Genomic DNA, 57,671 nt, shown 5'->3' with positions numbered 1-57,671 from the left:
GGATCTCGTGGACGGCGGCGTTGTGGTCGTCGACGTGGATCCAGTCGCGCACGTTGTGGCCGGCGCCGTAGAGCCGCGGCCGGCGGCCGGCGAGCACGTTGGTGATCTGCCGCGGGATGAACTTCTCGACGTGCTGGTAGGGCCCGTAGTTGTTCGAGCAGTTGGAGATCGTCGCCTGCACGCCGTAGGAGCGCACCCACGCGCGCACCAGCAGGTCGGAGGCCGCCTTCGTCGACGAGTAGGGGCTCGACGGGTTGTACGGCGTCTCGGGGGTGAACTTCGCCGGGTCGTCGAGCTCGAGGTCGCCGTAGACCTCGTCGGTGGAGACGTGGTGGAACCGGACGCCGTGCCGGCGCACCGCCTCGAGCAGCGTGTACGTGCCGACCACGTTGGTCTGCAGGAACGGCGCCGGGTCGGCCAGCGAGTTGTCGTTGTGGCTCTCGGCGGCGAAGTGGACGACGGCGTCGCTGTCGCGGACCAGGTCGTCGACGAGGGCCGCGTCGGTGATCGACCCGTGCACGAAGCCGATCGTGTCCTCCACACCGGCCAGCGAGGCCTCGTTGCCCGCGTAGGTGAGGGCGTCGAGGACGGTGACGTCGTACTGCGGGAAGCGCTCGACGGTCTGGTGGACGAAGTTGGCGCCGATGAAGCCGGCGCCACCGGTCACGAGCAGACGCACGGGTGGTCCTCCTGCGGGGGCGGGGTCGCGGCCGCCTCCAGGGCGGCCGGGGTCATCCTCCCCCGCGGTCGGGCGTCCGGGGTGGCGCGGCCCGTCCCGCGCCACCCGCAGGGAGGAGCGGACGTCAGTAGGCGCCGGAGCGGCGCAGGACCGCGCGGACGGTGCGCCAGAGGATGGCCAGGTCCAGGCCGAAGGACCAGTTCTCCACGTACCGGACGTCGAGTTCCACCGACTCGTCCCAGGTGAGGTCCGAGCGGCCGCTGACCTGCCACAGGCCGGTGATGCCGGGCTTGACCAGCAACCGGCGGTGCATGTCGGCGCCGTACTGCTCGACCTCGCGGGTCACGTGCGGGCGCGGCCCGACCAGGGACATGTCGCCCTTGAGCACGTTGACCAGCTGCGGCAGCTCGTCGAGGGAGAACGACCGCAGGAAGCCGCCGACGCGGGTGACCCGCGGGTCGCGGCGCATCTTGAACTGCACGTCGTTGCCCTCGTTGAGCACCAGCAGGGCCTCGATGCGCGAGTCGGCGTCGACGACCATGCTGCGGAACTTGAGCAGGTCGAACTCCCGGCCGCGCTTGCCGATGCGCCGGTGCCGGTAGAGGGCCGGGCCGCGGCTGGTGGCGCGGACGGCGACCGCGATGGCGACGAGGAACGGCGCGAACACGACCAGGAGCACGCCCGCGACGGCGCGGTCGACCAGGGACTTGGCCAGCCGGCGGCCGCCGCGGAACTCCGGTTCCTGCACCTGGATGAGCGGGATGGTCGACGTCGGCCGGACCTGCAGCCGGTTGGAGGCGACCTCCACCAGTCCCGGGCCGACGAGGACCTCGACGTTGGTCCCCTCGAGGCGCCAGGTCAGGTCGCGCAGGTACTCCCCCGCGGTCTCGCTGGCCGAGGCCACCACGACGGCGTCGGCGCGGGCGTCGTCCACGGCGCGCACGGCACCGGCCAGGGTGCCGATCACCGGGACCCCCTCCGCGCGGACGGCGAGGGCCTCCTCCGGCCGCGGCACGCAGGCGCCGACGACCCGCAGGCCCGCGGTCGCGTCCCGCCGCAGCCGGCGGACGAGGTCGGCCACGGCGACGTCGCGGCCGAGGACGACGACCCGCTTGGTCATGAGGCCGCGGCGGCGGGCCGCGTGCAGCCGCCGCCGGTTGAGCAGCCGGCCCAGCAGCGTGGCGAGCACGGTGGTGGGCGCCGCCACGAGCAGGAGCCGGTCGAGCGAGGTCGACGGCAACAGCGCTGCAGCGGCGCCGAGCGCGGTCGTCGCGAGCAGGCCCGCGGTGAGGACGCGGCGGTACTCGTCGTCGCCGGTGCCGAGGCGGCGCTCGGCGTAGGTGCCGGCGCCGGCGAGCAGGGCGAGCCACGCCAGGCCGAGCAGGACGGGGCCGGTCGCGGAGGCGGGGGCGGCACCGGACGGGAGCGGGACCGCGAGCGCCAGGCCCGCGGCGACCGCGAGCAGGTCACCGGCGACCAGCGCGACCGTGTAGGACACCAGCCACTCGGGCGTCCGGCGGCGCCGCGCGGAGAACGGGTCGTAGACGGGACGGTCGAGCAGCGGTCCGGGGACGCGCTCCTCGACGCCGGTCAGCGACAGGGTCCGCACCGGCCGCGGCGCATCGTCGCCCGGCGCCGGTGGCACGGTGGTGCTGGCGGTCACGCTGTCCCCCTGGTCCGTCGTGGTCTGGCGGGTCGGTCTGCACGTGCTGCGTCGGCACCCGGGGGCCGGGACCGAAGCCCTGACGGAGGCCGACCTGGCCCGCGCGGGCCTTTTCCACCCCCGAGGGGGAGACCGCCGGGCGCCGGTCACCGTCCGTCGCGACCGGCGGCGGCCGTCACCGAGCGTCGCGCCGTCCCACCCCACGGGGTGGGAACGAGGAGCCGGATGTGCTGGTCCACCCCTAGCCTCGGGGGCAACTACCAGCCACGGGGGTCACTGTGAGCGACGACCAGGGAAGCGCGGGGTCCACGCTCGTCGTCGACGAGCCCACCACCGGGGAACGGCCGCGCCGCCGACGGCGGGGGCTGCGGCGTTTCGTGATCGCGCTCGGGGTCCTCGTCACCCTGCTGGTCGTGCTCATCGGCGGCGGCCTGTGGTTCCTGACCGACCGGTACGCGGGCAACATCGACCGGGTCGCCGACGTCTTCACCGACCTGGACGAGGACGCGCGCCCCGCTCCTGCGACGCCCGCGGAGGAGGCCGGCGCGGACCCGGTGACCTTCCTGCTGGTCGGCACCGACAGTCGTGGCAGCACGGACGAGGGCATCGCCGCGGGCGGCCGCTCCGACGCGATCATGATCGCCCGCTTCTCCGGCGACCGGCAGCACGCACAGCTGATCTCCATCCCCCGCGACTCGTGGGTCGACGTCCCCGGCTACGGGATGAACAAGGTCAACGCCGCTTACGCCTTCGGCGGGCCGACCCTGCTGATCCAGACCGTCGAGCAGGTGACCGGCGTCCGCATCGACCACTACGTCGCCATCGACTTCGACGGCATCGTCCAGGTCACCGACGACCTGGGCGGGGTCGACGTCGTCGTCGCCGAGACCACCAGCAACGGGCCGTACACCTTCCCGGCCGGGGTGAACCACCTCGACGGCGACCAGGCCCGCTGGTACCTGGGCCAGCGCTACGGCCTCGAGGGTGGCGACTTCGACCGGGTGCGCCGCCAGCAGCAGTTCATCGAGGCGGTCTTCAGCCAGCTGTTCAGCTCCGGCACGCTGTCCGACCCCGGCCGACTCGACGCCGCGCTGCTCGCCGTCACCAGCGCCGTCGCCGTCGACGACACGCTCGGGAACGGCGACCTGCTGTCCCTGGCCTACTCGCTGCGCGGCCTGCGGCCGGAGAACGTCGACTCGTTCACCGCGCCGGTGCTGGGCACCGGGACGGAGGGCGCGGCCAGCGTCGTCTACCTGGACGAGGTCACCGGCGAGCGCATGTGGGCCTACCTGCGCAACGACTCGCTGTCGCAGAACGCCGGCGAGTTCGACCGCCAGGCCCTGCCCGACGTGCCCCGCTGAACACGCGACGCGGGAGGGGGTGTACCGGCACGGTCCCTGTCCCGTCCGTCCGTCGGGACCCGCCGGTCCCGCCCGTCACGGACACCTCGGACGTTCGTGATCACGGACCGTTCCGGCACGCAGGATGCGCTCGTGGCTTTCCTCCTCGGGTCGACCTGGCTGGCGCTGCACGTGTGGGTCGCCGAGCACGGACACGTGCTGGCGGCCGCGGCGCTGTGCGGCGTCGCGCCCGCGCGGGCCCTGCTGCGCCGTCCCACCGCGGCCTGATCCCCCCGCCGGAACGGTCACGGCTGCCACACTCCGGACCGTGAACCGCCGCCGCGCACCCGTGTGGCACTGGCACGTGCACCGCTTCCGGTGGGTCGCCGACGACGCGTTCAGCGGGTCGGGGCTGTACGCCTGCCGCTGCGGCGTGGTGCGCCCGGGACTCTGACCGCCCGGCGGGACCGGGAGAGCAGCAGCAGCCCGGCCAGGGAGAGCATCCCGGCCGCCCAGCCGGTGACGACGAACACGTCACCCCGGTGCAGCCCGTGCTCCGCCGTGACCCGGACCAGCACCGGCCCCTCGTTGTAGTAGCGGCCGGTCACCAGCAGCGCGGCGAACGCCGTGAGCATCGCCGCGGTCACCAGGGCGAACAGCCAGCGGAAGGCCACCTCGGCGGTCAGCCGCCCTGGCGCCGCAGCACCTGCCCCACGGTCTTCAGGACGATCTTCATGTCGAGCCACGGCGACCAGTTCTCGATGTAGTAGTTGTCGAACCGGGCGCGGTCCTCGATGGAGGTGTCCCCCCGCAGGCCGTGCGCCTGCGCCCACCCGGTCAGCCCCGCCGGCACCCGGTGACGGGCGGTGTACCGCGGGATGTGCGCGGAGAACTGGTTCACGAAGTGCGGCCGTTCGGGGCGCGGGCCGACCAGGCTCATGTCCCCGCGGACGATGTTCCACAGCTGCGGCAGCTCGTCCAGCGACGTCGCGCGGAGGAACCTGCCCACGGGCCCCAGCCGGTCGTCGTGCTTGATGTTCCAGGTCGTCTGCGACTCGGTCTCGTCCACCGGCTTGAGCGAGCGGAACTTGAGGACCTGGAACGGACGGCCGTCCAGCCCGACCCGCTCCTGCCGGAAGATGATCCCGGGCCCACCTTCGACCCGGACGGCGACCGCGCAGGCGGCCAGCACCGGGGTGAGCAGCAACAGCGTCAGCAGGGACACGGCGACGTCCACCAGCCGCTTCACCCGCCACCAGGGGCTGCGGTAGACCGCCCGCCGCCGCCGGACCAACGGGATGCCCCAGATCTCGTCGGTGTAGCGGTTGACGTCGTGCAACTCGAACAACCGGGGGACGACGAAGACGTCGACGTCGAGCCGGTCGCAGGTGCGCAGGATGTCGACGAGCTCGTCCTCGTCCACCCCGCCGTAGGCGACGATCACGTCTCGGACGACCTCCTCGCGGATGACCCGACCGAGCTGGTCGTAACCGCCGAGCAGTGGCGCGGGGAGCAGGACCCGCGCGTCCTCGGGCACGTCCGTGTCGAGGAAGCCGATCGGGTCGAGGCCGTAGTTGCGCCGTTCGAGCAGCGTCACCGCCACCCGGAGGCCGACCGGACCGGCCCCGACGACGACGGTGCGGTGCCGGACGAACCCGCGGCACCGGGCGGTGTGCACGACGCGATAGGCGACCAGGCGCACGACGAGGACCGCCACGAGCAGCGCGGCCACGTGCACCACCTGGCGGCCCGCGGTGTCGACGTTCGGGAGGACCTCCGCCATGGCGACCTTGAACGCCCACGCCACGGCGACCGCGGCCAGGACGTACGGCAGGTCGTCGAGCAGCGACAGGGTGAGCCGGGAACGGTAGAGGCCTGCGCGCCAGAAGACGAGCAGGAGGAAGACCAATGCGAGCCCCTGCGCCACCAGGGAGCCCGGCTGCGTGAGCACGGTGGCCACCGCGAAGGCGACGACGTCGGCGAGGACGAGGTAGGGCGCGACTCCCATCCGCAGCCACCAGGTCCCCCGGCCGGCGGTCACGGTCGTCCGGGCACGGGCGACCTTCGTGGCTCCCCCCGCCCGGACGGCCCCCGTGCGGCCGCGTCCCGGCAGTCGCGTCCTCGTCCCGGACGCAGCGTCGCCCCCCGTGGCGTCGACCATGACCCTCCCCGTTGCCGCGCCGACTGCCCGGCGCGGTCAGCGGATCGTGGCATCTCCCACGACCATTCGCCATTCCGGGCTCATTCCGGCGATTGACCTCGAATGGTGATCTCCGAATACATCACCCGGCGGACCGGAATGGTCACGCAGCGCTGTCGGCGACGCTCAGTACGCGCCGGAACCACGGAGGACGGCACCCACCGTCTTCCAGAGGATCATGAAGTCGAACGCCAGCGACCAGTTCTCCACGTACCGGACGTCGAGCCGCACGGCGTCGTCCCAGGAGAGATCGGAGCGGCCGCTGACCTGCCACAGGCCGGTGATCCCGGGCTTCACGAGCAGCCGGCGGCGCATGTCGAAGCCGTACTGCTCGACCTCGCGGGTCACGTGCGGGCGCGGGCCGACCAGGCTCATGCTGCCGCCGAGGACGTTGAGCAGCTGGGGCAGCTCGTCGAGCGAGTAGCGGCGCATGACCGCGCCGACCCGGGTCACGCGCGGGTCGCGGCGCATCTTGAACTGGACCGCGTTGCCCTCGTTCTGCTCGTGCAGGTCCAGCTCGACCTTGTCCGCGTCGACGACCATGCTGCGGAACTTGAGGACCTGGAACGGCTGGCCGTCGCGGCCGATCCGCTCGTGCCGGAAGAAGACCGGGCCCCGACTGGTGGCCTTGACCAGGACCGCCAGGGTCAGCAGGAGCGGCAGCAGCAGGAGGACCCCGATGCCGGCCGCCGTGCGGTCGACGACGTCCTTGGCGATGCGGCGGACGCCGGTGAACTCCGGGCGCTCGACGTGCATGAGCGGGAGGCCGGCGACCGGGCGCACGTGCACGCGCGGGCCGGCGACCTCGGTGACCGCGGGGGCGAGCAGGAGCTCTGCCTCGGTGTCCTCGAGGTCCCAGCCGAGCTTGCGCAGGTGCGCGCCGTCGAGCTCGGGCGAGGGCAGCACGGCCACGGTGTCCACCTCGTAGCGGCGGACGACGTCGACGACCTCGTCGAGGCTGCCGAGCACCGGCAGGCCGTCGAAGACGTCGCGGTCGCCGGCCGACAGCGGCAGGCAGCAGCCGATGACGCGGTAGCCGTGCCGGGCCTCGCGCTCCATCTGGGCGTTCAGTGCCGCGACGCCGTTCCGGTGGCCGACGAGGACCGTCGTCTGCACGTGCCGGCCCTGCGCACGCTGGGCGTGCAGCCGGAGGCGGAGGGACACCCGGCCGGCGAGGGTCAGCAGGGCCGCCAGCGGCAGGGCGACGACGACGAAGCTGCGCGCGACCTCGAGCTTGAACGCCCAGGAGACGGTGCCGACCGTGGCCAGCAGGAGTGCGGCGGCGGAGAAGACCCGTCGGAACTCCTCGGGGCCGACCCAGAGGAACCGCTGCTCGTAGGTGCGGGCCACGAGCATGGCGCCGAGCCACACCAGTGGCAGGGCGACGACGAGCGAGGTGCTGGCCACCGGCCCCATGAGCGGGCCGTCCTCGGGCACCAGCGACCCGACGACGCCGGCCAGCAGGGCGGCGACGGCGTCGAGGAGGACGAGGCGGCGGACGTAGGACTGGCGCCACGCGCGCCGCGCGGCGGTCCCCTCGCCACGCAGTCGGGGAGCGAGCCACAACCACCGGCGACCGACCGGCTGCAGTTCGTGACGAAGCGGTCCGTCACCGACACCGAGCAGAGTCAAGGCACCAACCCCCGTGTCACGCCGGCGCAGGAGCGCCCGGCGCGGTGGATCCCCCCGTGGATGCCAGGAACGTCGTCGTTCGACCGGCAGGAGAACCGTAACGGCATCGTCTCCCCGAGGGAAGCCGCAGGACCTCAATTGTGTGACACGCAACTGGTTGAACGCGTGATCGCCGTGATTCCCGCGATGGCGGGCCGGTCGACGGGGCAGGGTGACGGAGACATCACCGAGTGGGTCGGTGGGCGCCGAGCCGGAACGGCCCCGTCGACTAACCTCTCCTCACGGCCGCGGGGGGCGACACCCGGTGCAGCCGCCGACCGCGACCGGCGTCGCGCCGAGCAGCGGGAGGTGGTCCGACGTGGGCGGACCGGGCTTCGAGCGCATCAGCGTCGTCATCGCCAACCACGACTACGGCCGGTTCGTCGGCCAGGCGATCGAGAGCGCGCTGGCCCTCGACTGGGACGACGTCGAGGTGATCGTCGTCGACGACGGCTCCACCGACGACTCCCGCGAGGTGATCGCCCGCTACGAGGACCGGGTCACCGCGATCTACCAGGAGAACGCGACGCAGCGCGTGGCCCGCAACCGCGGCTACGAGCACGTCACCGGCGACGTCGTCATCCACCTCGACTCCGACGACGTGCTCTTCCCCGGCATCGGCCGGGCACTGGCCCGGGTCTGGCGTCCCGGCATCAGCAAGGTGCAGTTCTCGATGCTGCGCATCGGCGAGGACGGCGCCTCCCTCGGCACGGTGTTCCCCCGCTTCCCCGCCGAGCCCTCCCCTGGCGAGATCCGTCGGTGGGCCGAGCAGACCACCGCGTACCCCACACCGCCAGGATCGGGAAACGCCTACGCGCGGGCCTACCTCGACCGGCTGTTCCCCCTGGACGACAGCTGCGGCCCGGCCACGGACTCGGCACTGCTCGCCGCCGCCCCGTTCCTGGGCGACGTCGTCACCGTGGCCGAGCCTCTCGTCGGGTACCGGGTCCACGGCGCGAACACCAGCGACCTGCTGCGGGACCCCGGGAAGTTCCCCCGTGCGGTCGAGCGGGCCCGCCAGCGGTACGAGTACTCGTGCCGGGTCCGCGGCGTGCCCGCCGACCCCGCGTGCGCCCCGCTGCGCCGCAGCCGCCAGCTGCTCGAGCTGCGGGTCGCCTCGGCGCGGCTCCGCCCGCAGGACCGCCCGCTGCCCGGGGAGACGCGACGCCGCCTCCTCTGGGACGCCGTGCGCTCCCCCGTCCACCCGGGCCCCGAACCGCCCCTCCAGCGCGTGCAGGTGCTGCTCTGGTGCCTCGCCACGCTCGTCACCCCCGTCGGGATGGCGCACGGCCTCGTCCGCATGCGCTACCGCCGTGACCAGGGGCGCGCACGGGCCATCGCGCAGCGCCTCACCGGCCGCGCTCAGGCGTAGACCGGCAGTAGGCAGCTCGCCGCCGCGGTGTGTGAGGCTGGGGCCGTGAGCGAGCGCGGCCGATGACCGGCCCCACCCGGTGGCTGCTGATGGCCGGCCACGTCCCGCCGACCCTGCGCGGCGGCGGCATCGTCCGCTACACGGTCGAGCTGGCGCGCGCCCTCGCCCGCCGCGACGACGTCGAGCTCCACCTGCTCGGTTCATCCGCCGCGGCCGGACCGCTGGCCGAGCTCGCGGGTGGGCCCGACCGGGTCCTGACACACCCGGCGGTGCCCGACCTCCTGCTGCCGGTGTGGGAGCGCTATGCGCTGGGACGGCGGTTGGGATCCCGCTTTGACGTGGTCCAGGGCGCCAAGCACCTCCTCCCCAGCGGCGCGCGGGCACGGACGGCGCTCACCGTCCACGACCTGCTGCTGTTCGACCGTCCCGACGACTTCCCGCTGCCCAAGCGGACGCTGCTCGGCCGCCCCTACGCGGCGTCGTTGCGACAGGCCGACACGCTGGTCTGCGTCAGCGCAGCCACCCGGGACCGGCTGCTGCGGTGGGATCCCCGGCTCAGGCCCCATGTGGCGGTTGCTCCGCTGACGACCAGCCCCCAACTGTTGGCCAGCACGCCGGCCCCCGTCGAGGCGCTGGCGGGGCGGCCGTTCGCGCTGGTCGTCGGCGACGCCTCCAAGCGCAAGAACGTCGCCGTCGTCGTCTCGGCCTGGGCCGAGGTGGTGCGCAAGCGCCCCGACGCCGTCCTCGCGCTGGTCGGCCCGCCGGCCTGGGGCACCGAGGCCTACGGACCCGACCACGCGCGGCTGGTGGCGGAGGGCTCGGTCGTCCAGCTGACCGGCGTGGACGACGGCACCTTGCGCTGGTGCTACGAGCACTGTGCGGTGGTCCTGGCCCCGAGCCTGGCCGAGGGTTTCGGCCTGCCCGCCGTCGAGGCGCTGGACCTGGGTGCGCCGCTGGTGACCTCGCTCGACCCCGCCCTGGTCGAGGTGAGCGGGGACGACGCCGAGCACCTGCCCGCCGAGGACGTGCACGGGTGGGCCGGGGCGGCGCTGCGCCACCTGGACCGCCCGCGGCCGCAGGCGCCGGCGCGCCCGCGGCGCACCTGGGACGACGTGGCGGAGGAGACCGTGGCCGCAGTGCTGGGCGGCCGGGTCAGCGGGAGCTGAGGACCTTCTCCACGACGTCGGCCATGGCCCGGCGGAAGTGCGCCCGGGAGAACGACTCGGCGTGCCGGCGGATGCCGACGGGGTCGTAGGCGGCGCCGTCGAAGGACGCCAGGGCACGCGCCCAGACGTCGACCTCGTCCTCGACGGAGGCGACCGGCACCAGCTCGCCGGTGCGCCCCGGGACGACGGAGTCCCGCGCTCCTCCGGCGTCGATGGCCAGCACGGGCGCGCCGCAGGCCTGCGCCTCGACCGGGACGATCCCGAAGTCCTCGACGCCGGGCATCAGCAGGGCGCGGCAGCGGCGGAACAGGTCGCGCAGCCCGTCGTCGTCGACGCGGCCGACGAAGGTCGTGTCCGGGCCGGCCAGTGCCTCGACCTCTGCCCGCGCACGGCCGTCGCCGGCGACGACCAGCCGGACACCGGCCTCACGAGCCGCACGGACGGCGAGGTCGGGCCGCTTGTACGGGACCAGCCGCCCGGCGAGGAGGAAGAAGTCCTCGCGCGGGACGTCCGGGTCGGGGCGGTAGTACTCGGTGTCCACTGGCGGGTGCACGACGACCGAGTCGCGGCCCCACCAGTCGCGGATCCGGTCGGAGACCGCACGCGAGTTGGCGACCAGCGTGTGCACGCGGGCGGCCGCGCGCAGGTCGACCGGGCGGTAGGCGGCGGAGAAGGCGGCCAAGCCTGCGGCGCCCACCCGGCCACCGGCCTCGTTGGCCCGCATGGCCGGGTCCCACACCCACCGGGCGGGGCTGTGCACGTAGGCGACCACCGGCGCCGTCGTGGCCCGGACGACCTGGGTGGCGAAAGCGTGGTGGGAGGCGATGACGACGTCGGACGGCGGGACCGGGAGCCGGCCCATCGCGACGGGGAGCGCAGGCAGCAGGTGGGCGTAGGTGGTGCCGCGGAGCAGCCGGCTGAGGCGGGTGCTGCGGACCCGCGGCGCGATGTCCGCCGACAGGACCCCGGGACGGGCGATCGGGGCGAGGATCGGCGCGGCCGGCCACTCGTGGGCCAGCTGCTCGACGACCATCTCCGAGCCGGCGTACTCGGTGAACCGCTCGTGCACGAGGGTCACGCGCGGGCGGCTGTCTCCTGGGGTGTCCGGCACCCGCACATGATGACGGTCGACGGCGGGGGTCGCTCACCTGCGGTTACCCTTCCGGGGCCCCAGTCAGGGGTTCCCTCGCCTGACCAACACGACGGAGGACGAGTGCCCGGGCCGACAAGCTCTGATCGGCGGGTCGCCGTGGTGCTGGCATCCGCCGGGCGCCCGGAGCTCCTGGGCGAGGTCGTCGCCGACCTGCAGCGCCAGACCGTGGAGGACTTCACCCTGGTCGTGTCCGTGCCCGACCAGGCCAGCCTCCCGCCGCAGCCGCTGCCCGCCGGCACCCTCGTCGTGCACGACCGGGGGCTCGCTGCCCAGCGCAACGCCGGCCTGGCGGCCGTCCCCGACGCCACGCACGTCTTCTGCTTCGACGACGACGCCGTGGTGCGCGAGGACTTCCTCGAACAGGGCGTCGCCTTCTTCGACGCCCACCCCGAGGTCGTCGCCTTAACCGGGCGGGTGCTGCTGGACGGCGCCACGGGGGACGCCATCACCCGTGAGGCCGCCGACGCGGCGCTGGAGGCGTCCCGGGACGAGCCGCTGACCGGCGAGTGGGAGCGGAGGCGGGAGCTCTACGGCTGCAACTTCGGCTTCCGGCCCGACGCCGTCGCCGGCGAGCAGTTCGACGCCCGGCTGCCGCTCTACTCCTGGCTCGAGGACCACGACTTCGCCCGGCGCTGCATGCGCCACGGCACCGTGGCCCGCGTGCACGACTGCGTGATCGTGCACCGCGGCGTGAAGTCCGGCGGCCGGACGGCGCACGGGCGGCTCGGCTACTCCCAGGTGATGAACCCCGCGTACCTGCACCACAAGGGCAGCTTCCCGCTGTGGCTGACCGTCTACGAGACGCTTCCCCGGGTCGGGAAGAACGCCGTCCGTGCCGTCCGCGGCCCCGAGGCGGACTGGCGACGGGAACGGCTGCGGGGCAACCTGCTCGCCTTCCGCGACGTCCTCCGTCGCCGCTTCACCCCCGAACGGATCCTGGAAATCAGCTGATCGCTCGTGACTACCCCCTTCGAGGCATGAGGGGCGCGTGGCTCACAGGTATCGTTCGCAGCGCTGATCCGCAGACCACGGGGGCGGTCCTGGCCACGGGCAATGACAGGCATGGGTGAGACCCGGCCGCAGGAGGGGACCGCCAAGCGCGGCGATTCCCTGCGTGTGGCGACCGCGTCGCGGGCTCTTCCTCTCATCGCTGGATACGGGCTCAATCTCCTGGCGACTCCCATCACCGCGTCGAGCCTGGGGCTGGTTCAGTTCGGCCTGTGGGCCCTCACCGGCGCTTTCGCCCAGTACGGGTCCTTGCTGGACCTGGGAGTCTCGAGATCCGTCACCCGGTTCACCGCCCTGCACCTCGCACAAGGAGACCAGAGGGCGGCCGACAAGGTGGTCTCGACGGCCGGGACCCTGGTCCTGGGGATGGCCGTCCCGCTGACCCTCATCGGTCTGCTCGCCGCGGCGCCTCTCGCTGAGCTCGTCGAATTCCGCGACGTCGGCACCGTGCGAGCCGTCATCAGCGCCAGCCTGCTGATCCTGGTGACCGGCCAGTTGTGCACCGTACTGACCGGAGCCGCCTTCGGCCGTGAGATCCAAGCCCTGCCCAACACCGTCATCACCGTCTGCGGCGTGCTGGGTACGTGCATCAGCACCACGGCGGCTGTCCTCACCGAGGACGTCGTCGTCTACGCGTGGTCGGCCGCGGTGTGGAACACCGTCACACTGGTGGCCATTGCGCTGACCGTGCACGTCCGCGTGGCCCGTCTCCGAGTCACTCGCCCCAGCCGCCGGACCCTCAGGGAGTTGGCCTCCTTCGGCGTCAAGGGACAGAGCCTGCTGCTGGCCGAGTTGATCGTCTTCCAGGCGAGCAAGGTCCTGTTGGGAGCCGTCAGCGGGACTGCTGCGGCTGGTGCCTATGAGTTGGGCAGTCGTCTGGCCCTAGGGTTCCGGACACTCGGCGCCTTGTTCACCGGTGCGCTCACGGCCCCACTTACCCGGTCTTTCTCAGAGCGGGGGATCAGGGGAACGAAGGCGGAGGCCGACAGGCTGACCACGCGTGTGGCTGCGCTGGCCATCGTGCCGCCGCTCCTCGGCGCTGCACTGGCCCTGCCCTTCTTGAACTTGTGGCTTGGCGACCACGCAGACCTGACGCTCGCCACGATGGCCGCCCTCTGTGTCGGCTTCGCTGCCAACATGCTGACCGGCATCCAGCAGGTGGTTGCCGAGGCGATCGGCCGACCGGGACTGAGCGCACGTTCTGCTGGCCTCACCGCAGTGCTGAGTGTCGTCTTCGGTGTCGCGCTCCTCCTCACCGTGGGTCCGATCGGACTCGTACTCGGCACCGGTGCTGCGCTGGTGATCGGTTCTGTGTACAACACCGCCCTCGTCCAGCCGGCCGTGGGTTCCACCCAGCAGCACTACTACCGGCTTGTCGCCGGCCCTTGTCTCCTCGGCGTACTGGCCGCCGGCGCTGCGCTCCTCTCGACCCTGTGGTTGACGCAAGACGATCGACTCGAGGCGGCGGTTGCAGTCGCAGTCGGGACGACGGTGTTCCTCCTCGTGTACCTGCCAGCGGCAGCTCTTCGGGGATACCTACCCCGGCAGTGGTTTAGGCGGTGGTCCAGGTGACCATCCCCTGCCTCCCCGGCACCCCTGCCGACCTGCGCAGCACCCAGTGCTCGACAGCGCTCAACCCACCGCGTACGTACCGGCCGACGGCGATGGGATCGGTGTTATGACTACTTCCAGCGAGGTCAGCTCGCCGACCTTCGATGCAGCGGTGCTCGGCGCCGGGATCAGCGGTCTGGTGTCCGCCTCCGTGCTCCTCAGCCAGGGAGCGGAGGACGTCGTGGTCCTCGACGAGTACGACCACGTCGGCGGCAACCACATTGACCGCTCGATCGGCGACTACACCTTCGACATCGGGAGCCTGATCTTCCAGGACGATTCTCCGCTGCTCGCCCACTTCCCGGAGATCCTCCCGCGCTACGTCCCCATCGAGCCGAGCTGGGCCCGGCTGAACCCCCAGGGGCTGGTGACGCACTATCCCTTCTCCATCAGTGACGACGTCCTCGCGGCTGGACCCGTCGAGTGCCTGCGGATGGGGGCGTCGGCCGTGGCCGGCCGGCTCGGCAAGCGCCGCCAGCGGAACGTCCGGGACTTCACCGAGCACCTCCTCGGTGCCCGGTTCGTCGAGCGCTCCGGATTGGGCTACTACATGGAGCGCCTGTGCGGCCTCCCGCCGGAGGAGATCGACCTCGAGTTTGCCCACAACAGGCTGGCCTGGTTGGCCGAGCAGGCCAGTCCGGTCAACCTCGTCCGTCGGGTGGTGCGGTCGCGCACGGGCTCACCGGAACCGCCGAGCCACAACCGGCAGCTGGCCCGCCCACGTCAGGGGTACGGGTACCTCTATGAGCCGGCGGTCCGGGGTCTCGAGGACCGTGGCGTGAGCTTTCGGCTCGGCGTCGCCCTGCGGGCGGTCCGCCGGGTCGGGGACGTGTTCGAGGTCGAGACGGAGGACGGCGTCCTGCGCACCCGGCGGCTGGTGTCGACGATCCCCGTGGAGCGGGCTCTGGCTCTCTGCGGCTTGCGGACACCTGGCCGAGCGACTCTGCCGACCGTGACCCTCGTCAGCCTCTTCTTCAGCTTCCAGGGGGACCGCGGCTTCGGGCCGTCGATCCTCTACAACTTCTCCCGCGAGGGCGCCTGGAAGCGGGTGACCGTCTACTCGGACTTCTACGGCACGGCAGACGGCCGTGAGTTCTTCACCGCAGAGGTCATCGGCGAGCGGGTGGACGGCTCGGTCGAGCGTGCCGAACGGGACTTTCTCGACCATACGCGAGCCAACGGCCTGGTGACGGGCGACCTCAGGCTCGAGGGCGGGAACGTGCTGGAGAACGCCTACCCCATCTACACCCATGGCAGTGGCGAGCGTGCCCGGGAAGGCGTCCGTGCGTTGCGCGCCTTCGGCCTCGAATCCCTCGGGCGGCAGGGGGCCTTCCAGTACCAGCCGACGGCGCGGGCCTCGACGCTCGAGGCCGAGGCCGCACTGCGACGTCCATCCGGGACATGACGCCCATCTTCGAGGACCGACGGGGGTTCGAACGACCGTGAGGATCATGCACGTCCTCAAGCACGCCGTCCGGGGCAATGGGCACGTCCACGTCGCCGTCGACCTCGCGTGCGCCCAGGCCGACGCTGGGCATGACGTGACCTTCGCCAGCGCGCGGGGCTCATATGACGACCTGCTCCGCAAACACGGCGTGCGGGTTGTGGACGTACCGGAGGCCACGAGCGGCCCGGCGGCGGTCCGGAGTGGATGGGCGCTGCTGCACCTCGCCCGCCGTACGCGCCCGGAGGTCATCCACGCGCACATGATGTCCTCCGCCGTGCTGGCCTTCCCCGTCGCCAAGCTGACGCGAGCTGTCCTCGTTACGACGGTGCATAACTCATTCGACGCACACTCGAAGCTCATGCGGCTCGGGAAGATCGTCGTCGCGGTCAGCGAGGCGGAACAGACGAAGTTGATCGAACTCGGCTTTCCGCCCCGCAAGGTGACCTGTGTGCTCAATGGATCGGTCGCTTCCCCTCGCGAGGCCCTCACCGACGAGGACGCCGTATCCGCGGTCGCGCAGCCCTGTGTGATGACCCTCTCGGGCCTGCATCCTCGCAAAGCGGTAGGAGACGCAATCCTCGCGTTCGCCGATGCCCTGCCATTTGCGCCCGACTGGCATCTCAACATCGTCGGCTGGGGGCCGGACCGAGACCGGCTCGAGACGCTCGTGAGATCACGTGGCCTCCAGAGCTCCGTGCACTTCGTGGGATCGACGCTCACCCCCTGGCTGCTGCTCGAGCAGGCGGCGATCTTCGTGTCCGCGTCAGTCGACGAGCCATTCGGCCTCAGCGTGGCGGAGGCCCGTGCGGCGGGATGCGCAGTGGTCGCCACGGCGGTCGGCGGCGTTCCTGAGGTACTCGATCATGGACGTGCGGGTCAGTTGGTGCCCTCCTCCGATCCCCGGAGCATGGCTGCCGTCTTGCAGGAGCTCATGACGGACAAGGAGCAACTCGCGCTGTGGCAGACACGGGCGGCCGATGGCGTTGATCGGTTCACGGTCCGCCGGATGGCGGCCGACTACGAGCGCGTCTACCGTTCGGCACTCTAGCGGACGTCTTGGCGCCTGGAGGATGCCCCGCCCCAGAAGCGCTGCAGTGCGGTTGCGTGCTCAGCGACCACGGCCAATCGGGAGTAGCGGTCGGCCACGGCCCGACGGCGCGCCACATCGCCGGGCTGGTCCTGGCGGCAGGCAGCGACCACGAGACCGTCCGCCAGAGCCTGAGGGTCCTCCGGGGCGACGAGGTGTCCCAGCGTCGGATCGGTGATGACGTCGGCGGGCCCGAACTCGCAGTCCGTGGAGAGCAATGGCAGGCCGACACGGAGGGCCTCGACCAGGGCGACGCCGAAGCCCTCCCAGCGTGACGCGAGCACGAAGCAGTCCGCGTCGGCGAGGTAGCGCACCGGGTCCGTGGTGTACCCGGCGAAGGTGACGACGTCATGCACCCCGAGCTCGTGCGCCCGGATCTTCAGCATGGCCTCGTCAGGTCCTGCACCGACCAGTGTCACGTGGAAAGCCGGCATCCGAGGCCGTGCAAGAGCGATGGCGCGGAGCAGGACGTCTTGTCCCTTCTGGTAGGAGAGACGGGCCACGCTCACGAAACGAAAGACACCATCAGCGCTCTCTGTCCGCTCAGGCGCGTCGAAGTCCCGGACCGGGTTGGGCACGTAGGTCACGGGGAGCCCCGGGGTCAGCGACTCGGCGGTGTACCGCTCCAGGGAGGGGGACACCACCAGCACCCCAGCGATGCGCCGCGCAACGAGCCGCCGGAACAGTGCGAACGCGAGGCGGGTGGCGCGCGAACCGCGCTGCTCCTCGATCCGCGGGTTCCCGTGCAGGTGGGTCAGGAAGACGGGCAGTCGCAGTCCCCGAGTTGCGAGCCAGGTGAGGACGGTGGGCTCGACCTGGGGGCACACGAGGACGTCGAAGTCGTTGGCGGCGACGCAGGACCGTATGGCGGCGGCCAGGCGCCGCAGCCGCTGCACACCGAGGACGTGCTTGGTGTAGGTCGTCTCACGCAGCAGGTCCTCGTCGTAGCGGCTTGCGAAGACCACGTGGACGTCGAACGTGTCGGCGAACCGCTCGGCCAGTCCTGTGGCGATCTCGTGGACGACCCGCTCGACGCCGGCGAAGTGGCGTGACGGTGGGACGAAGTAGGCGACCTTCACCCGGCCCCCCGCTGTGCTCACGACGGAAACCTAACCGCTGGGGAGGATCTGCCGAGCAGGCCCCGACAGTCCGGCGTGGGAGGCAGCGACCTCGGACGTGGTCACGGACGCTCGCGTACGCGTCGCCTCGAGCCGCAAGGCGGCATGGGCGAGCACTCCCAGGGAGAGCCAGAGGACACCGCTGCTGTCGGCCAGGTCCGGCCCGGAGACCGCCTTGCAGACGAGGAGCGCGATCAGGGCCCACGCAGCCGGGCGGACTCCACGGTCTGGCCAGCTGCGCCGCACGAGTGCGACCACGGCAGAGACGAACAGGAGGGTGCCGGCGACGCCCACGGTGCTCAGCAACGTGGCTATGAAGGACGAGCCCCGGTTGGCGCCGAGTCCTGCGCCCAGCCCCCACGTGTCGAGCAGGACGCGATACGACTCGCCGTCCGCATTCGAACGATCCGTGTACGACGAGGACGCGACCTTGTCCGCGAGTTGCTGGCCGACGTTGTTGGCGAGCGCAGGGAGCACCCAGACGCCCGCCAATGCGCAAGCACACAGGACCCCGACGGACACCCGGCTGAGCCGGCTGGCACGGAGCACGAAGGTAGCCGTGGCGACGACCGCAGCCACTGCTACCAGCGCGATCCCGGCCACGAGAAACGTCGTGGACGTGGAGACCGCCCCCAGGAAAACCGCGATGGTTGCCACGACGAGCAGCCTGAGGCGGTGCAGCCCCGCCACCCGCCGCACGCGGGAGGAGCAGTAAGCGATCGTCACGAGACAGGAGGTGGCCAGCCCTGCAGGCTCGGAGAAGATCCCCCGTACCCGGAGCTCACCGCCGGGCAAGGTCTGGATGAACGCGAAGCCCGGTGAATTGTCGAAGAACCCCTCGGGAAAGGGCAGACCGACTGACGTGTGCAGATAACTCCAGAACGAGAGCAGTGTGGCCAGGCAGGTGGCTGTCCCCACGATCTGCGGCCCGGTCCAGCGGGACCGCGCCAGGTAGGCAACGACGCCGACACTCAGCACCAAGTACACGATCTGAGCGATGTTCGACTTGGTCACCACTCCTGCGGCCAGGTACTCGTCGAGGCCGGACGGACCCTCCACCTCCAGTCCGCTGAACACCAGCGGTGCGACCAGCGTCGTCAACACGCCGACGACCAGGAGGAGGACGAGGGACCGGCTGCCCGGTACCGGCATCCGACCACCGCCACCTCGTCCGACGCTCTGCAGTAAGCGCAGGCCCACCCCGACCAGTGCACCGATCGCGACTGCGTAGAAGGTCGGGACCGCGACGGCCCCGACGACGACAGCGGCGCCCACCGGAGTCGCACCACCGAGAGCCAGCGCACGTCCGTACCCGCGCCGGTTGACGACGCCGTACACGACCACGGCGACCGTGACGATGGTGAGACTCGTCATCCTGTCTCCTCCCGGCTCCTCACGTACGTCGCCAGCGCAACTCGAGGAGCCGGCGGACGAGGTGCTTCGGCGCCACGATGACGGCAAGACACCACACCGCCACGGCGATGCGACGCGGCAGACGCTCCGGTCCCGGTTGCAGCGGAGACCGCAAGGTGTCGGCCAGCGCCCGGAGGGGACTGTCGTTCGGCAGTGGCCGCGTAGCGGGGGTCAGGCGAAGAGCCGCCACGCGGAACTGCAGCAGCTCACGGCTCCGGTACAACGGCCGTTCATCAATCTCCGCGTCAGGGATCCCCCGTGATCGCTGGGCGAACCGCCAGCGCGCTCGTGCGCGTTCCACCTCTCTGGCGAAACGGGAGTCCTCAGCGAGCAGATTGCTGTCGTTCGCCCCGTGCTGGCGATATCCCACCAGGACGTCGGGGACGGTGATGACGTCCCCGTGGAAGGGAGCTGCGGCGAGACATCCCGAGTCCGCGAAGGCGCCGATGCTCGCCTCGAGCGGGAATATCCGTTCGAGGAACCACCGTGCATAGGCGTTGCCCGACCCGGGCGGAGTGGGATAGGCGGAGGTCAACCCCGCCCAACGGCGGATGTCCGCTGGGCTCGGAAGCCGTGCCCACTCGGGGAAGGGACGCCCGAAGGCGAGCCCCTCGGAATCGATGCGCTGCATCCGGAACTGCGCCTTGCTGACTGACGGGGCCCAGACCTCGGCGAGTCGTTCGGGAAGCTCGGGCTGCAGGACGTCGTCTGCGTCGAGGAACACGATGACGTCACCGGTCGAGGCGGCGAACCCCCGGTTGGCGGCCACCCGTTGACCGCCATTGGGGCCGATGAGCAAGGTCACCTGATCTGCGTACCGCTGTAGTACTTCGACTGACGCGTCGGTGGAGCCGTCGTCCACCACGATGACCTCTAAGTCGTCCCAACGCAGGGCGAGGGCGCTGTCGACTGCCCTCCCGACATAGTCCGCATAGTTGTAGTTGGTGACGACCACGCTCAGCCGCTGCACGCTTCCCCCGCCCGGGTCAGTCGCCGGTCTGGCATCCGCTCCCTACCCGTTCAGTGGCTGTGGGTGACCGCGCGGGTCCGGCCCGAGGCGTCCTGCCCCGCTGCGCAGCCTAAGCCGGAACCGCGGTCGGGGCGTCAGAATGCCGGTGGCCAGAGCCTGGGGCACCCCGAAGGGGTGGGCACGTCAGCGTCGAAGACGACTCGTCACCTGATCAAGGGCATGATCGATGCCAGCCCGCCCGATGTGGCAGGTGCCGGGACCGACCGCCCGACGGGGGACAACGATGTTGAGAAGGGTGCGACGGCTCGGGCGGCGCATGCGCCGCCCCGGGTCGTCGCAGCTGCATCGGTGCCTCGTCGTCGCCGACGTGGACCTCGACACCGGCACGGCCATCCCTCGCCCGCCCCTCACTCCTCACGCAGCACCACCCGAGGGCGTCCACGCCCTCGTCTGGCTCCACGGCGTCCCCATGGCGGAACTGACCTTGGCCGGCGCCCCGCATCGCCTCCTGCTGGACCTCCCCGATCTGGCTCGCGAGTCGGCCACGGTGGCCATCGCAAACCACCTCGCACAGCACGACGTCGTTCCTGCCCCGCGCCCGCTCCACGAACGCTCCCCGTGTACAGCAGAGGACGGTTGGCGGCGTGCAGCGGCTGACGGAGGCCCCCTGACGGTCGCCGTCTGCACACGTGATCGGCCGGATGATCTCCACCGGTGCCTGACCGCGCTGGAACGGATGACCATCCTCCCCGCCGAGGTCGTCGTCATCGACAACGCCTCGACGACGGACCTGACGCGGGACGTCGTCGAACGCCATCCCGGGATCCGGTACGTCCGAGAGCCGCGGCAGGGGATCGGGTGGGCTCGTAACAGGGCGCTCCTCGAGGCGGCCAGCCCTCTGGTCGCCTTCGTCGACGATGACGGCATCGTCGACGAGCGGTGGGCAGAGGCATTACTCATGGCCTTTCACGCGCATCCGGATGCCGGGGCCGTCACCGGCCTCGTGTCTCCCCTCGAGCTGTCGACCCCGGCACAGGTCCAGTTCGAGGCGGCGGGGGGGTTCGGCCGCGGCTATCGTCAGCGGCGCCTACAGGCGGATTCGACCGAACCGCGAGCAGCCGCGAGGGCCGTCTACCACATCGGCGCCATGGGCACGGGGGCCAACATGGCGTTCCGACGGGAACGGATCGTCGCCGTCGGCGGGTTCGACCCCGCCCTCGGTGCCGGCACCCCGACTGCAGGCGGAGACGACCTCGAGGCGCTGTGCCGACTGGTGACCGCCGGGGACCGCATCGTCTACGAACCCGCTGCTGTGGTGCGCCATCGACATCGCCGGACCATGTCCGAGCTCAAGACACAGCGACGTGGAGACGGTACGGGTAGTGCCAGCCTGCTGCTCGGCGCAGGACGCAAGCTCGGTTCGGCACACCATCGGCAGTGGACGAGGATCGCGGTGCAGTGGTTCGTCAAGAACACGACCCTGACCTTGGCAGGGAGCCTGATCCACCCCGGCTCACGACCCATGTCCCTCACCGTGGCCACGGCACGCGGCTGGTTGGCGGCAGTCGCGTGCGGCTACTACGGGAAGGCCGTGGACCAAGCCGGACGAGAAGCACAGGCACATCCCGATGAACCGGTCCTGGTGGCCACCTGAGCGACGCCAGGTCAGCGGTGGGGGTACACGATCGGCGGAGTCGTCGGCGCCTCCGGATGGGCCACCGCCTGCTTCTCGGACTGAGCACGCGCTCGCCGATAGAGGCCACCGGTCACTGCGCGGCCGGCTCCACGAGCCTCCGCCCGTGAGAGAGCCGGCGGCCACAGGTCCGGGTAGAGGTAGCTGCGCACGAGGTTGCGCCCGTGGTGCTCCAAGCCCCAACGCAACGCTTGCCGCTGTAGTGCGATTCGATGACGGCGGCCGTATCGGCGCCCGGCTCCCAGCCAGAAGCTGTAGATGCCGGCCCCGTCGCCGGCCCGCTGCCGGGCCAGTCCCTCCATCGTCGTCCGGTGCCGGTGGAGCACGACGGCGGACGGCTCATAGACGAGACCATGTCCCGTGGCCACGACGCGGAAGAACATCTCCATGTCGTCTCCCCCCGCTGTCGGGGTCCCGACGCCCAGGGCGGGATCGAAGCCACCGAGGGCCAGAACCGGGTCGCGCAACACCGCCATGTCCGCGCCGGTCCCCGCGTCCCCCAAAAGCCTGGCCTGCCGACCGGGCGGCTCCCCCGGGATCGCTCGGAAGACACGGCGCCGGTAGCCGCGCCCGAAACCGCGGGCCTCGAACAACACCTGTGCCGGCGTGGCCAGTTCCAGCGGGAACACCAGGCCGGTGACGACCACTGCATCGGGGACCTTGGCGAAGGCGCGGAGGAGTCCCTCCACCCACCTCGGGTGCACCACTGCGTCGTCGTCGGTGAAGGCGACGATGGTCGTACGGGCCTCCAGCAGCGCCCGGTTACGAGCCCAGTCGAGGCCAGCACGCGGCTCCCGCACGTAACGCACGAACGGGAACTCCTCAGCGACCTGCCGAGTGGCTTGCCCCCTGGAGGCGTTATCGACGACGAGCACCTCCGCGACGGGTGTGATCAGCGCAGCGATCGCGGTGAGGCAGCGCCTCAGGTCCTCGGGGCGGTCCCGCGTGCACACGGCCACCGTGACGTCCGGTCCGTCGAAGACAGCGGTCGAACGGTCAACTGCAGAAGTCGTCTGGAGCCGGCTCCCCTCCAAGGCAGCGAGCTCCGGCAGCCTCGCGAGGACCGCTTCAGGATCACCCGGGACGGTGAGCTCTGCGACGGGAAGCCCACCGCTCCAGACGAGGGCATGTACGCCCTCCGGCGGGGAGAGATAGGGAGTGGACTGCAGGTGGGGCAGGACCTGCCCCGAGTCGAGATCGACGCTGACGACCTTCAGGGAGCGGTAGTACCGCCCGCTCGGTCCTGTGCGCATGCGTGGGTTGGTGGGTGCGGGCACCCACCGGCGGAGCAGCCGGCGTACGCCGGTCGGCCTGCCCTCCGGGTCAGGCGGGGACAGCCGCACCCGAGGCCTCGGGCCGGCCGAACCGACCGCCGCCCAGGTCCTGGTCGCGTACGTGGTCGATCGCCACGCTCACCGAGGTCACCTGGACACCGGCCAGCAACTCGAGGGCGAGCGTGAAGTCCGCCTGCTTCGTGACCCCGGACTCGACCACGACAAGTGCATTCCCGGCCAGCTTGGCCGCCACCGCCGACTCCGACCGCTCGATCAGCGGCGGGCAGGCCAGCACGACGTAGTCGAACGGCTCCTTCAGTGCGTCGAGCAGCTTCCGCATCGCGGGAGTGCTCATGCGCTGCGCGGAGGAGGCGTCCACCCGTCCGGCCGGAACCTCGAACACCTTCTCCCCCGGGACCAGGGTCACCACGTCGTCGACCTTGGCCGAACCGCCCAGGACGTCCGCCACACCGGGGGCCGGCGGTCCCGCATCGACGCGACGCTCGGATCGGTCGCGTCGCCCGTCGTCAGCGCGCAGGTCGACGTCGACGACCACCACGTTCGACCCGATCTCGGCGAACGCCATGGCGAGTTGACGAGCGACCCCCTGAGCATCAGAGGCACTGGTCACCCCGGCCACCGCGATTGTCTCGCGCACATCGGAGCCAAAGAGCAGGTTGGCGCGCAGCTGGCGGAAGGACTCCAGTCGCGCGTCGGTCCGAGCCACGTGCCGGGACCGCTTCTTCGGGGCAGGCATGGACGTGAGGGTCACCAGCCCAGAAGCGGGCGGCAGGTCGCTCGTCGAGCGAATACGCGTCGAGAGCGCATCGGCCACCACAACCGCGGCGATCCCCAGGACCAACCCGACGGCGATGCCGATGAGCAGGTTGTTGCGTGGGCGCGGTGCATCCGGAGTCGACGGCGTCTCGGCGGACTGCACGACGGCCAGTCGGACCGGCGAGTTCGGACCGAGTGCATCGAGGAGCGGGGCTTCCGTGGTCAACGCGTTGGCGACGGCATCGGCACGGGCGACGACGAGCTGTGGGTCGCTTCCCGAGGCCCCGATGTCGATGAGCGAGGTCCCCTCCCGAGGAGTGGCGCTCACCGAAGCACGGAGGTCGTCAACATCGGTTCCGTCCCCGAGCCCAGCCGCGGCGCGCTCGAGGACCGTCCTGGTCTCGGCGAGGTCCGCGTACGTGATCGCGCGCTGGGTGGCGAACGACTGCCCGGTCGAGAGGTCCGTCGGGCTCTCGTCACCACTCACGGAGACGTAGATCGTCGCCTGAGCCGTGTAGAGGGGAGTCGTCACGAGCGTGAACGCCAGACCGGCCAGCGCACCAAGCACGGTGAGGGCCGCGATCACCCACCAGCCGCGTCGCAGGACCCGCAGGTAGTCCTGCAGCGTCACGCCACCACGTCCTGCGGGAGAGGGGGCTCTGTGGGGATCCGCGCCCCGTACACGGTCACAGTGCCCAGCATTCTTCGGAGACGCTAACAGAGCATCACCCCGTGGTGTGGGGTGACGGGATCAGGTCCAGACCCGCACCCAGTCGACGTAGGTGTCCGACACGCCGCCGGTCGGGGCGAGGTCGACCGGCCACCCACCGCCGAGGGCCAGGTCCAGGAGGAAGAAGAACGGCTCGGTGGTACGGGTCAGCGAGTCCGCGGAGGCCACGACCTGGCCGTCGATGGTGAAGGTCGCGCCGTCTGGGGTGATGCGTGCTGCGTAGGTGTGCCAGGCAATCGCCCAGTCGGTGAAGCCGTTCGGACTGGTGCAGGACGGGGCGCCGGTCCCCGGCTCCCCGGCCTCTTCGCTTCCCCAGTCGTGCACCGTGTGGCAGCTGCCGAGGGTGTCGTGCCCGTACAGCTCGACCGTGTCCACCTCCGTGGAGGTGCCGCTGGGCCGCGCGGCGCTCTCCGCGTCGAGCATCCAGAAGGCCGGCCACGTGCCCGCACCGGGCGCGCCCAGGATGCGCGCCTCGAAGTAGCCGTACTGGGCGACGAACCCCGCGCCGTCGACGTCGGTCGAGGCGAGCAGGCCGGCGACGTTGTCGGTGCCGTCGCGGTCCCCGGCTCCCTCCGCGGGCTGGGTGCGGATGCGCAGGTACTGGTCGTCGAGGGTCGTGAGGGTGCCGTCGTCGGAGGCCGGGTCGGCGAAGGGGGCGTCGCCGAACTGGCCGCTGCTGGAGGCGTCGGGCTTGGCCGCGGCGTAGTCGGCGCCGGCACCGGTCGCGCTCACCGACAGCGGCCGGTCGAACTCCTCGGCCCACTGCAGGGTCATGCCCGCCGGGGCGGTGCTGTCCGGGGTGAGGTCCCGGCCGGCTCGGTTGTAGAGCTGCACGTACAGCGGCAGGGAGAGGTCCTCGTCGGTCGCAGCCGCGTCGAGCACGGGGTCCATCCGCACCGTTACGGGTCCCCGGGGCGCCGAGGAGAGGTCCAGGGAGAGTGCGGCGAGACCGTCCTCGTCCGCCGTCGCGCTGGCCACCACGTCGACCGCGTTGGTCCCGGTGCCGGAGACACCGGTCCAGACGCGCGCCTCGACGACCGTGTCCGGGTCCGCGGCGACCACGACGTCGGCCCGGCCGTCCACGGCCGAACCGACGGTGGGACAGACCAGGCCCAGCCGTCCGCTCGCGGCCTCCCCGACGGGTTCCGCCTCCGCGTCGCACGGCTCTGCGGCGGGGAGTGGGGTCGCGTACGCGTCCCCGTCCTGCGGCCAGCGCGGCGGGGTCGTGCCGACGTCGTACACCGCCACCTCGCGCAAGCCCACAGGGGCGTTCCCGTCGAGCCGGTCGAGCTCCAGGCGCACGCCGCTGACCATCCGTGGCGCCACGGCGATCGTGGTCGCCTCTCCCCCACCCCGAGCGATCGCCGGCACCCGTACGGCGCTGCCGTCGTCGAAGCGCAGGACGCCGCTGAGCGGATCGCCTGCCGGAGCTGAGGGGCCGAACACCTGCACGCTCGCGATCTCCCGCGGCGAGTTCCACGACAGCGAGACCGAGGGCGCGTCGTCGTCCGCGTCCGCGGTCCACTCCTCCCCCGTGTCCCCGTCAGCCGGCGCCCCGTCCGTCAGCGCCTCCACCGGCCGGTCCGCAGGAGTGGATGCGGTGCCGACCACGGCCCGGTTATCGCCTCGCCGGGGTGGGTCGTCGGCCGACCCGTCCACGGAGAGGCCGGCCAGGGCGACGGAGGTGGCGCCGTCCGGCACGGCGGCCACGGTCATCCGCACACGGGACGCCATGCGTTCGGGGAACGTGACGGAGGCGTCACCGTCGTCGTCGGTCGTGACCAGCAGGGAGGCGCCGCCGTCGAATGTCAGGAGAGCGCTCGTGGGCCCTGTCTCGCCTCGACCCGGCCCGAGGACCTCGACGTGGTCGAGAGCCGTCGGTTCCGCGTACGCCAACTCGACCCACGCCCCGACGGTCTCTGCGTCGGTCCGCCAGGCGACGTCCAGATCCGTGTTGCCCACGAGCCCGGAAGGGTCCGAGCCCGACGACGCGGTCACGCTGGGCTCGTCGGAGCCCTGGATGCCCACGAACACCACGGTCACGGTGACGACGACCAGCGCGACGACCGACAGGACGAGGAGCTGCTTCCTCGACGGCACGACACCTCACCGGGGGCTGCGACCCGGTGCACGGGTCTGTCCAGGAGCGGCGGGGTCGTCCGGACAGGCGACGACGTCCCCCTGGGACGCTACCCGGCACGTCACCCGTGAATCGCGAGGCCGCTGACGGTCTCAGGGAGGATGCACGCCGTGGCCGCAGTTCCCCGGGATGGGCACCCTCCTCGCGTCACCGTCATCTGCATCTTCTTCAACGAGGAGCAGTTCATCGACGAGGCACTCGCGAGCGTCATGGCGCAGAGCTATGACGACTTCGAGCTCCTGCTGTGCGACGACGGCTCGACCGATGACAGCACTGCACGTGCGCTCGAGTGGCAGGCACGGCACCCCGGACGCATCCGGTACCTCGAGCACCCGGGACACGTCAACCAAGGGATGAGTGCGACCCGCAACCTCGGGATCTCCGCGGCCCGCGGCGAGCTGATCGCCTTCATCGACGCTGACGACGTCTGGCGGCCCGAGAAGCTGGCCGAGCAGGTGGCGATCCTGGACGCCCACCCGGAGCTGGGCCTGGTCTGTGGCACGGTGCGCTACTGGTCGTCCTGGGCCGGCGGGGTCGACGAGGTCATCCCCACGGGACACATGCTCGACCGCGTCGTCCCACCGCCGGACGCGGTGGTGCACCTCTACCCCCTGGGGCCTGCCGGTGGCGCCGGCATGGACCTGCTGGTCCGTCGGGACGTCGTCGACTCCGTGGGCGGGTTCGAATCCGACTTCACCGGCATGTACGAGGACCAGGCGTTCCTCCTGAAGGTCTTCCTGACCTGGCCGGTGTGGTTCTCCAGCCGCCTCTGGCTCGACTACCGTCAGCACGCAGGCAGCGAGGTCGCGACAGTGACGCGTGCCGGCGGTTACCACCGGTCCCGCCGGTACTTCCTCGACTGGTTCGAGTCCCACCTCGACTCGCGCTCCGAACCTGTTCCGCGCTCTGTCCGACGGGTGTTGGACCGGGCCCTGCGCCCCTACCGGCACCCGGTCCTGCACGCCGTGTCCAGGTTCCCGCGACGGGCAGTGGGGCGTGCCCTGCGGCTGCCTCCGCTGCGTCCCTTCCGATGGGCACTGCTGCGCGTCAGCGGACAGCGCTAGTCGAGTCTCCGCACCTGGAAGGGCAGACCGAGGACCACGACCCGGTCACGCCGTACCGACTCCTCCCCATGCAGGGTGAAGGTGAGCGCTGACCGTTCGTAGTGGACGTCCTCGTGGGCCGTTCCCAGCCACACGGCGACGGTGTAGTCGCCGTGCGCCAGTACGGGCGGGACCTCGAGCATGACCTCGTGTCGCCCGACCGGGAACTCGTGGGGCCGGAAGTGGCTGAGGGTCTCGTCGAGCACTCCGACGCCGCGCTCGTTGACGAGCGCCACCGCGAAGTCGAGTCCCAGCCGCTCCTCCAGGATCTCGAAGCACACGACGATCCTGAACGGCTCGTCCCGGACGAGGGGACGACCTGAGCCGTCGAGGGGTTCGACACGGACCTCGAGGATGCGGCCCGCCTCCGATCCGCCCTCAGGGGCGTTCGACGCCCCGCCGGCGAAGCCCGAGGTCAGATAGTCCCTGACGACAGGCGCGGTCGGTCCCTCCTTGCGGATCTGTCCGGCCTCAAGCCAGATCGCCCGGGTACACAGCCGGGACAGGGCCGCCAGGTCGTGGCTGACGAACAGGACGGTCCGCCCCTCGGCTTCTGCCGTCGACATCCGCTTCATGCACTTGCGCTGGAACTCCGCGTCCCCCACCGCCAGCACCTCGTCCACGACGAGGACGTCTGGTTCGAGGTGTGCCGCGACGGCGAAGGCGAGTCTCAGGTACATCCCGCTCGAGAAGCGCTTCACGGGGGTGTCGAGAAAGCGCTCAACACCGGCGAAGTCGACGATCTCGTCGAACCGCCTCGCCGTCTCCGCCCGGGTCATGCCCAGGATCGCCGCGTTGAGGAAGACGTTCTCCCGGCCCGTCAGCTCGGGGTGGAAACCCGTGCCCACCTCGAGCAGCGCAGCGACGCGGCCCCGTGTCCTGGCCTCGCCGCTCGTCGGCGTGGTGATGCGCATGAGGATCTTGAGCAGGGTGCTCTTGCCGGCCCCGTTGCGGCCGATGATGCCGACGGCCTCCCCGTCCCCCACGGTCAGGCTGACGTCGCGGAGGGACCAGAGTTCGCGGCGCTCGGCCGGTCGGCGACGCACGGCCGCGACCAGGCTCTCCCGGAGGTTGCGCTGCTCCCCCAGGACGTAGCGCTTGCTGACGTGGTCGACCTGTACACGGTCCACGTCAGATCACGTCCGCGAAGGCGCGGGAGGCCTTCGAGAAGTACCGGACCCCGACGACTGCGAGGAGCGCGGCCACTCCTGTCGACACCGCGAGCACCGCCCCGGGCCAGGGACCGCCGACCAGGACGAAGCGCCCGAACTCGAGGACCCCCACGACCGGGTTGAGCGCGTAGGCGTACCTGGCCACGCCCTCCAGGGACGCGGCCGAGTAGGCGACCGGACTCAGGAACAGCAGGACCTGCAAGCCGGTCGTCACCACCTGGCCGACGTCCCGGAAACGGACGTTGAGCGCCGAGAGCAGGCACGTGGGCCCCAGCGCGGTGAGCAGGAGCAGCACCAACCACGCCGGGAACAGCATCAGCGCCGGCGTGGGTGCAATCCCGAGGACCACGCACGCCACCGCGAGCAGCGCCAGCCCGACCCCCAGGTCGACCAGTGGAGGGACCAGGGACGCCAGGGGGACGACGAGCCGGGGGAAGTACACCTTGGTCACCAGGGACGTGTTGCCGACCAGTGCCCCGCTGCCGCGGCTGATGGCCTGCGAGACGTAGGTCCACCCGAGCAGGCCTGCGAGCGCGAAGGCGACGTAGGGGACGCCTCGTGTGTCGACCCCCGCCAGGTTGTCGAAGACGAACGTGAAGGCGGCGACCGTCACCAACGGTTGCAGCACCACCCAGGCCGCGCCGAGGAGCGCCTGCTTGTAGCGGATGCGCACGTCGCGCAGCGCCAGGAGCGCGATGATCTCGCGCGCACGCCAGAGTTCGCCCCAGTCGACCAGCCGCCCCTGCGCGGCGTTGACGGTCCACGAGGGGCCGGAGTCGGCGGACACGCCGATGGACGCTACCGACCGGACGCCTCTGGCGTCGGCCGATGCAGGAGGTGGACCCTCCGGGGAGTGAGGCCACGGGCCGGCGCGACCGCTGCCGGGCACCGGCGTTGTTACGGTCGCACGACTCCCGTACGACCAGGCCGGCAATGGCCCGCACAGCCGACCGGTGGTGCGGAGACGTCACGCCCGTCCCGCTGATCGAAGGCGAGGGTGCATGCCCGGCACCGTGTCGGTCGTCGTCACGACGAACCACGAGAGGGACCGCCTCGGTGAGGTCCTCGCGACCCTCGCGGCGCAGACCCGTCCCGCCGACGAGGTCGTCGTGGTCGGCGACGGATGGAGAGACGGCGTGTCCGGCCCCGAGCACCTGCCGGTTCGTCTGGTCCCTCCACCGGCTCGACAGGGGGTCGCTGCCGCGCGCAACCGAGGGCTCGAGCAGGCCACCGGGGACTTCGTGGTCTTCGTCGACACGGAGGAGTCGTTGACCCCGGTCGCGGTGGCCGCCGGACTCGACGCCTTCGCACGACACCCCGGCGCCGCGTTCGTCCACGGCGTGGGTCAGCGACCGATCCGGGACGAGCCCCTGCTGACCGGACAGGGGTACCGCGACCTGTCCGGCACCAGCCGCGCCTCCCTGCTCGGCGGCCGGGCCATCCCGGTGCACGCCTCGGTGGTCTACCGACGCGAGGTCCTGCAGGCCGTCGGCGGCTTCGACGAGGGCTTGACCGGCTACGACGCCCACGACGTGCACCTCAGGATCGCCCGCGATCACCCGGTGGCGTCCCACCCGGTCCGGACCGCCGCCACCGAGCGTCCACCCATCAGCAGCTCCGGACAGGCGGTGTCCGCGCTCCGGGCTGCCCTGCTCGTCCATGCCCGTCACCGTCCGGACACCACGGACGCCGACGACCTGCACGCCGCGTGGCTGCGGGGCGAGAAGACCTGGCGGACGCACCTGGCCTCGGAGGTCATGCAGGCACAGCTAGCCACCGGCAGTTCACGTCACCGCGCCACACTCGCGGCCGGACGCGTCTCCCCGACGTTGGCCGGGCGGACGGCCGCACGCGCCGTCCTGCGGCGGACCGTGCGTGGTCTCCCCCGTCCCCTCGGCGACACGGTGGCCCGGCTCGCTCCCGGGCTCGGCCTGCGGCCTCGGGGGAGGATCCGGCTCGGTGACCTCGACACCGTGGAGCCGGTCAGTCTGCACTTCGGCTTCGACCGCGGTACACCGCTCGACCGCCACTACATCGAGGACTTCCTCCAGCGGTTCGCCGGTGACGTGAGGGGCCGCGTGCTCGAGATCGCGGATGCCACGTACTCACGGCGCTTCGGCGGCGACAGGATCGATCGACAGGACGTCCTGCACGTGACACCTGGTCACCCGGACGCCACCATCATCGGGGACCTCACCGAGCCTGGTGTCCTGCCGGACCGGACCTTCGACTGCATCGTCTTTACACAGACGTTGCACCTCATCTACGACATGCAGGCAGCCATCCGGCACCTCCACCAGGCGCTCCGGCCAGGAGGGGTGCTCCTATTGACCGTGCCGGGGATCAGCCAGATCGACCGGGTCGACTGGGGCACCCAGTGGTACTGGTCCCTCACCCCCGCTGCCGTGGAGCGGATGCTCGCCGACGCCTTCGACCCCAATCTCGTGGCCGTCGAGGGGCACGGCAACGCCTTCGCCGCCACCGCCTTCCTCCAGGGCCTGGCCGTCGAGGAGGTGGAACTCGGCCGACTGGACTTCGTCGACCCGGCCTACCCGGTGATCGTGACGGCGCGAGCACTCAGGTGGGCCTGACCGCCCCGCCTTAATCTGCGGCTCGCGGTCCGGCCAGACGGGTGAGCCACCGCTGCGCGTCGGCTGCCCGCCTCTTGAGCGCCGGTGCCCGGGTGGCGGCCGACCACACGACCCGGTCCCTGGTCGAGAGGGTGGGGATGGTCGGTCCCAACTCACGCAGCAGGCGGAGCACCGCCCGGTCCTCGTACCGGGTGTGGACCCTGACGTCCCGGATCCACACGGACGCCAGACGCCGCTCCAGCGCCTCGGCCACGGCTTCCTCACCCTCCGCTCGGAGCGTCGCCAGGAACCGCCGTCGATACCGGTACACAGCAGCGAGCTGCCGGTCGAGGTGGGAGCTCTGCTGGGCGCTATGCCACCGCCACTCCGAGGTCACCTCGTGCGTGGCGGTGAACCGGTGCCGGCGGGCCAGCCGCAGCCAGATATCGAAGTCGACGGCATGGCGCTCCGAGACGTCGAAACCCCCTACCTGGAGCAGGGCCGCCCTCCGGGTCACCGAGGCGATCGTCGTGTGCAGCCAGTCGTCGAAGGCCGCCTCCAGGCACGAGGACGAGACGTCAGGCGGGACGTAGCCGTGGAGGACGCCGCCTCTGGTCCCCGTTCGTTCCACCGCGCCGAAGGCAGCCACGGCTGAGGGCGTCCGTTCCAAGAGGCCGGCCACCACCTCCAGGTGCCGGGGCCGCCACCGGTCGTCAGCATCCAGCCAGGCGACGAGATCGCTGCCGGCTTCCTGGATCCCCCTGTTGCGCGCTGCCGCCTCACCCCCGTTGCGCTGACGGAACACCACTGCCCCGAACGACTCCGCGATGCGCGCCGAGTCGTCCGTCGATCCGTCGTCGACGACGATGACCTCGTCGGCCGGGCGCGTCTGAGCGCGGATCGACGCGAGCGCGTCAGCGAGGTACGGCTCGCCGTTGAAGCACGGCACGATCGCAGCGACGCTCACCACCGGGCCGATGGTAGGGACCCTCGTGCACCGGTGATCGCTACGAGCGGACAGTAGGGTGCACCCGTGGCGGCCGCCGTCCTCAGCAACCCCCGGCCGGGTGCGGGGAGGAGAGTCCGCCGTCTCGCGCGGCGGGTCGTCGGCCGTACGGTCGTCCGCCCCCTGCGCCGTGCAGTCGCGGTGGCCCGTGCCACGCACCGGTCCGTGTGCCAGGATCCGCAGGTCGAGCGGCTCCTGTCGGCTGCGCTCGCCGACCGACGACGGGTCCTCGTGGTGGGTCCTGCCCAGGCAGTCCGGCGGGCGCTGCCACAGGCCGTGCTGGACGTCGTCGGGACGGACCCCACGGACCTCCACGTCTCCGTCGTCTCCCGAGCGGACGGGACCGGCAGCCTCCCGCGACGGTGGGACTGTGTCGTAGTCACGGACGTCGACGCTCCGGACTCCCGGCTGCACGCAGCCGTCGGCGCCTGTATGCCCGGCGGAACCGTCGCCGCGGTTACCCGACGTCGGTCGGTGGTGCGTTTCGGGAGCCCCGCCGTGGCGGAGGTCGTCTCCCATCGGCGCTCGCTCGCGCTGCACCGCGCACGGATCAGCGCATGAGCGTGGTCCTGCTGTACCACCGGGTCGCCGTCGTCCCCCACGACCCGTTCGGGCAAGCCGTACACCCCGACCGGTTCACCGCCCAGGTGGAGCACCTGCGCCGGTCCGGGCGAGTGATACCTCTCTCCGACGTCCTGCGCCCGGGATCCAAGGGCGGTATCGCGTTGACGTTCGACGACGGTTACGCGGACAACGCGATGCTCGCCGCTCCGCTGCTGGCCGACGCCGGCCTGCCCGCCACGTGGTTCGTCACCGTGGACACCCTCGGTCGGCGGCGTTTCTGGTGGGACCGCCTCGCAGAGGCCCTCCTGGGTCCGCACGGCCTCCCGTCGTCGGCGGACGTCGAGGTCGCCGGTCGCCGGCTCTGGCTGGATCTGCGGACACCGTCGGCGCGGACCACCGCGCTCCACTTCCTGTGGGGTCGGCTCCTCGACCTGCCTCCTGCTGAGCTGGACGCCGAGGTCGAACGGCTCCTGGGCCACCTGGACGCGCCGCCACCCACCCAGGAGGACCTCACCATGACGGTGGACCAACTGCGCGTGCTCGCGGAGCTCCCGCTACAGGAGGTGGGGGCCCACACCCGGACCCACGCGCGGCTGGCGACGCAGTCGGAGGAGGTCCAGCGGGACGAGATCCTCGAGTCGGTCAGACTCCTCACGGACATCCTGCACCGTCCCGTCGTCGACTTCGCCTATCCGTTCGGGGACAGGAACCGGGACGTCGGGCCCCTCGCGCCACGGCTGGTGGAGGAGGCCGGCTGCAGGCTGGCGTGCACGACCGACCCTCGCCCCGTGTCCCGTCGGAGCCATCCCTACCGGTTGCCCCGGGTCTACGTCGGCGACTGGGAGGTGGACCGCTTCGCCGCGATGCTCGAGGGTGTACTGCCGTGACGTCGGCCGTGGAGCCCGCTCCTGGGCACGAGCCACTGGTGTCGCTCGTCATGCCCGTGCGCAACGGTGCCCGGTTCCTGGACGAGGCGGTCGCCAGCGTCCTGGCCCAGACCCATCGCAACCTCGAACTGGTGGTCGTCGACGACGGCTCGACCGACGCCACTCCTGCCCTGCTGCGGGACTGGCAGCGACGCGATGCGCGGGTACGGATCCTCACGCGTGTGGACCCCAACGGCATCGCCGGAGCCCTCGACGAGGGTGTGCGACACAGCGCCGGGGACCTGCTGGCCCGGCTCGACGCCGACGACCGTGCAGCGCCTGACCGGCTCCGCAGGCAGGTCGGACAGTTCTCGGCGCGCCCTCGTCTCGGGCTGTTGGGGACCGGAGCGCGGTACGTGGACGTGAGGGGACGGATCGTCGGCAGCGAGACGGTCGAGACCGGGGCTGCTCTCGTGCAGGTCCTCCGCGTCGGCAACTCCGTCTTTCACCCCAGCGTCATGATGCGGAGGTCCGCCTACGAGACCGCCGGCGGATACCGGCCCCAGGCGGAGCCCGCTGAGGACCTGGACCTCTGGCTGCGCATCGCCGAGCACTTCGAGGTCGACAACCTCGACGAGCCGTTGATCGACTACCGGCTGCACGACGGTCAGTCGACACTCATGGACCCCAGGCGGCAGGCGGTCGCCGCGACGGCGGCGCACTGGGCGGCGGAGGTGCGAGCCACGGGTGCGCCGGATCCGCTCGACGGCATCGAGCGCGTGGACGAGGCGCTGCTCCGCTCGCACGGCGTCGGTCGCGCCAGGATCAGCGCCGAGCAGATCGCCGCACTCTCCTGGACCGCGGAGCTGTGCGAGACGGCCGGCTACCACTCGCTCGCCCGAGCCGCGTGGCGAGCGGCCCAGGCGGAGGCCACGTCCCTGGGCAGGGTGGAAGAAGGTCGGTTCTTCCTCACCCGTGCGCGACTGCGCAGGCGGCAGGGGAGGACCCTCGCCCGCCGGGTCGACCAGATCCGGGCGATCACCGCTGCACCACAGCTGATCGCCATGTCCGTGGCATGGCGGCTCCGCGGACCGTCGAGGTGAGCGGACGCTCCGTGTAGGCGGAACCGGGAGTCCTCACGGCCCGACGTGTGACGCCACTCTTCCGGCGTGGTCCCCGACGTGAACTGCGGTTATGGTCCTGAGGACCCGGATGCGCCTGTCCCCCTCCGGCGTTCCCATCCGGCGAACGAAGGACGAGCACCTGCACAGCGCTCCTGCGGAGGAGCCTCCCGAGCCCGACGGAGTCGTCGCCCGTGGTCATCTCCCGTCCTCGGTCTCGCCGGGGCTCCGGTCGGTCGAATCATCTCCGACTGTCGGGGCTCTCGGTCCCTCGCCTCCTGGTCCTCGTCGTCCTGGTGGACCTCGTGCTCCTCGCAGCTACGGGCGTGCACGAACAGCTCAAAGACAGCACTCCCCTGGTCAAGCCCCTGGTCCTGGTGTCGCTCGCCCAGGAGGCCACCGTCGGCGCTTGGTGGACGTCCGTGCTGCTCGGTACATCGGGCGTGGTCCTCGGCGCCGTCGCGGGCACTCGGCGCCGAGGACGCGAGTCCGGATGGCGGGTCGCCGTCCCGGCGCTGGGTGGAACCGTCCTGATCGGGCTCTCGCTCGACGAGCTTGCCAGCCTGCACGAGCGGCTCCTGCTCGATGACGTCGGCGGGGCGGCGCACGCCTTCGACGGTGCGGGTCCGTGGCTGGTCCCCGGCCTGCCCGCACTGCTGCTCGTCGTTCTGGGCCTGCGCCGACTGACTCACCGTCCGGTGGACGACGCCACCTGGCTCTGCACGGCCGGCACTCTCTGCCTGTCGACGATCCTGCTGCAGGAGGACCTCGAGCACTCACTCGACTTCGGTGCGGGACGCCCACCCTGGCTGACCGTGGTGGAGGAGGGGACGGAGCTCCTCGGGTCGCTCCTCCTCCTCGCCGGGGCGCTAGACCTCCTCCGCTCGGCGGGGCCGGCGGCTGTATCGGATCTCGGTCGAGCGCTGTGGCGACACCGCCGCTCGGAGTTCATCGCCGGGGCAGCCCTGCTGGTGTTCGGCACCCTCGCAGCGGATGTCCTCGTCGACCGCACCGTCGGGGACGACCAACTGGGACTCCCTCAGTACTGGACGGCAAGCCTCGCGGCAGGTGCTCTGGCCGGAGCGGTTCTCGCGTGGTCGCGGCTGACGCTCCGGCAACCGGATCGGGCAGCCGACGCTCTGGCCGGAGCAGCCCTGCTGCTGTCGGTCCTCCACGGGATCGACGCCTTCACCTGGGCAGTGCGACTCGCCGACACCGACGTCCCGATCCGTGTCGGGACGGCTGTCCTCCTCCTCGTGCCCACCCTGCTGCTGGTCAGGCGATCGACTCGCATACCGGTCGTCCTGACGGCGGTTGCTGCAGTGGTCCTGCTCCTCGATGACGGACCGGTGGGATGGCCTCAAGTGGCCGTCTTGAGCTTAGCGAGTCTGGCGTGGCTGGAGCCCTCGTCCCCTCACCCGTCCCCGTCGAGCACCCTCGAGCGGACCACAGGATGCGATGTCTGACCTGACACACAGCAGGATCAGCGGTGCGGCGGCTCAAGTGTCCGGGCGACACAGGCGTTGGCCAGCGCGTCGCCGCGGAGCTGCGGGAACGCGCCGGCGCACCAGGCGCGGACGTCGTCGCCGCTGCCGAAGCCGGCGTCGACGATCGTGATCCAGAACGGGTCGCCGTTGGCCGCGGCGGACCGCCGGCCGAAGTCGAAGCTGGTCAGCACGTGCACCTGCGAGGCGTCGGCCAGCGAGAGGAGCGACCGGCTCTCGGCGAGTATGTCGACGGCGAAGAACTGGTGGCTGCCGGTCGCGGTGGTCTGCAGCGGGTCGGTGATGCCGACGTTCTTCGACGCCACCTGCGCCACCCACCGGCCGTCGAGCGCCAGGGACGCCCGCGACTCCTCGCGCAGCGACTCCAGCTCCGCCAGCGCCTGCTCCTCCGGCGACGCCGTCGGTGTCGCCGGCGCCGGAGCCGGGGCCGGAGCGCTCGAGGGCGCCGCGCCGCCGTCCTCGATGCCCTTGTCCACCCCGTCAGCGGTGTCCACCGGCTCCGACGCCGCCACCGGCGGAGACGGCGTGTCGTCCCCGGCCAGGCCGGACCAGGCCGCCACCCCTCCCCCGACCACCAGCGAGGCGGCCAGGACGCCGATCAGCACCCCGCGGCCCCGGCCACCACGCGACGTGGGCGCGGGCGGCGGGGGGCCCCATCCTGGCAGGGCCCCGCGCTTGGTCAGGTCGACCGGCGGCTGCACCACCGGCACCGGCCCTGACGGCGGGGGTAGGCCGCGGCCGTCCCACGACGAGGGGACCGGCACGCCCACGGGCGGCCAGACATCGGTCACCGGCGCGCGCGGCACCGGCGGCGGGCCGGGCGACCACACCGGCGTCGTCGCCTCCGGCCACCCGGGCTCCGCACCCCGCTCGAGGTCCTCTCTCGCCACCAGGCCTCCCCGCACCGGTGCCGGAGACGTCACGGAACCGGCGCGTCTCGGCCCGAGCAGGGTAGCCGCCCGATCGGGTGAACGGGACCCGTCTCAGCCGGCCTCCACCGGACCGGTCCCGGCCCGCCGCCGGCGCAGCCACAGGACGCCCAGGACGGCCAACAGGCCCGCGACGGCCACCACGAGGGGCGACCCGGCCCGCGCCGCCCACGCCGACAGCCCCGGCACCGAGGCACCCACTCCCACCTGCAGCGCGGTGGTGGGCACGAGGGCCAGCGCGCTGCCCGCCGCGTAGGCCCGGAACCGCACGGCGGACAGCCCCGCCGCGTGGCTCACCACGGCGAACGGCGCCACCGGCAGCACCCGCGCGACGAGGACGGCGAGGAAGCCCCGGCCGGCCACCGCGCGGTCGACGGCGGCCACCCGCGGCCCGGCCAGTCGCACGGCGGTGTCGCGCCCGAGGGACCGGGACAGGGCGAACGCGGCCAGCGCGCCGAGCAGGCCACCGGCATAGGCCACGGCCGCGCCGGTCCGGAACCCGAGGACGACGCCGAGCAGCACGCACAGCGCCGACCGGGGCACCGGGCCGACCAGCAGGGCCCCCTTCGCGAGAGCCAGCAGGACGAGCCCCGCCACGCCGGCGCCCCCGACCCAGCGGCGCACCGCGCCGACGTCGGGCAGCTCGACGGTCAGCGCGACGACGGTGCCGGCGACGAGCACGGCGAGCAGCACGCCTGCCCGCACCCACGCCGTCCGCACCCGCCCATGGTGCCGCGCGGGGCCGTCGTCCCGGGTCGGCACACTGGGGAGGTCGCCCGCCGTCCCCGTCCGAGGAGCCCGATGCGCCCGCCCGTCCGGACCCGCCCGGCCGTCCTGCTCGCGCTCCTCTGCCTGGTCCTCGCCGCCTGCTCGGGCTCCCCGGAGACCACTGCGGAGTCGAGCAGCCCGTCCAGCAGCACCGCGCCGACGGGGACGACCGACCCGACGACGCCGCCGGCCGACCCGGTCGCGCAGCAGGTGGACACGGTGCTGGCCGGCATGGACCGCCGGGCGCAGGTGGCGCAGCTGTTCGTCGTCGGCGTGCGGCTGGAGGACCTCTCCCCCGGCGACGCCCTGGTCGCCGACGGCGTGGGCGGCGTCTTCCTCGCCGGCCGCTCGCAGGCCGCGGCGGCCGACATCGCCGCCGTCACCGGGCGCTGGACGGACGCCGCGCCCGGGCCGCGGCCCTGGGTCGCCGTCGACCAGGAGGGCGGGCAGGTGCAGTCGCTCCAGGGCCCGGGCTTCGACCGGCTGCCGCCCGCGGCCGAGCAGGGGCAGCTCCCGCCCGAGCAGCTCGCCGCCCTCGCGGGCACGCTCGGCGCCCAGCTCGCGGCGGCCGGGATCAACCTGGACCTCGCGCCGGTGGCCGACGTCGTCCCGGCCGGCACCGAGGCCGCGAACGACCCGATCGGCGCCTTCGGCCGCCAGTACGGCAACACCGCGGCCGACGTCGTCCCCGACGTGCGCGCCGTGGTCGACGGCCTGGCCGCGCACGGCGTCACCGCCACGCTCAAGCACTTCCCCGGCCTCGGGCTGGTGGACGCCAACACCGACGAGGCCGCCGGCGTCACCGACGACGTGACCACCGCCGACAGCGAGCAGGTGGCCGCCTTCGGCGAGCTCGCCCGCTCCGACGCCGACCCGTTCGTGATGCTCTCCTCGGCCACCTACCCCCGGCTGGACCCCGGCGCGCCGGCCACCTTCTCGCGGCAGGTGGTCACGACGCTGCTGCGCGGGTTCCTCGGCTTCGACGGCGTGGTGATCACCGACGACGTCGGCGCGGCGGCGGCGTTCGAGGACGTGCCGCCCGGCGACCGCGCCGTCCGCTTCCTCGAGGCCGGCGGCACGCTCGTGCTCACCGTGACCGAGGACGTCTACCCGGAGATGCTCGACGCCGTCCTCGCCCGCGACGGGGCCGACCCGGGGTTCTCGGCCACCGTCGACGCCGCCGTCCGCACCGCCCTGACCGCGAAGGCCGAGGCCGGCCTGCTCGGGTGACTCCGCGCGTGATGCGTTGATCAGCCGTGCGGCCGTCCCGATGCTGTCGGCCGGACGACGGGCGGCCCCGTCGCACACGAAGCGGGGAGCACCGATGACGGATCCGCACGCCTGGCGGTCCACCCGGCGGGCCGCACCGGCGCCCACCTATAGTCGCCCGGGCCGCCTGCACGGTCGCGGCGCTGGACCTGCTCGGCGGCCTGCTGCTCCTGCGCGGGGCCGGGCGCACGTTGCTGCTGGTCACCTCGTGGGTGGAGACGGGCCTGCTCGGCCTCGTCCTGCTGGTCGCTCTCGCCGGCCTCGCCTATAGGCCGTCGTACGAGCCCGCGGCGACGCCGTCGCGCTGGTGCTCGTCGTCGTCCTGCTGGCCCTGCCGGTCGCGCGACTGGTCCTGCTCACCAGGCTGCCGATCGCCGCCTGGATCGCCGAGCGGCAGCGGGCCCGCACCGGCCCGCCGGTGTGGGCGCCATGCCTGGCCCGTGGGTCCCTGCCCCGCTCGCGCTGGCCACCCCGCCCGGTGTGCTCGTGGCGAGCTTGGTGCCGACGGGGGTCCTCGCCCTGGTGGCCACGGTGGCGGTCGCCGTCAGCAGCACCACGGACCTCCCCGCTGAGACGTTTGGGTATACCGGCTCCCGGCTTGCCGTCGGACCCGCCGTCCCCGAGCGACCCCTTCATCTGCAGTTCGACGGAGACGCGCGGGACTGTCAGGCCGTCGACATGGCCGCCTGCAACGACTTCTACTTCGAGACGCCGGTCGACGACCCGTACGAGACATACGGCTCCACCTGCGGCGGCCGGCTCGACGTCAAGTCATACGGCGGCCGCGGCGGCGCCTTCGGTCCCACCGACTGACCGGTCTTCCTCCTCGACAGAATCCTTGCGGGTGCGTTGTCGGATGAGGCTCAAACAACTGGCGCGCGGCTTACGTCGTTGTTATCCGTGTTCAATCGGGTTGTTGGGCTCCGCGCAGGAGCCGCTCCATGGGCTGCTCGACGTAGCGGAAGACGGCAGCCGCAATCGCGACGCATACCATAAGGAGTGGGCCTGCGAGCCACCTCTGCACTGTCTGATCGGGTACCAGCTCAACGAACATGTTGACGATCAGCTGATGTGTCATAAAAAGGGCGAAGGACCATTCGCCTAGCCGCACCCAACCTCGACCAGCGAGACGGGAGGTCTTATTCATGTCACTGAAGCTCGCCGCCGCGATTAGAAGAGCGAAGGGTATCACCGTCACGACTGAGAAAGAATACCGGTCCGAGACCACGGGCATGAAGGCGATGGCGATCGCCACGATCGTCAATACAGCAGCCGGCAGGAATGTGATTGGTGGTCGCCAACCCGACTGGACGAGTAGGGCCAATGCGATCCCGATAACGAATTCCGGAAGCCGCGCTGGCGGAAAGACATACGCAACGATGGCCTTCGGCGCTATCGCACACGCCGCTACCATCAACATTAACATGATAGCAATCAAGATCCACAGCGACCGAGGCGCCAAGCGCTTCATGTGAACAAGCAAGAAGGGGAAGGTCACATAGAACAGCACTTCAACCGACAAGGACCATGTCACACCGTTCGCCGCAAATGCGATGGACGACTTCGGGACCCACGCCTGGACCAATGGCAGGCTCAGTACCGAGCCAAGCGGCGTGGACCACACCCCAGTGAGCGGTCCCACGATCACCAAAGCAATCAGCCAGGTCAATACGTGAGTGGGGTAGATGCGCGCAAACCGTCGACGATAGAATCGAGCTCGATTATCTGTGGTCGAAGGCGCCCACGCAAGGATGAAGCCGCTAAGCAGGTAGAAGAACGACACCCCGAGCTGACCGCGGGCCAGCGCTGACACGGGCCAGATCGCTTGCAGGTGCACGAGCACGACTAGGCCTGCCGCGAAAAACCGCAGAGAAGTGAGCGTCGGGAGCCGAGAGCGCGGGACCCCATGATCACGGATTGTTGTCACACCATCGTCATTTACATGCCCCCGCGACACAACGCAGCAGGTTACGCCACCGGAGCAGCAGGAGCAGGCCCCACCGGGCGATGGCGCGAGACCAAACTGGTGTTTCGTCCTGCACTGCAAACCTGGGCATGTCCGTCAACCAGCCTGTGCAGTCCAAGCGCGCCTGCACGCGGGGACAACTAAGTGGATAGCAGGTGAATGATCAGTACTTGACCAGGTCACGAGGCCCGGCGTCCCCTCGGCGGGGCCTGGTCGTCGTCGTCGCGGACCGACCGGTCCCCCCGGGACTCCCGCCGGTCGGCCGAGCGGATCACCTGACCGACCACCACCGCGACGGTCACCGCGAGGACGACCCACACCACCAGCGCCCACACCCACCACGGCACGTCTCCCCCAGCCGACGGACAGCCCCCGTGGCCATGCGGGATGACTACCCGCGGAGCACGTGGCAATGCACTCGGTCGCGACGCACGCCTGACGCGCCCCCGTGATCCTCACCGGACGCGTTGCCCACAACAGGATGGGCCGGGTACACATGATGCGGACCGCGTCTCCAACCACCGGGACGGGATCGCCCGTGCAGCGGGTACACGACCGGGAAGGTGGCAGTGGGGGACCGAGGCAGGACCGGGCGGCTCAGCAGCGCCCCGGAGCAGCGGCACATCGACGAGATCGCCTCGGCCCTGCGTGGTGAACTGGCGATGCAGGCCGCCGGCATCGGCACCTTCGACTGGGACCTCCGCACCGGCGTCCTCGACTGGGACGAGCGTCTCGTGGCGCTGTTCGGGTACGACGGCGCGGGCTTCGACCGCAGCATCGAGGGCTTCACCGCCCGCCTGCACCCGGACGACCGCGACGAGGTCATGGCCGCGCTGCAGGCCGCCGTCGACCAGTGCGGCGACTTCAGCGCGCTGTACCGCATCACCCTGCCCGGCGGCGTCACCCGCTGGATCTCCGCCCAGGGCCGCGCCCTGAGCGGCGTCGACGGGGGAGCCACCCGGCTGCTCGGTGCCGCCTACGACGTCACCGACCAGCGCGGCGAGTCCCTCGGCGTCGCCCAGGTCCTCGAGGCCATGCCGGCCGGCTTCTACTCGCTCGACCCCGACTGGCGCTTCACCCACGTCAACGCCGAGGCCGAGCGGCTGCTGGGCCGCCGTCGCGAGGACCTGCTCGGTGAGGACATCTGGGCGGCCTTCCCCGCCGCCGTGAGCTCGGTGTTCGAGGAGAGCTACCGGCGCGCGGTGGAGACCCGTCAGCCGGTGTCCTTCGACGCCTACTACCCCGCCCCGCTCGACGGCTGGTACGAGCTGCGCGCCTGGCCGACCGCGGAGGGTCTGTCGGTCTACTTCATCGAGGTCACCGACCGGGTCCGCGCCCAGGAGGAGCTCCGCCGTGCCGCGGAGCGGACGCTCACCGTGGCGCGCATCAGCACCGAGCTCGCCGGGTCGATGGACGCCGAGGTCGCCACCGGCCAGGTGCCCTGCATGGTCGTCCCCGCGCTCGCCGACGCGTGCATCGTCAGCGTCCTCGACGAGCACGGCCACACCCGGGGCGTCAGCTCCTGGCACGCCGACGAGGCGTCGCGGGAGCTGCTGCAGGACTACGCCCGGTCCCGCGCGGCCGCGCTGCCCGGCATCCCCGCGGTGAGCCGGACGCTCAGCAGCGGCGAGCCGCTCCTGCTGTCCGGCGAGGAGGCCCTCGCCACCACTCTGGAAGGCGAGCCGCGCAGGCTGCTGTCCCGGCTGGCGCCCAGCGCGGCGGTGGCCATGCCCCTGCGGGGCCGCGGCCACACCCTGGGCCTGCTCTCGCTGCTCTACACCGACGGCCGCGTCCCGACCGCGGACGAGGTCGCCACCCTCCGCGACGTCGCCGAGCGTCTCGGGATGGCCCTCGACAACGCCCGCCTCTACGGCGCCCAGCGGCACCTGGCCCTGCAGCTGCAGCGCTCGATGCTCACCGCGCCGCCCGAGCCGGACCACGCCGAGATCGTCGTCCGGTACTTCCCCGCCGCCGAGGCGGCCGCCGTCGGCGGCGACTGGTACGACGCGTTCCTGCAGGCCGACGGCGCCACCACGCTGGTCATCGGCGACGTCGCCGGCCACGACGCCGCCGCGGCCGCGACGATGGGCCAGCTGCGCAGCCTGGTCCGCGGCATCGCCGTCGCCACCGGCGCCGGGCCGGCCGCGGTGCTGCGCGACCTGGACCGCGCCATGGAGCTGCTGCGGTTCGGCACCCTCGCCACCGCCGCCGTCGCCCGCCTCGAGCAGACGCCCGGGGAGGTCGGACGCGGCACCACCCGGATGCGCTGGTCCAACGCCGGGCACACCCCGCCCATCGTGCTCACGGCCGACGGCGAGGTGCGCGTGCTGGCGCCCGAGCGGGCCGACGTGCTGCTCGGCGTGGACCCGGAGCGGCCGCGCAACGAGTCCGTCGTCGAGCTCGACCGCGGCACGACCGTGCTGCTCTACACCGACGGCCTGGTCGAGCGGCGCGACGCCGACCTCGACGCCGGCACCGCCCGGCTCACCGCCGCCCTGGCGGAGCTCGGCGGCCGGCCGCTGCAGGAGCTGTGCGACCTGCTGGTCGAGCACATGGTCGACGGCCACCCGGACGACGACGTCGCGCTGGTCGCCGTCCGCCTCCACCCGCAGGACCGGCCCCGGCCCGCCGTCGCCGGACCCAACGACGTGCCCGGTGCCGTCCCCCCGGACCCGGCCACGCCCGCCTGACCTGCCGCTCTAGTGTCGGCCCGGTGATCGTCGTGACCGCCGCGGGCGGACCCACCGGCACCGCGGTCGTCCGGGCGCTGCGGGCGCGCGGCGAGCGGGTGCGCGCCGTCGTCGCCACCCCGCGGCCGCGGCCGGAGCTCGAGGCGCTGGGCGCGGAGGTCGTCGCCGCCGACCTGGCCGGGGACCCGGCACCGGCACTGGCCGGCGCCGACGCCCTGTACCTGGTCTGGCCCAACTTCGACCCGCGCGAGGCCGACGGCGCGCCCGCCGTGCTGCGCGCCGCCGCGCGAGCCGGGGCGGCGCGGCTCGTCTACCACTCGGTGCTCCGGCCGCAGGTCCGGTCCATGCCGCACCACGCCGCCAAGGACCGCGTCGAGGAGGCGCTCGACGGCGCCGTCGCCGGGACCGGTGCCCGCTGGCGGGTGCTGCAGCCGTGCGCCTACGCCGACAACCTCGACGCGCAGGTGGCCGCCGCGGCGGGGACCGGCGAGCTGCGCAGCCCGTGGGGCCTGGAGCGGGCGCAGTCGTTCGTCGACCTGCGCGACGTCGCCGAGGCCGCCGCCGTGCTGCTCACCGGGGACGGTCTCGACAGCGGCACCTTCGAGGCGGCCGGCCCCGAGGAGCTCACCGCGCCCGACGTCGCCCGGCTCGTGGGCGAGCACCTCGGCCGGGAGGTCACCGCCGTCGACGCCGCCCCGCCCGAGGACGACGGCTCCTACGCCCGCCGCTGCCTGACGACGATGTTCGCCGAGTACCGCGCGCACGGGTTCACCGGCAGCCCGCGTGTGCTCACCGCGCTGCTCGGCCGCCCGCCGCGCACGTTCGCCGAGCACCTCCGCGGGTAGCCCCGCGGCGGCGGTCAGCGGGTGACCGTCGGCGCGTGGCCGTTCTGCCGGGCGGCCAGCCGCTCGCGCTGCGGGACGACGGTGTACTTGGGGTCGCGCGCGCTGGCCATCCCCGCCTCGAAGACGCCGAAGCGGGTGAGCAGCGAGCCGGCCGCCAGCAGCAGCCCGGACACCACCGCACCGGCCCGACGGCGCCCGGCGACGACGGTCAGCGCCGCGCCCGCCGCCGTGCACGCCCTCGCCGCGCGCAGCAGCGTCCCGGGCCGGCCCTCGTGGTACGGCTCGCTGACGATCCCGTGGTCGGTCTCCACCCGGTGCATCACGGCCAGCTCGATCGCCGCGCCGGCCACCGCGGTCCGCCGCGACGGACCGGCCTCGGCCACCGGCGTGAACACCATGGTCATCCCGCCGCCGGCCGCCATCGCCGAGCCGCCGAAGACGAACGGCAGCTGCCGGTGCGCCGCGTGCCAGGACGGCACCGCGGTGTTGGCCAGCAGCACCCCGGTGTAGGTGGCCAGCGGCCCGCCGAACAGCGCCGACACCACGCCACCGAAGCGCTTGAGCCGCGGGAACCAGCCCAGCAGCTCGACCGCCGCCGTCGCCCCGGCCGCCGCGCCGAACGGCGCGAGGATGTAGGAGCCGACCGACAGCGGCGAGGTCGGCTTGAACACCCGCAGCATGTGCAGGAACCGCTCGGGCCGGCCCAGGTCGTGGATGAGGAAGACCACCGACGCGATCGCACCGCCGCCGGCGGTGTACCGGCCGACCCGGGTCAGCACCGGCCGGCCGGTGACGTCGGCGACCGCCGCCAGGATCGACGACGACCCCGCCATGCCGCCGAGGAACAGGTACAGCGGCACGTCCGGCGACTTCCACACCGGCGGCTTGATGATCGGGCGGCCGTAGTACGAGGTGAACGTGGCGTCGTCCACCATGGCGACCTCGCCACCACCGCCGCGCCGCCCGCCTCTGCGCCGCCGCTTGCCCCGGGCCTCCGCCGCCGGGCCGTCGGCCCGCCGCCAGCCCGCACCCGGTGTCGTGAGCCCCTCCGTCACCGGGGCCTCCGCCCGACGAACGACGAGATGACGACGCCGGCGATCATCGCCGCGCCGGCCGCCGCCGCGCGCCACATCGCCGGCAGGTCACGGGTGGTGACCACCGGGTCCGGCGGCAGGCCGTAGACCTCCGGCTCGTCGAGCAGCAGGAAGAACGCGCCCGCGCCGCCGACGCCGTCGTCCTCGTCCCGGCCGTAGAGCCGCGCGGTCTCCACGCCCTGCGCCTTCAGCGTGGCGAGGCGGGCGTCGGCGCGGGCCTGCAGCTCGTCGAGGTTGCCGAACTGGATCGACTGGGTCGGGCACGCGGTGGCGCACGCCGGCTGCAGCCCGTCGGTGAGCCGGTCGTAGCACATCGTGCACTTGAAGGCCCGGCCGTCGCCCTTGCGGGTCTGGATGACGCCGTACGGGCAGCCGATGACGCAGTAGCCGCAGCCGTTGCAGATGTCGCCCTGGACGACGACGGTGCCGAACTCGGTGCGGAACAGCGCCCCGGTCGGGCAGACGTCCAGGCAGCCGGCGTGCGTGCAGTGCTTGCAGACGTCGGAGCTCATCAGCCACCGGATCTGCTTGTCGGTGCCGCTCTGCCCGGTCTGCGGGTCGAACTCGCTCAGCGCCTCGGCGTTGAGCACGCTCGACTGCTGGACGTGCGCCAGGCTCTCGTCCGGGCGCCCCGCCACCGGCGAGGGCCCGGAGTCCCGCCGGTCGTCCCCCGGGCGGCCGAAGGTCGGCATCGGGAGGTCGACGGTGCGGGACTGCTCGATGAACGCCACGTGCCGCCAGGAGTTGGCGCCCAGCTGACCGGTGTTGTCGTAGGACATCCCGGACAGCCCGATGACGTCGCGCACGCCGTGCGAGTCGTCCATCGGCAGCGTGTTCCACTCCTTGCACGCCACCTCGCACGCCTTGCAGCCGATGCACACCGAGGTGTCGGTGAAGAAGCCCACCCGCGCCGGGTGGTCCGGGTCGTAGCCGGCCTGCCCGGTGACGTCCGGCACCGGCCCGTAGAGCCGGTTCTCCGGGTCGTGCCCGGTGAACGCCGCGCTCGCCGAGCTGATCGGGGTCATGCCGGCCTCCTCACTGCTGGGATCCCTCGCCGGCCTCGGCGGCGACCGGGTCACGGCCGTTGAGCCCGACCCGCCCGGACGCCACGCCCGCGCGCCGCCGGTAGCCCTCCACGAACTCGATCAGCTCGGGACCGCGCGGGCGCCGTCCCGGGACGATGTCGGCGGTGCTGACCTTGTCCTCCTGGATGTGCGTGTTCGGGTCGAGCACGATGCCGAGCAGGTCGTTGGCCGAGTCGCCGGTGGAGATGCCGCTGTAGGACCAGTGGTAGGGCATCCCGATCTGGTGCACGACCTGGCCGTTGCGCAGCCGGATCGGCCGCATCCGCTCGGTGACCAGCACCTTCGCCTCGATCGCCGTCCGCGTGCTGACCAGCGTGGCGTACTCGCCGTTGACCAGCCCGCGCAGCGCGGCGAGCTCGGGGCTGACCTCGACGAAGAACTCCGGCTGGAGCTCGGACAGGTAGGGCAGCGTCCGGCTCATCCCGCCGGCCGTGTGGTGCTCGGTGAGCCGGTAGGTGGTCACCTGGAACGGGAAGACCGGGCTCAGCGGCGGGTTCTCCCGGTTCCACGGGCCCTCGATGCGCTCGATCGTCGGGTTCGCCTGCTGCTTGTAGAAGGCGTTCTCGACGACGGACTCCGCCGGCTCGTAGTGCGTCGGCAGCGGCCCGTCGACGACGCCCGCGGGCGCGTACAGCCAGGCCTTCCCGTCCCCCTGCATGATGAACGGGTCGGCGCCGCCGATCGCGTCCTGCGCCCGGGCCCCCTCCGGGGGCACGTAGTCCGGCCGCTTGGTCGCCTCGAAGTCCGGGTTGTCGGCGCCGGTCCAGCGGCCGGCCTCCTCGTCCCACCAGACGAACTTCTTGCGCTCGCTCCACGGCCTGCCGTCGGGGTCGGCCGAGGCGCGGTTGTAGAGGATGCGCCGGTTGTACGGCCACGCCCAGCCCCACTCGGAGGCGACCGGGCCCTGCTCGCGGCCGGGCCTGCGGCGGGCGGACTGGTTGACCTCGTCGGCGTAGACGCCGGAGTAGATCCAGCAGCCGCACGACGTCGACCCGTCGTCCTCGAGCTCCATGTACCCGGAGACGGCGCGCCCGTCGGGACCGACGCCGTTGATCTCCCGCAGCACGTCCTCGGCGCTGGGCTCCTGGTCGGGACCGTGCGTCGGGTAGTCCCAGGTGAGGTCCAGCAGCGGCCGGTCGCGCGGGTCGGTGGACCCGGCGAGCCGCTCGCGCAGGATGCGGCCGAGGTGGAAGTAGAACCACAGGTCGCTCTTCGCGTCGCCCGGCGGGTCGACGGCCTTGTGCCGCCACTGCAGCAGCCGCTGGGTCTGGGTGAAGGTCCCCTCCTTCTCCGCGTGCGACGCCGCCGGCATGAAGAAGACCTCGGTGGCGATCGTCTCCGGGGCGAGCTCGCCGGTCTCGATCTCCGGCGACTCCTTCCAGAACGTCGCCGACTCGATCATCTGCAGGTCGCGGACGACCAGCCAGTCCAGGTTGGCCAGCCCGAACCGGTTCATCCGGCCGTTGGGGTGGCCGACCGTGGGGTTCTCGCCGACCAGGAAGTAGCCGGAGATCTTCCCCTCGATCATGTCCTTGATCTGGCGGTAGGAGCTGTGGTCGCCGTCGATCAGCGGCATGTAGCCGAAGGCGAAGTCGTTCTCCGGCGTCGCGGCGTCGCCCCACCAGGCCTTGAGCAGGTTGACCATGTAGGTCCGCTTGTTGCCCCAGAAGCCGGCCTTGCCGGCGGCGTCGGCGCAGTACTCGTCGAGGGACTGGTGCTGCATCGCGTGCGGCATCGGCAGGTAACCGGGCAGCAGGTTGTACAGGGTCGGGACGTCGGTCGAGCCCTGGATGCTGGCGTGCCCGCGCAGCGCCAGGATGCCGCCGCCGGGACGGCCGATGTTGCCCAGCAGCGTCTGCAGGATCGAGCAGGTGCGGATGTACTGCGCGCCGACGCTGTGCTGCGTCCAGCCCACCGAGTACACCCACGCCGTCGTCCGGTCGCGCCCGCTGTTCTCGGTCACCCAGCGGGCGACCTGCAGGAACACCTCCGGCTCGATGCCGCAGACCTCGGCCACCATCTCCGGGGTGTAGCGGGCGAAGTGCCGCTTCAGGACCTGGAAGACCGTCCGCGGGTGCTGCAGCGTCTCGTCCCGCTTCGGCTTCGCCGCGATCGGCGGGCCACCGCTGCCGGCCGCCTGCGCCTTGTCGGTCTTCCTGACCTGGGGGTGGTCCTCGAGCTCGTCCTGCGCGGCGGCCCCGGCCGGGTCGTCGGAGCCCGAGTGCGGCGGCTCCTCCGGCTCGTACTGCCAGCTGGACTCGTCGTAGGTGTTGTTCTCCGGGTCGAAACCGGAGAACAGGCCGCCGAGGTCCTCGGCGTCGACGAAGTCCTCGCTCACCAGTGCCGCGGCGTTGGTGTAGGCGACCACGTACTCCTTGAAGTACAGGTCGTTCTCGAGGACGAAGTTGATCAGCCCGCCGAGGAACGCGATGTCCGTGCCGATGCGCAGCGGCACGTGCAGGTCGGCGATCGCGCTGGTCCGGGTGAACCGCGGGTCGACGTGGACGACCTTCGCGCCGCGCGCCTTGGCCTCGCTCACCCACTGGAAACCCACCGGGTGGCACTCCGCCATGTTCGAACCCTCGATGACGATGCAGTCGGAGTTCGCGAGGTCTTCCTGGGAGTTCGTGGCACCGCCACGACCGAACGAGGCACCCAGACCGGGCACCGTGGCGGAGTGCTATATGCGCGCCTGGTTCTCGATCTGTATGGCGCCCAGGGCGCTGTACAGCTTCTTCATGAGGTAGTTCTCCTCGTTGTCGAGGGTCGCCCCTCCGAGGCTCGCCAACCCCATGGTGCGGTTCACGCGCTTGCCGTCGTTCTCGTCCTGCCAGCCCTTGCGCCGGGCCTCGAGGACGCGGTCGGCGATCATGTGCATCGCCGTGTCGAGGTCGAGGTCCTCCCACTCCGTCCCGTACGGCCGGCGGTACTTGACCGTCGTCACGCGGGTCGGGCTGGTGACCAGCGACTTGCTGGCGCTGCCCTTGGGGCAGAGCCGGCCGCGGCTGATCGGCGAGTCCGGGTCGCCCTCGATCTGGACGATCTGCTCGTCCTTCACGAAGATCCGCTGCCCGCAGCCCACGGCGCAGTACGGGCAGACGCTCTGGACGACGCGGTCGGCGGTGGCCGTGCGGCTCACCACGCCCTCCGTCGCCTTGCTCCGCGCGGCCCTGCCGCGTCCGAGCGGATCGGGGCCGGTCAGCTGCCGGAACACCGGCCAGGCGTCGAGCCAGGTCTTCACGCTGTGGACTCTGCCACTCCCGGCGCGATCCGGCGCGTGGAACGCCGCGGTACCGGTCGTGCCGGTACCGCGGCGTCCGGGAGTCAGCGCACGTGCACGAACTCGCTGTGGCTGAGCAGCAGCCCCTCCGGGCCCGGGGCGTCCGGGTCGGTCAGGCAGAACTGCACGTAGGCCTCGCCCCGCGCCAGCGGGCCGAGACCGGCACGCACCCCGCCGTCCCACGCCGGCTCGGTCTGGTCGACCTCGAAGGTGCCGACGCGGCTCCTGCCGTCGCAGGTGAAGGCGTTGCGGTGGCTGTCGCTCCACGCCGCGGAGACGCCGCTGCTGCCCTCCTGCTCCAGGCGCGGGTCGGCCGTGCGGTCGGCGGTCTGCTTGACCGACACCCACAGGCCGAGGTCCTCGCCGGCGGCGCACCGGTAGCGGACCTGGACCTGCGCCACGGTGCGGTCGCCGCGGTCGACCTGGACGACGCCGACGACGTCGGCCTCGTGGGCGGGCCTCGGCGCCGCGGCGGCGGGGGCGGCGAGGGCGAGGACGGACGTCGCGGCGAGGGCGGTGCCGGCGACGAGGGGGCGCAGACGCACGGGATCTCCAGTGGTCTCGGGAGCGGGACGGCGGCGCAAGATGCCAGACCCCGCGGCACGCGGCCAGGGGTTCGTGCGTGGCGCCGTACCGCCCGGTACCGGGAGGGACTACCGCCCGGCCAGGTACTCGCGCGCCAGCCGGGCCGGCGCCCTGGCCAGCCAGGCCTCGGTGACCAGCTCCCCGAGCTCGGCGACGTCGATCGCGTCCAGCCGCACCAGCACGGCGGCGTACCCGTCGAAGTGCGGCGTCGTCAGGTAGACGGCGGGGTCGTCGGCGACCAGCGCCTGCTTGACGCCCTCGTCGGCGACGGCGGCGCCGAGGACCGGGCCCTCCGGCGCGGCGTCCCCCAGCTGCTCGACGTCGGCGCGGCGCAGCGGGCGCTCCCAGACGAAGGCGCGGTCGCGAACCTTCCACGCCGGCCGGCCGTAGGAGGTGCCCTCCGTGGTCCCGGGCAGCGCGAGGGCCAGGCGCCGCACGTCCGCCCAGGTGGCCACGGACGCGACGCTAGCGCTCCCGGGTCAGCCCGGGGCCGCGCCCGGCGCCCGCTACCCGCGCGGCAGGGCCACGCCGCGGGCGGCCAGCCGCTCCCGCAGGCGGTCCGCCTCCCGTCGTCGGTGCTCGGCGCGCCGGCGCAGCACCGCCACCTGCACGGCGTCGGTGGTGCGCTGCGCCCGCAGCTCGAGCACCGCCGCCGTCTCCAGGTGCAGCGCCATGCGCCGCAGCTCGCCGGACAGCTCCGCCGCCGGCCGTGGCAACCCCGGGTCGGTCCCCGCTGAGGTCATGGGAGGCATGGTGGAACGCATCCGTCCCCGCCGCACCCGGAGCGGCACGCCGGGCCGGCCGCCCCGGACGGGGGACGGCGTCCCCGGACCCGTCGGTCCCCGGGTCGATACTGGCCGCGTGGAGGGTCCCCGGCTGTACTGGATCGGCCACTCGACCGTCCGCGTCGAGCTGGCCGGGTCCACGGTGCTCACCGACCCGGTCCTCACCCGCTCCCTCGGCCCGCTGCGGCGGGTCTCCCCCCTCCCGCCCCCGGCCGCCTGGGCCGGCGCCGACCTGGTCCTGGTCAGCCACCTCCACGCCGACCACCTGCACCTGCCCAGCCTGCGGCTGCTGGCCGACGACGCCCGCGTGGTCGTGCCGCGCGGCGCCGGCGCGTGGCTGCGCTCGCGCGGCGTCCGCTGGGTGGACGAGCTCGCCCCCGGGGAGTCGCTGGTGCACCGCGGGCTGCGGGTCACCGCCGTCCCCGCGGTGCACAGCGGCCACCGCTGGGGCCCCCGCCTGACCCACGGCCCGGAGACGGTCGCCGTCGGGCACCTGCTGGAGGGCGCCGGGTCCAGCGTCTACGCCTGCGGCGACACCGACCTGTTCGAGGGCATGACCCGCATCGGCGACCGCGGGGTCGACGTCGCGCTGGTGCCCGTGTGGGGCTGGGGTCCCACGCTCGGTCCGGGCCACCTCGACCCCGGGCGGGCCGCGGAGGCCGTGGCGCGCGTGCGCCCCCAGGTCGCCGTCCCGGTGCACTGGGGCACCCTCGCCGTCCGCGGCGGCACCACGCTCCCCGGGCTGGCCGGGCGCTACCGCCGGCTGCTGACCGAGCCGCCGCTGGCCTTCGCCGAGGCGGTCGCCGCCCGCCGGCTGCGCACCAGCGTCGTCGTCCCCGAGCCGGGCCGGCCGGTCACGCTCCCCACCGTGGCGGACGCCGCATGAGCACCACCCTCGCCACCGCCTGGACCGACGGGTCGCTGGGCTACCCCGTGCTGTTCGGCGGCGTGCTGCTCGGGTCGATCGTCCCGGTGGTGCCCACCGGGCCGCTGGTCGGCGCCGCCGCCGCGTTCGCGGTCACCGCGCACGAGCTCAACCTGGTCGCGGTGCTCGTCGTCGCCACCCTCGGCGCCTGGCTCGGCGACGTCACCACCTTCGCCGTCTGCCGGTTCGGCGGGCCGGCCGCGGTGCGCTGGGTCGCGCGGGGCCAGCACGCCGACCGCATCGAGGAGGTCCGCGAGCAGTTCCGCCGGCACGGCTGGCAGATCGTCGTCGCCGGGCGGCTGCTGCCCGCCGGGCGCATCCCCGTGCTGCTGGCCGCCGGCGCGCTGGCCTACCCGTGGCGGCGGCTGCTGCCCGCCTCGCTGCTGGCCGCCTCGCTGTGGGCGGTCGCCTACGCGCTGCTCGGCGTGGCCAGCGGCGGGATCTTCGACAGCCCGCTGGTCGCCACGCTGGTGGCCACGCTGCTGGTCCTCGTCGTCGGCGCGGTGCTCAACCTGGTCGGGTCCCGCCGCCGGCGGCACACCGAGCCCGAGCGGCAGCCGGAGGACGAGGGCAGCCCGACGTCGTGCGGCCCCGCGTGAGCCGGCCGGACCAGCGCGGCCGGGTGCTCGGCCGCGGCCGCGCACCGGCCCGGGTGCTGCTCACCTGGCTCCTGGCGACGCTCGCCCTCGTCGTCCTCGACCGGTGGCTCGCCGGGTTCGCGATGGCCGCCTGGTGGCAGCCGCCGCTGACCGCGCTGCTGCTCGGCCTGCTCGCCGGCGTGGTCTGGCCGCTGGTCATGCGCGTGGCGCTGCCGCTGGCGCTGTTCACCCTCGGCCTGGGCAGCTTCCTGCTGCTGGGCGCCGGGGTGCTCGCGGTCTCCTTCGCCGTCCCGGGCGTCGTGGTCACCGACCTGGGCACCGCCACCCTGGTCGTCGTCGCCATGGCGGCGGTGACGGCGGTGGTGAGCAGCGCGCTGGCGATCGACGAGGACGAGGTGTTCTTCCGCCGCGCCCGCCGCCGCGCCGGCTCCGCCTCGGCCGCCGGGCCCTGCCCGCCGGGCGTGCTGTTCCTGCAGATCGACGGGCTCGGCGCCGACACCGCCCGGCGCGCGGTCCGCGACGGGTCGATGCCCACCCTGGCCGCGTGGCTGCGGTCGGGCAGCCACGCGCTCACCTCGTGGCACACCGACTGGAGCTCGCAGACCGGCGCCTCGGTCTGCGGCATCCTGCACGGCTCCAACCACGACGTCCTCGGGTTCCGCTACTACGAGAAGGACCGCGACCACGTCGTCGCGGTCTCCCACCCGGCCGACGCCGCCGAGGTGGAGCGGCGGCACTCCGACGGCCGCGGGCTGCTGGCCGGCGGCGGCGCCAGCCGCGGCAACCTGTTCACCGGCGACGCCCCGCACGTCAGCCTGACCATGAGCGCCCTGCCGCTGGTGGTGCCCCGGCGGTCGGGACGGCGGCGCGAGCGGGTGGGCGCCGGCTACTACGCGTACTTCGCCAACCCGGTGAACGCGCTGCGCACGCTCGGCGTCTCGCTCGCCGACGTCTACCGGGAGCTGTCCGCGGCTGCCCGGCAGCGCCGCGCCGACGTGCGGCCCCGGGTCAGCCGCGGCGGCCTCTACCCGCTGGCCCGGCCCGGGACGACGGTCATCGCCCGCGACGTCGTCGTCGCCGCGATCCTCGAGGACATGATGGCCGGCCGCCCGGCCGTCTACGCCGACTTCCTCGGCTACGACGAGGTCGCCCACCACAGCGGCGTCGAGCGCTTCGACACCCTCGAGGTGCTGCGCAGCATCGACCAGCAGGTGGGCCGGCTGGCCCGCGCCGCGGAGCTCGCGCCGCGGCCGTACCACGTGGTGCTGCTGTCCGACCACGGCCAGACCCAGGGCGAGGCCTTCGCGCAGCGGTTCGGCGAGACGATCGAGTCCTTCGTCGGCCGGCACTGCGGCGGCACGCCGGAGCCGGCGCGGCGCGGACCCGAGCCGCGCGACAGCCGCCGCCCGGCCGAGGGCTGGCAGGTGACCACCGCGCTGGCCGAGGTGGCGTCGGGGCCGGGGTTCATCGCCCGCCGGCTGCGCGAGCGGGTCGAGTCCGCCGGCGCGGGCGAGCACGCGCACCGGACGCCGTCCGGGGAGCCGGGCCGGGTGGCGCGGGTGGCGCCGGGCGTGGTGGTCGTCGTCTCCGGCCACACCGCCGGCGTCTCCTTCCCGGACCTGCCCGGACGGGTGCCGCTGGAGGAGATCGAGCACCACTGGCCCGACCTGCTGCCGGCGCTGGTCGACCACGACGGCGTGGGCTTCGTGCTGGTGCACTCCGAGGAGCACGGGCCGGTCGTCCTCGGCCGCGACGGCCTGCACCGGCTGGCCACGGGCGTGGTCGTCGGCGAGGACCCGCTGGCCGGCTACGGCGAGCACGCGCCCGCGCTGGTGGCGCGGGTGTCCGCGTTCCCGCACTGCCCCGACGTCATGGTCAACAGCCGCTACGACCCGGACACCGACGAGGCCTCGCCCTTCGAGCCGCACGTCGGGTCGCACGGCGGGCTCGGCGGCCCGCAGCAGCGCGGGTTCCTCGCCCACCCCCGGGTCCTGACGCCCCCCGGCGAGATCGTCGGGGCCGAGCACCTGCACCGGGTGCTGCGCGGCTGGCTGACCGAGCTCGGGCACCCGGAGCCCGACGGCGCCGGCGCGCAGGTGGGGCCGGACAGCCCCGCGGCCCTCCGGGATCCCAGCCGCGTCTGACGGCGGAACGCCCGGCTACGGCTCCGTGAACACCTGCCGGGTCCCGTGGCGGCGCGGTGAGGGCCTCCAGGACAGTGGGGCGATGCGACCCGACGCCGCCACCTGGTTCTCCGGCCGCACGTCCGCCGTCCGCTCGGTCGCCGACGTCGACGTCCTCGGCCTGCTGCGGGCCAAGCGCCGCGGCGGCCACCGGGTCAGCCTGGTCCTGCCCGCGCGCGACGAGGAGGCCACCGTCGGCGGGATCGTCGCCGGCCTGGTCGAGCGCTGGGTCCGGCTGGTCCCGCTGGTCGACGAGGTGCTCGTCGTCGACTCCGACTCCACCGACCGCACCGCCGAGGTGGCCCGCGCCGCCGGGGCCGACGTCGTCGCGGCCGCGGACGTGCTGCCCGCGCACGGCAGCCGGCCCGGCAAGGGGGAGGCGCTGTGGAAGTCGCTCGCGGCCACCAGCGGCGACCTGCTGGTCTTCCTCGACGCCGACCTGCTCGGCGACGTCACGCACTACGTCCCGGGACTGCTCGCGCCGCTGCTGACCGATCCGCAGGTCGGCTACGTCAAGGGCTGCTACGCCCGGCCGCTGGAGGTGGACGGCCGCGTCACCCCCGCCGGCGGCGGCCGGGTCACCGAGCTCACCGCGCGCCCCCTGCTCAACGCCCTGTGGCCGGAGCTCGCGGGCTTCGTGCAGCCGCTGGGCGGGGAGTACGCCGGCCGGCGCGAGGCGCTGGAGCAGGTGCCGTTCGTCTCCGGCTACGGCGTGGAGGTGGGCCTGCTGGTCGACCTGCTCGGGCTGCTCGGCCTGCACGGGCTGGCGCAGGTCGACCTGGGCGTGCGCCGGCACACCTCGCAGGACCAGGAGGCGCTGGGCCGGATGGCCGGCCAGGTGGTCTCGGCGGTGCTGGCCCGCAGCGGCCGGTCCGGCGCGGGTGGGCTGCTCACCCAGTTCCGCGCCGACGGCAGCGGCTTCCTGCCGGTCAGCACGCCGGTCGCCGTCGACGAGCGGCCGCCGATGGTGACCGTCCCCGAGTACCGGGCCGCTCGGGCCGGGGCGGTCTGAGGTCCTGCCGGCAGTCGTGCTCTGTCCCGCATCGGGGGCAGAGCACGAAGGGAGCCTCGCGCTCTGGTCCGCATCGGGGGCAGAGCACGACCGTGCGCCGCTCAGCCGTGGACGAGCAGGCCCCGGATCGTCTCGCCGGCCGCCTGGTCCCGGTAGCCCTGGTTCAGCTCGTCCAGGGGGTACCGCCGGGTGACCAGCCGGCCCAGCTCCAGCCGCCCCTCCTCGGCCATCCGCGCCAGCATCGGGATGTCGCGGAAGGGGTTGCACGAGCCGAACAGCGAGCCCTGCACGCGGTGCTCGAACACCGTGGTCATCTGCCCGTTGAGGTCGACGTGGCCCTCGCGCGGGTGGTCGGCCAGCGCCGTGAGCACCAGCGTGCCGCCCTTGCCGAGGCACGCCGACGCCCCGGCCATCACCTCGGCCGACATCTTCCCGACGGTCACGACCACCACGTCGGCGCCCGTGCCGCGGGACAGCTCGCGGGCCAGCTGCGCGGCCTCCCGGGCGTCGGCCACGGTGTGGGTGGCCCCCAGCGTCTCCGCGAACTCCCGCTTCATGGCCACCGGGTCGACGCCGATCACGTGCACCGCGCCCGCGTGCACCGCGCCCTGGACGGCGTTGACGCCGACCCCGCCGAGCCCGACCACCACGACGACGTCACCGGGGCGGGTGCCGCCGGAGTAGACCGCCGACCCCCAGCCGGTGGGCACGCTGCAGGCGAGCAGCGCCGCGGTGTCCAGCGGCAGGTGCGGGTCGATGCGAACGCAGGAGAACTCGCTGAGCACCGTGTGCCGGGCGAACGCGCCGACGATGCAGAAGCCGCCGAGGGGCTCGCCGTCCAGCCGGAAGGGATAGGTGCCGGTGGGCAGCTGCCCGATCGCGATGGTGGCGCCCGCGTCGCAGATGTTGGAGCGGCCGGTGGCGCAGTACCGGCAGTGCCCGCAGGCGGGCAGGAAGCTCGTGACGACGTGGTCGCCGGGCGCGACGGAAGTGACGCCTGGCCCGACCGCCAGGACGACGCCGGAGCCCTCGTGGCCGCCGACGATCGGGTACCGCCCGCCGGGGTTGGAGTGGCGCAGGTGCTCGTCGGAGTGGCACAGCCCGGCGTAGGCCATCTCGACGAGGACCTCACCGGGGCCGGGGTCCACGACCTCGAGGTCGACGATCTCGTACTCGGTGCCCGCCTCGCGCAGCACCGCTCCCCTGGTCCTCACCGGTCCCCGGCCCTCCTCTGGCC

The 57,671-nt window shown here is 72.7% G+C and carries 47 protein-coding genes and 1 pseudogene (1 of these 48 only partly in view); 22 read left to right on the top strand and 26 right to left on the bottom strand.

Features of this window, described 5'->3' with window-relative positions; genetic code table 11:
• Window positions 1-679 carry the 5' portion of a dTDP-glucose 4,6-dehydratase gene (rfbB, locus tag ACI8AK_RS04070; RefSeq protein ID WP_456955177.1) on the bottom strand. 317 nt of this gene lie to the left of the window's left edge, so 679 of the gene's 996 nt are visible here — the first part of the coding sequence; its start codon is at window positions 677-679; its stop codon lies off the left edge, out of view.
• 124 nt (window positions 680-803) lie between these two features.
• Complete coding sequence (locus ACI8AK_RS04065; RefSeq protein ID WP_456955176.1) at window positions 804-2,342, bottom strand: sugar transferase; 1,539 nt, start codon at window positions 2,340-2,342, stop codon at window positions 804-806.
• A 278-nt stretch (window positions 2,343-2,620) separates the two neighbouring features.
• On the opposite strand from ACI8AK_RS04065, the gene ACI8AK_RS04060 reads away from it, so the two are divergent.
• Together ACI8AK_RS04060 and ACI8AK_RS04055 are read left to right on the top strand one after the other, a co-directional pair.
• Entirely contained in the window at window positions 2,621-3,703 is a 1,083-nt protein-coding gene (locus ACI8AK_RS04060) for an LCP family protein (RefSeq protein ID WP_456955175.1), read from the top strand.
• Between the two features lie 132 nt (window positions 3,704-3,835).
• A complete protein-coding gene (locus ACI8AK_RS04055; RefSeq protein ID WP_456955174.1) occupies window positions 3,836-3,970 on the top strand; it encodes a hypothetical protein in 135 nt (44 codons plus the stop codon).
• A gap of 110 nt (window positions 3,971-4,080) precedes the next feature.
• Here ACI8AK_RS04055 and ACI8AK_RS04050 read toward each other — a convergent pair whose 3' ends face one another.
• From ACI8AK_RS04050 to ACI8AK_RS04040, 3 genes are all read right to left on the bottom strand, one after another.
• Window positions 4,081-4,356, bottom strand: coding sequence for a hypothetical protein (locus ACI8AK_RS04050; RefSeq protein WP_456955173.1), 276 nt, complete (start codon window positions 4,354-4,356; stop codon window positions 4,081-4,083).
• 8 nt (window positions 4,357-4,364) lie between these two features.
• Window positions 4,365-5,690: a sugar transferase gene (locus ACI8AK_RS04045; protein WP_456955172.1), complete on the bottom strand. Its 1,326-nt coding sequence runs from the start codon at window positions 5,688-5,690 to the stop codon at window positions 4,365-4,367.
• A gap of 318 nt (window positions 5,691-6,008) precedes the next feature.
• Window positions 6,009-7,448 (bottom strand): sugar transferase, encoded by a 1,440-nt coding sequence (locus ACI8AK_RS04040; RefSeq protein ID WP_456955171.1) that lies wholly within the window; start codon window positions 7,446-7,448, stop codon window positions 6,009-6,011.
• A gap of 424 nt (window positions 7,449-7,872) precedes the next feature.
• Here ACI8AK_RS04040 and ACI8AK_RS04035 point away from each other — a divergent pair, with 424 nt between their 5' ends.
• Together ACI8AK_RS04035 and ACI8AK_RS04030 are read left to right on the top strand one after the other, a co-directional pair.
• The gene (locus ACI8AK_RS04035; protein ID WP_456955170.1) at window positions 7,873-8,925 is read left to right on the top strand and encodes a glycosyltransferase; all 1,053 of its coding nucleotides are present in this window, start codon (window positions 7,873-7,875) and stop codon (window positions 8,923-8,925) included.
• Window positions 8,926-8,987: 62 nt separating this feature from the next.
• Window positions 8,988-10,091 carry a glycosyltransferase family 4 protein gene (locus ACI8AK_RS04030; protein ID WP_456955169.1) on the top strand — a complete coding sequence of 368 codons (1,104 nt, stop codon included), beginning with the start codon at window positions 8,988-8,990 and terminating at the stop codon, window positions 10,089-10,091.
• Here ACI8AK_RS04030 and ACI8AK_RS04025 read toward each other — a convergent pair.
• On the bottom strand, window positions 10,078-11,169 hold the full coding sequence (locus ACI8AK_RS04025) for a glycosyltransferase (RefSeq protein ID WP_456955168.1): 1,092 nt from the start codon (window positions 11,167-11,169) through the stop codon (window positions 10,078-10,080). The genes ACI8AK_RS04030 and ACI8AK_RS04025 overlap by 14 nt on opposite strands.
• Window positions 11,170-11,340: 171 nt before the next feature.
• Between ACI8AK_RS04025 and ACI8AK_RS04020 the strand changes: the two genes are divergently transcribed.
• From ACI8AK_RS04020 to ACI8AK_RS04005, 4 genes are all read left to right on the top strand, one after another.
• A complete protein-coding gene (locus tag ACI8AK_RS04020; RefSeq protein WP_456955167.1) occupies window positions 11,341-12,195 on the top strand; it encodes a glycosyltransferase family 2 protein in 855 nt (284 codons plus the stop codon).
• Between the two features lie 111 nt (window positions 12,196-12,306).
• Window positions 12,307-13,824 carry a lipopolysaccharide biosynthesis protein gene (locus ACI8AK_RS04015; protein ID WP_456955166.1) on the top strand — a complete coding sequence of 506 codons (1,518 nt, stop codon included), beginning with the start codon at window positions 12,307-12,309 and terminating at the stop codon, window positions 13,822-13,824.
• Window positions 13,825-13,870: 46 nt separating this feature from the next.
• On the top strand, window positions 13,871-15,268 hold the full coding sequence (locus ACI8AK_RS04010; protein ID WP_456955165.1) for an NAD(P)-binding protein: 1,398 nt from the start codon (window positions 13,871-13,873) through the stop codon (window positions 15,266-15,268).
• Between the two features lie 46 nt (window positions 15,269-15,314).
• Window positions 15,315-16,358, top strand: a complete 1,044-nt coding sequence (locus tag ACI8AK_RS04005; RefSeq protein WP_456955164.1) for a glycosyltransferase family 4 protein — start codon at window positions 15,315-15,317, stop codon at window positions 16,356-16,358.
• On the opposite strand, the gene ACI8AK_RS04000 is transcribed toward ACI8AK_RS04005, so the two are convergent.
• The 3 genes from ACI8AK_RS04000 to ACI8AK_RS03990 are packed head-to-tail and all read right to left on the bottom strand — an operon-like array spanning window position 16,355 to window position 19,898.
• The gene (locus tag ACI8AK_RS04000; protein WP_456955163.1) at window positions 16,355-17,476 is read right to left on the bottom strand and encodes a glycosyltransferase; all 1,122 of its coding nucleotides are present in this window, start codon (window positions 17,474-17,476) and stop codon (window positions 16,355-16,357) included. The genes ACI8AK_RS04005 and ACI8AK_RS04000 overlap by 4 nt on opposite strands.
• A gap of 30 nt (window positions 17,477-17,506) precedes the next feature.
• On the bottom strand, window positions 17,507-18,889 hold the full coding sequence (locus tag ACI8AK_RS03995; RefSeq protein ID WP_456955162.1) for a hypothetical protein: 1,383 nt from the start codon (window positions 18,887-18,889) through the stop codon (window positions 17,507-17,509).
• A gap of 19 nt (window positions 18,890-18,908) precedes the next feature.
• Window positions 18,909-19,898 (bottom strand): glycosyltransferase family 2 protein, encoded by a 990-nt coding sequence (locus ACI8AK_RS03990; protein ID WP_456955161.1) that lies wholly within the window; start codon window positions 19,896-19,898, stop codon window positions 18,909-18,911.
• Between the two features lie 226 nt (window positions 19,899-20,124).
• On the opposite strand from ACI8AK_RS03990, the gene ACI8AK_RS03985 reads away from it, so the two are divergent.
• A complete protein-coding gene (locus ACI8AK_RS03985; RefSeq protein ID WP_456955160.1) occupies window positions 20,125-21,552 on the top strand; it encodes a glycosyltransferase family 2 protein in 1,428 nt (475 codons plus the stop codon).
• 11 nt (window positions 21,553-21,563) lie between these two features.
• On the opposite strand, the gene ACI8AK_RS03980 is transcribed toward ACI8AK_RS03985, so the two are convergent.
• The 3 genes from ACI8AK_RS03980 to ACI8AK_RS03970 all read right to left on the bottom strand — a co-directional run bounded on the left by ACI8AK_RS03980 (window position 21,564) and on the right by ACI8AK_RS03970 (window position 26,472).
• Entirely contained in the window at window positions 21,564-22,844 is a 1,281-nt protein-coding gene (locus ACI8AK_RS03980; protein WP_456955159.1) for a glycosyltransferase family 2 protein, read from the bottom strand.
• A 70-nt stretch (window positions 22,845-22,914) separates the two neighbouring features.
• A complete protein-coding gene (locus ACI8AK_RS03975; protein WP_456955158.1) occupies window positions 22,915-24,273 on the bottom strand; it encodes a Wzz/FepE/Etk N-terminal domain-containing protein in 1,359 nt (452 codons plus the stop codon).
• A gap of 120 nt (window positions 24,274-24,393) precedes the next feature.
• Window positions 24,394-26,472: a glycoside hydrolase family 16 protein gene (locus tag ACI8AK_RS03970; RefSeq protein WP_456955157.1), complete on the bottom strand. Its 2,079-nt coding sequence runs from the start codon at window positions 26,470-26,472 to the stop codon at window positions 24,394-24,396.
• Between the two features lie 141 nt (window positions 26,473-26,613).
• Here ACI8AK_RS03970 and ACI8AK_RS03965 point away from each other — a divergent pair, with 141 nt between their 5' ends.
• Window positions 26,614-27,576 (top strand): glycosyltransferase family 2 protein, encoded by a 963-nt coding sequence (locus tag ACI8AK_RS03965; protein WP_456955156.1) that lies wholly within the window; start codon window positions 26,614-26,616, stop codon window positions 27,574-27,576.
• On the opposite strand, the gene ACI8AK_RS03960 is transcribed toward ACI8AK_RS03965, so the two are convergent.
• Together ACI8AK_RS03960 and ACI8AK_RS03955 are read right to left on the bottom strand one after the other, a co-directional pair.
• Complete coding sequence (locus ACI8AK_RS03960; protein WP_456955155.1) at window positions 27,573-28,745, bottom strand: ABC transporter ATP-binding protein; 1,173 nt, start codon at window positions 28,743-28,745, stop codon at window positions 27,573-27,575. The genes ACI8AK_RS03965 and ACI8AK_RS03960 overlap by 4 nt on opposite strands.
• A gap of 1 nt (window position 28,746) precedes the next feature.
• The gene (locus ACI8AK_RS03955) at window positions 28,747-29,574 is read right to left on the bottom strand and encodes an ABC transporter permease (RefSeq protein ID WP_456955154.1); all 828 of its coding nucleotides are present in this window, start codon (window positions 29,572-29,574) and stop codon (window positions 28,747-28,749) included.
• A gap of 214 nt (window positions 29,575-29,788) precedes the next feature.
• On the opposite strand from ACI8AK_RS03955, the gene ACI8AK_RS03950 reads away from it, so the two are divergent.
• Window positions 29,789-31,378 (top strand): glycosyltransferase, encoded by a 1,590-nt coding sequence (locus ACI8AK_RS03950; protein ID WP_456955153.1) that lies wholly within the window; start codon window positions 29,789-29,791, stop codon window positions 31,376-31,378.
• A 10-nt stretch (window positions 31,379-31,388) separates the two neighbouring features.
• On the opposite strand, the gene ACI8AK_RS03945 is transcribed toward ACI8AK_RS03950, so the two are convergent.
• Window positions 31,389-32,327, bottom strand: coding sequence for a glycosyltransferase family 2 protein (locus ACI8AK_RS03945; protein WP_456955152.1), 939 nt, complete (start codon window positions 32,325-32,327; stop codon window positions 31,389-31,391).
• A 593-nt stretch (window positions 32,328-32,920) separates the two neighbouring features.
• Between ACI8AK_RS03945 and ACI8AK_RS03940 the strand changes: the two genes are divergently transcribed.
• The 3 genes from ACI8AK_RS03940 to ACI8AK_RS03930 all read left to right on the top strand — a co-directional run bounded on the left by ACI8AK_RS03940 (window position 32,921) and on the right by ACI8AK_RS03930 (window position 36,380).
• Entirely contained in the window at window positions 32,921-33,814 is an 894-nt protein-coding gene (locus tag ACI8AK_RS03940; protein WP_456955151.1) for a polysaccharide deacetylase family protein, read from the top strand.
• Between the two features lie 38 nt (window positions 33,815-33,852).
• A complete protein-coding gene (locus tag ACI8AK_RS03935; RefSeq protein ID WP_456955150.1) occupies window positions 33,853-34,896 on the top strand; it encodes a glycosyltransferase in 1,044 nt (347 codons plus the stop codon).
• Window positions 34,897-35,210: 314 nt separating this feature from the next.
• Window positions 35,211-36,380, top strand: coding sequence for a hypothetical protein (locus ACI8AK_RS03930; RefSeq protein ID WP_456955149.1), 1,170 nt, complete (start codon window positions 35,211-35,213; stop codon window positions 36,378-36,380).
• 17 nt (window positions 36,381-36,397) lie between these two features.
• Here the strand turns inward: ACI8AK_RS03930 and ACI8AK_RS03925 are convergent, their stop codons facing one another.
• Both ACI8AK_RS03925 and ACI8AK_RS03920 read right to left on the bottom strand, forming a co-directional pair.
• A complete protein-coding gene (locus tag ACI8AK_RS03925) occupies window positions 36,398-37,309 on the bottom strand; it encodes a hypothetical protein (RefSeq protein ID WP_456955148.1) in 912 nt (303 codons plus the stop codon).
• A 93-nt stretch (window positions 37,310-37,402) separates the two neighbouring features.
• On the bottom strand, window positions 37,403-38,068 hold the full coding sequence (locus ACI8AK_RS03920) for a TVP38/TMEM64 family protein (protein ID WP_456955147.1): 666 nt from the start codon (window positions 38,066-38,068) through the stop codon (window positions 37,403-37,405).
• Window positions 38,069-38,149: 81 nt separating this feature from the next.
• Between ACI8AK_RS03920 and ACI8AK_RS03915 the strand changes: the two genes are divergently transcribed.
• Window positions 38,150-39,346, top strand: coding sequence for a glycoside hydrolase family 3 N-terminal domain-containing protein (locus ACI8AK_RS03915; protein ID WP_456955146.1), 1,197 nt, complete (start codon window positions 38,150-38,152; stop codon window positions 39,344-39,346).
• A 717-nt stretch (window positions 39,347-40,063) separates the two neighbouring features.
• Entirely contained in the window at window positions 40,064-40,198 is a 135-nt protein-coding gene (locus ACI8AK_RS03910; RefSeq protein WP_456955145.1) for a hypothetical protein, read from the top strand.
• A 91-nt stretch (window positions 40,199-40,289) separates the two neighbouring features.
• On the opposite strand, the gene ACI8AK_RS03905 is transcribed toward ACI8AK_RS03910, so the two are convergent.
• Together ACI8AK_RS03905 and ACI8AK_RS03900 are read right to left on the bottom strand one after the other, a co-directional pair.
• The gene (locus tag ACI8AK_RS03905; RefSeq protein ID WP_456955144.1) at window positions 40,290-41,312 is read right to left on the bottom strand and encodes an acyltransferase family protein; all 1,023 of its coding nucleotides are present in this window, start codon (window positions 41,310-41,312) and stop codon (window positions 40,290-40,292) included.
• Between the two features lie 218 nt (window positions 41,313-41,530).
• Window positions 41,531-41,698: a hypothetical protein gene (locus ACI8AK_RS03900; protein ID WP_456955143.1), complete on the bottom strand. Its 168-nt coding sequence runs from the start codon at window positions 41,696-41,698 to the stop codon at window positions 41,531-41,533.
• A 216-nt stretch (window positions 41,699-41,914) separates the two neighbouring features.
• Between ACI8AK_RS03900 and ACI8AK_RS03895 the strand changes: the two genes are divergently transcribed.
• Both ACI8AK_RS03895 and ACI8AK_RS03890 read left to right on the top strand, forming a co-directional pair.
• Window positions 41,915-44,041, top strand: a complete 2,127-nt coding sequence (locus tag ACI8AK_RS03895) for a SpoIIE family protein phosphatase (protein ID WP_456955142.1) — start codon at window positions 41,915-41,917, stop codon at window positions 44,039-44,041.
• 23 nt (window positions 44,042-44,064) lie between these two features.
• Window positions 44,065-44,886 carry an SDR family oxidoreductase gene (locus ACI8AK_RS03890; protein WP_456901548.1) on the top strand — a complete coding sequence of 274 codons (822 nt, stop codon included), beginning with the start codon at window positions 44,065-44,067 and terminating at the stop codon, window positions 44,884-44,886.
• Between the two features lie 14 nt (window positions 44,887-44,900).
• Here the strand turns inward: ACI8AK_RS03890 and nrfD are convergent, their stop codons facing one another.
• The 6 genes and pseudogenes from nrfD to ACI8AK_RS03860 all read right to left on the bottom strand — a co-directional run bounded on the left by nrfD (window position 44,901) and on the right by ACI8AK_RS03860 (window position 51,673).
• Window positions 44,901-45,941, bottom strand: coding sequence for an NrfD/PsrC family molybdoenzyme membrane anchor subunit (nrfD, locus tag ACI8AK_RS03885; RefSeq protein WP_456951088.1), 1,041 nt, complete (start codon window positions 45,939-45,941; stop codon window positions 44,901-44,903).
• The gene (locus ACI8AK_RS03880; protein WP_387988548.1) at window positions 45,938-47,005 is read right to left on the bottom strand and encodes a 4Fe-4S dicluster domain-containing protein; all 1,068 of its coding nucleotides are present in this window, start codon (window positions 47,003-47,005) and stop codon (window positions 45,938-45,940) included. Before ACI8AK_RS03880 ends, nrfD begins: the two co-directional genes overlap by 4 nt.
• A 10-nt stretch (window positions 47,006-47,015) precedes the next feature.
• A pseudogene (fdh, locus tag ACI8AK_RS03875) lies at window positions 47,016-50,306 on the bottom strand (formate dehydrogenase).
• A gap of 83 nt (window positions 50,307-50,389) precedes the next feature.
• On the bottom strand, window positions 50,390-50,890 hold the full coding sequence (locus ACI8AK_RS03870) for a hypothetical protein (protein ID WP_387988549.1): 501 nt from the start codon (window positions 50,888-50,890) through the stop codon (window positions 50,390-50,392).
• A gap of 108 nt (window positions 50,891-50,998) precedes the next feature.
• The gene (locus ACI8AK_RS03865) at window positions 50,999-51,385 is read right to left on the bottom strand and encodes an MmcQ/YjbR family DNA-binding protein (RefSeq protein ID WP_387988550.1); all 387 of its coding nucleotides are present in this window, start codon (window positions 51,383-51,385) and stop codon (window positions 50,999-51,001) included.
• Between the two features lie 51 nt (window positions 51,386-51,436).
• Window positions 51,437-51,673, bottom strand: coding sequence for a hypothetical protein (locus ACI8AK_RS03860; RefSeq protein ID WP_387988551.1), 237 nt, complete (start codon window positions 51,671-51,673; stop codon window positions 51,437-51,439).
• Window positions 51,674-51,791: 118 nt separating this feature from the next.
• Here ACI8AK_RS03860 and ACI8AK_RS03855 point away from each other — a divergent pair, with 118 nt between their 5' ends.
• From ACI8AK_RS03855 to ACI8AK_RS03840, 4 genes are all read left to right on the top strand, one after another.
• Window positions 51,792-52,601 carry an MBL fold metallo-hydrolase gene (locus tag ACI8AK_RS03855; protein ID WP_456955141.1) on the top strand — a complete coding sequence of 270 codons (810 nt, stop codon included), beginning with the start codon at window positions 51,792-51,794 and terminating at the stop codon, window positions 52,599-52,601.
• On the top strand, window positions 52,598-53,239 hold the full coding sequence (locus ACI8AK_RS03850) for a DedA family protein (RefSeq protein WP_456955140.1): 642 nt from the start codon (window positions 52,598-52,600) through the stop codon (window positions 53,237-53,239). Before ACI8AK_RS03855 ends, ACI8AK_RS03850 begins: the two co-directional genes overlap by 4 nt.
• A complete protein-coding gene (locus ACI8AK_RS03845; protein WP_456955139.1) occupies window positions 53,224-55,383 on the top strand; it encodes a phage holin family protein in 2,160 nt (719 codons plus the stop codon). Before ACI8AK_RS03850 ends, ACI8AK_RS03845 begins: the two co-directional genes overlap by 16 nt.
• 82 nt (window positions 55,384-55,465) lie before the next feature.
• Window positions 55,466-56,434, top strand: coding sequence for a glucosyl-3-phosphoglycerate synthase (locus tag ACI8AK_RS03840; RefSeq protein WP_456901544.1), 969 nt, complete (start codon window positions 55,466-55,468; stop codon window positions 56,432-56,434).
• 101 nt (window positions 56,435-56,535) lie between these two features.
• Here ACI8AK_RS03840 and ACI8AK_RS03835 read toward each other — a convergent pair whose 3' ends face one another.
• Entirely contained in the window at window positions 56,536-57,648 is a 1,113-nt protein-coding gene (locus ACI8AK_RS03835) for an NDMA-dependent alcohol dehydrogenase (RefSeq protein ID WP_456901543.1), read from the bottom strand.
• Window positions 57,649-57,671 lie beyond the last annotated feature (23 nt).

The organism is Geodermatophilus sp. SYSU D00867, assembly GCF_054050315.1.
Note: the sequence above shows the minus strand (reverse complement) of the source record. Positions and strands in the feature narration are given on the sequence as shown.

What these genes read in the sequence shown, in the direction of transcription:
- ACI8AK_RS04045 (WP_456955172.1), bottom strand. Translation starts at nt 5,690, where the DNA reads ATGGGAGTCGCGCCCTACCTCGTCCTCGCCGACGTCGTCGCCTTCGCG.
- ACI8AK_RS04030 (WP_456955169.1), top strand. Translation starts at nt 8,988, where the DNA reads ATGACCGGCCCCACCCGGTGGCTGCTGATGGCCGGCCACGTCCCGCCG.
- ACI8AK_RS04015 (WP_456955166.1), top strand. Translation starts at nt 12,307, where the DNA reads ATGGGTGAGACCCGGCCGCAGGAGGGGACCGCCAAGCGCGGCGATTCC.
- ACI8AK_RS04005 (WP_456955164.1), top strand. Translation starts at nt 15,315, where the DNA reads ATGCACGTCCTCAAGCACGCCGTCCGGGGCAATGGGCACGTCCACGTC.
- ACI8AK_RS03995 (WP_456955162.1), bottom strand. Translation starts at nt 18,889, where the DNA reads ATGACGAGTCTCACCATCGTCACGGTCGCCGTGGTCGTGTACGGCGTC.
- ACI8AK_RS03985 (WP_456955160.1), top strand. Translation starts at nt 20,125, where the DNA reads ATGCCAGCCCGCCCGATGTGGCAGGTGCCGGGACCGACCGCCCGACGG.
- ACI8AK_RS03980 (WP_456955159.1), bottom strand. Translation starts at nt 22,844, where the DNA reads ATGCGCACAGGACCGAGCGGGCGGTACTACCGCTCCCTGAAGGTCGTC.
- ACI8AK_RS03965 (WP_456955156.1), top strand. Translation starts at nt 26,614, where the DNA reads ATGCACGCCGTGGCCGCAGTTCCCCGGGATGGGCACCCTCCTCGCGTC.
- ACI8AK_RS03950 (WP_456955153.1), top strand. Translation starts at nt 29,789, where the DNA reads ATGCCCGGCACCGTGTCGGTCGTCGTCACGACGAACCACGAGAGGGAC.
- ACI8AK_RS03940 (WP_456955151.1), top strand. Translation starts at nt 32,921, where the DNA reads ATGAGCGTGGTCCTGCTGTACCACCGGGTCGCCGTCGTCCCCCACGAC.
- ACI8AK_RS03915 (WP_456955146.1), top strand. Translation starts at nt 38,150, where the DNA reads ATGCGCCCGCCCGTCCGGACCCGCCCGGCCGTCCTGCTCGCGCTCCTC.
- ACI8AK_RS03910 (WP_456955145.1), top strand. Translation starts at nt 40,064, where the DNA reads ATGGCCGCCTGCAACGACTTCTACTTCGAGACGCCGGTCGACGACCCG.
- ACI8AK_RS03880 (WP_387988548.1), bottom strand. Translation starts at nt 47,005, where the DNA reads ATGACCCCGATCAGCTCGGCGAGCGCGGCGTTCACCGGGCACGACCCG.
- ACI8AK_RS03860 (WP_387988551.1), bottom strand. Translation starts at nt 51,673, where the DNA reads ATGACCTCAGCGGGGACCGACCCGGGGTTGCCACGGCCGGCGGCGGAG.
- ACI8AK_RS03850 (WP_456955140.1), top strand. Translation starts at nt 52,598, where the DNA reads ATGAGCACCACCCTCGCCACCGCCTGGACCGACGGGTCGCTGGGCTAC.
- ACI8AK_RS03840 (WP_456901544.1), top strand. Translation starts at nt 55,466, where the DNA reads ATGCGACCCGACGCCGCCACCTGGTTCTCCGGCCGCACGTCCGCCGTC.